Origin of the sequence: Agrobacterium sp. InxBP2, from assembly GCF_026191755.1 — a bacterium.
In the GTDB taxonomy this organism is placed as follows: domain Bacteria; phylum Pseudomonadota; class Alphaproteobacteria; order Rhizobiales; family Rhizobiaceae; genus Agrobacterium; species Agrobacterium pusense.
This window is the reverse complement of the sequence record NZ_JAINDY010000020.1, coordinates 1-54,503: the sequence shown is the minus strand read 5'-3', so window position 1 is coordinate 54,503 and position 54,503 is coordinate 1. Positions and strand designations below refer to the sequence as shown.

Annotated in this window: 61 protein-coding genes and 3 tRNA genes (1 of these 64 running past the window's edge); 47 read left to right on the top strand and 17 right to left on the bottom strand. The window is 58.5% G+C overall.

From position 1 onward, the window contains the following. The 3 genes in view from K7A42_RS03110 to K7A42_RS03100 are tightly spaced (at most 36 nt apart) and all read left to right on the top strand, a layout consistent with a single transcriptional unit that may run on beyond the window. A protein-coding gene (locus K7A42_RS03110) for a DUF3168 domain-containing protein (RefSeq protein ID WP_282454810.1) crosses the window boundary here: on the top strand, positions 1-361 show its 3' portion. The gene continues 38 nt to the left of window position 1, outside the view; 361 of the gene's 399 nt are visible here — the last part of the coding sequence; its start codon lies off the left edge, out of view; the stop codon is at positions 359-361. Positions 362-397: 36 nt separating this feature from the next. Beyond that, entirely contained in the window at positions 398-847 is a 450-nt protein-coding gene (locus K7A42_RS03105) for a phage tail tube protein (protein ID WP_282454809.1), read from the top strand. Further along, positions 847-1,227, top strand: coding sequence for a gene transfer agent family protein (locus K7A42_RS03100; protein WP_282454808.1), 381 nt, complete (start codon positions 847-849; stop codon positions 1,225-1,227). Before K7A42_RS03105 ends, K7A42_RS03100 begins: the two co-directional genes overlap by 1 nt. Positions 1,228-1,396: 169 nt before the next feature. Here the strand turns inward: K7A42_RS03100 and K7A42_RS03095 are convergent, their stop codons facing one another. Continuing rightward, on the bottom strand, positions 1,397-1,618 hold the full coding sequence (locus K7A42_RS03095) for a hypothetical protein (protein WP_282454807.1): 222 nt from the start codon (positions 1,616-1,618) through the stop codon (positions 1,397-1,399). A gap of 45 nt (positions 1,619-1,663) precedes the next feature. Between K7A42_RS03095 and K7A42_RS03090 the strand changes: the two genes are divergently transcribed. The 14 genes from K7A42_RS03090 (at position 1,664) to K7A42_RS03025 (ending at position 17,901) form a co-directional block, all read left to right on the top strand. Continuing rightward, positions 1,664-4,078 (top strand): tape measure protein, encoded by a 2,415-nt coding sequence (locus tag K7A42_RS03090; protein ID WP_282454806.1) that lies wholly within the window; start codon positions 1,664-1,666, stop codon positions 4,076-4,078. 3 nt (positions 4,079-4,081) lie between these two features. Beyond that, positions 4,082-4,726, top strand: coding sequence for a hypothetical protein (locus tag K7A42_RS03085; protein WP_282454805.1), 645 nt, complete (start codon positions 4,082-4,084; stop codon positions 4,724-4,726). Between the two features lie 9 nt (positions 4,727-4,735). Beyond that, complete coding sequence (locus K7A42_RS03080; protein WP_282454804.1) at positions 4,736-5,401, top strand: hypothetical protein; 666 nt, start codon at positions 4,736-4,738, stop codon at positions 5,399-5,401. Next, positions 5,401-5,829 carry a GNAT family N-acetyltransferase gene (locus K7A42_RS03075; protein WP_282454803.1) on the top strand — a complete coding sequence of 143 codons (429 nt, stop codon included), beginning with the start codon at positions 5,401-5,403 and terminating at the stop codon, positions 5,827-5,829. The genes K7A42_RS03080 and K7A42_RS03075 overlap by 1 nt, the downstream gene beginning before the upstream one ends. A gap of 57 nt (positions 5,830-5,886) precedes the next feature. Further along, on the top strand, positions 5,887-8,766 hold the full coding sequence (locus tag K7A42_RS03070; protein ID WP_282454802.1) for a phage tail protein: 2,880 nt from the start codon (positions 5,887-5,889) through the stop codon (positions 8,764-8,766). 3 nt (positions 8,767-8,769) lie between these two features. Beyond that, a complete protein-coding gene (locus K7A42_RS03065; protein ID WP_282454801.1) occupies positions 8,770-8,997 on the top strand; it encodes a hypothetical protein in 228 nt (75 codons plus the stop codon). After that, positions 8,997-10,808 (top strand): hypothetical protein, encoded by a 1,812-nt coding sequence (locus K7A42_RS03060; protein WP_282454800.1) that lies wholly within the window; start codon positions 8,997-8,999, stop codon positions 10,806-10,808. The genes K7A42_RS03065 and K7A42_RS03060 overlap by 1 nt, the downstream gene beginning before the upstream one ends. Further along, complete coding sequence (locus K7A42_RS03055; protein WP_282454799.1) at positions 10,805-11,203, top strand: hypothetical protein; 399 nt, start codon at positions 10,805-10,807, stop codon at positions 11,201-11,203. Before K7A42_RS03060 ends, K7A42_RS03055 begins: the two co-directional genes overlap by 4 nt. Positions 11,204-11,404: 201 nt before the next feature. Continuing rightward, the gene (locus K7A42_RS03050) at positions 11,405-14,392 is read left to right on the top strand and encodes a glycoside hydrolase family 99-like domain-containing protein (RefSeq protein WP_282454798.1); all 2,988 of its coding nucleotides are present in this window, start codon (positions 11,405-11,407) and stop codon (positions 14,390-14,392) included. Between the two features lie 488 nt (positions 14,393-14,880). Further along, entirely contained in the window at positions 14,881-15,807 is a 927-nt protein-coding gene (locus tag K7A42_RS03045) for a glycoside hydrolase family protein (RefSeq protein WP_282454797.1), read from the top strand. Further along, complete coding sequence (locus K7A42_RS03040; protein ID WP_022556394.1) at positions 15,804-16,043, top strand: hypothetical protein; 240 nt, start codon at positions 15,804-15,806, stop codon at positions 16,041-16,043. The genes K7A42_RS03045 and K7A42_RS03040 overlap by 4 nt, the downstream gene beginning before the upstream one ends. Before the next feature lie 117 nt (positions 16,044-16,160). Next, positions 16,161-16,505 carry a hypothetical protein gene (locus tag K7A42_RS03035; RefSeq protein WP_135855960.1) on the top strand — a complete coding sequence of 115 codons (345 nt, stop codon included), beginning with the start codon at positions 16,161-16,163 and terminating at the stop codon, positions 16,503-16,505. 43 nt (positions 16,506-16,548) lie between these two features. Beyond that, the gene (ligD, locus tag K7A42_RS03030) at positions 16,549-17,604 is read left to right on the top strand and encodes a non-homologous end-joining DNA ligase (protein WP_282454796.1); all 1,056 of its coding nucleotides are present in this window, start codon (positions 16,549-16,551) and stop codon (positions 17,602-17,604) included. 30 nt (positions 17,605-17,634) lie between these two features. Then, complete coding sequence (locus K7A42_RS03025) at positions 17,635-17,901, top strand: DUF982 domain-containing protein (RefSeq protein WP_282454795.1); 267 nt, start codon at positions 17,635-17,637, stop codon at positions 17,899-17,901. A gap of 23 nt (positions 17,902-17,924) precedes the next feature. Here the strand turns inward: K7A42_RS03025 and K7A42_RS03020 are convergent, their stop codons facing one another. From K7A42_RS03020 to K7A42_RS03005, 4 genes are all read right to left on the bottom strand, one after another. Continuing rightward, a complete protein-coding gene (locus K7A42_RS03020; protein WP_135855965.1) occupies positions 17,925-18,143 on the bottom strand; it encodes a hypothetical protein in 219 nt (72 codons plus the stop codon). Continuing rightward, positions 18,140-18,304 (bottom strand): hypothetical protein, encoded by a 165-nt coding sequence (locus tag K7A42_RS03015; RefSeq protein ID WP_209915035.1) that lies wholly within the window; start codon positions 18,302-18,304, stop codon positions 18,140-18,142. The genes K7A42_RS03020 and K7A42_RS03015 overlap by 4 nt, the downstream gene beginning before the upstream one ends. A gap of 2 nt (positions 18,305-18,306) precedes the next feature. Beyond that, on the bottom strand, positions 18,307-18,678 hold the full coding sequence (locus K7A42_RS03010; protein WP_282454794.1) for a hypothetical protein: 372 nt from the start codon (positions 18,676-18,678) through the stop codon (positions 18,307-18,309). Positions 18,679-18,772: 94 nt separating this feature from the next. Continuing rightward, positions 18,773-18,973: a hypothetical protein gene (locus tag K7A42_RS03005; protein WP_006697485.1), complete on the bottom strand. Its 201-nt coding sequence runs from the start codon at positions 18,971-18,973 to the stop codon at positions 18,773-18,775. Between the two features lie 298 nt (positions 18,974-19,271). Here K7A42_RS03005 and K7A42_RS03000 point away from each other — a divergent pair, with 298 nt between their 5' ends. The 12 genes from K7A42_RS03000 to K7A42_RS02945 all read left to right on the top strand — a co-directional run bounded on the left by K7A42_RS03000 (position 19,272) and on the right by K7A42_RS02945 (position 25,497). Continuing rightward, positions 19,272-20,018: a S1C family serine protease gene (locus tag K7A42_RS03000; protein WP_282454793.1), complete on the top strand. Its 747-nt coding sequence runs from the start codon at positions 19,272-19,274 to the stop codon at positions 20,016-20,018. A 24-nt stretch (positions 20,019-20,042) separates the two neighbouring features. Next, positions 20,043-20,564: a hypothetical protein gene (locus K7A42_RS02995; protein WP_282454792.1), complete on the top strand. Its 522-nt coding sequence runs from the start codon at positions 20,043-20,045 to the stop codon at positions 20,562-20,564. A gap of 23 nt (positions 20,565-20,587) precedes the next feature. Then, positions 20,588-20,911, top strand: a complete 324-nt coding sequence (locus K7A42_RS02990; protein WP_282454791.1) for a hypothetical protein — start codon at positions 20,588-20,590, stop codon at positions 20,909-20,911. A gap of 50 nt (positions 20,912-20,961) precedes the next feature. Continuing rightward, entirely contained in the window at positions 20,962-22,197 is a 1,236-nt protein-coding gene (locus K7A42_RS02985; protein WP_282454790.1) for a hypothetical protein, read from the top strand. After that, positions 22,194-22,361, top strand: a complete 168-nt coding sequence (locus K7A42_RS02980; protein WP_282454789.1) for a hypothetical protein — start codon at positions 22,194-22,196, stop codon at positions 22,359-22,361. Before K7A42_RS02985 ends, K7A42_RS02980 begins: the two co-directional genes overlap by 4 nt. A 53-nt stretch (positions 22,362-22,414) precedes the next feature. Further along, a complete protein-coding gene (locus K7A42_RS02975) occupies positions 22,415-22,843 on the top strand; it encodes a hypothetical protein (protein WP_282454788.1) in 429 nt (142 codons plus the stop codon). Next, positions 22,843-23,568 (top strand): hypothetical protein, encoded by a 726-nt coding sequence (locus K7A42_RS02970; protein WP_282454787.1) that lies wholly within the window; start codon positions 22,843-22,845, stop codon positions 23,566-23,568. Before K7A42_RS02975 ends, K7A42_RS02970 begins: the two co-directional genes overlap by 1 nt. Continuing rightward, a complete protein-coding gene (locus tag K7A42_RS02965; RefSeq protein ID WP_282454786.1) occupies positions 23,565-23,810 on the top strand; it encodes a hypothetical protein in 246 nt (81 codons plus the stop codon). Before K7A42_RS02970 ends, K7A42_RS02965 begins: the two co-directional genes overlap by 4 nt. Beyond that, complete coding sequence (locus tag K7A42_RS02960; RefSeq protein WP_282454785.1) at positions 23,807-24,085, top strand: hypothetical protein; 279 nt, start codon at positions 23,807-23,809, stop codon at positions 24,083-24,085. Before K7A42_RS02965 ends, K7A42_RS02960 begins: the two co-directional genes overlap by 4 nt. 208 nt (positions 24,086-24,293) lie before the next feature. Then, a complete protein-coding gene (locus K7A42_RS02955; protein WP_282454784.1) occupies positions 24,294-24,476 on the top strand; it encodes a hypothetical protein in 183 nt (60 codons plus the stop codon). After that, the gene (locus K7A42_RS02950; protein WP_282454783.1) at positions 24,473-24,784 is read left to right on the top strand and encodes a hypothetical protein; all 312 of its coding nucleotides are present in this window, start codon (positions 24,473-24,475) and stop codon (positions 24,782-24,784) included. Before K7A42_RS02955 ends, K7A42_RS02950 begins: the two co-directional genes overlap by 4 nt. Continuing rightward, a complete protein-coding gene (locus K7A42_RS02945) occupies positions 24,781-25,497 on the top strand; it encodes a deoxynucleotide monophosphate kinase (RefSeq protein WP_282454782.1) in 717 nt (238 codons plus the stop codon). The genes K7A42_RS02950 and K7A42_RS02945 overlap by 4 nt, the downstream gene beginning before the upstream one ends. A gap of 450 nt (positions 25,498-25,947) precedes the next feature. Here the strand turns inward: K7A42_RS02945 and K7A42_RS02940 are convergent. Together K7A42_RS02940 and K7A42_RS02935 are read right to left on the bottom strand one after the other, a co-directional pair. Next, positions 25,948-26,024, bottom strand: a tRNA-Arg gene (locus K7A42_RS02940). A gap of 48 nt (positions 26,025-26,072) precedes the next feature. Continuing rightward, a complete protein-coding gene (locus tag K7A42_RS02935) occupies positions 26,073-26,378 on the bottom strand; it encodes an ETC complex I subunit (protein WP_004442361.1) in 306 nt (101 codons plus the stop codon). A gap of 264 nt (positions 26,379-26,642) precedes the next feature. Between K7A42_RS02935 and K7A42_RS02930 the strand changes: the two genes are divergently transcribed. Continuing rightward, positions 26,643-26,719: transfer RNA gene (locus tag K7A42_RS02930), tRNA-Pro, on the top strand. A gap of 52 nt (positions 26,720-26,771) precedes the next feature. On the opposite strand, the gene K7A42_RS02925 is transcribed toward K7A42_RS02930, so the two are convergent. Both K7A42_RS02925 and K7A42_RS02920 read right to left on the bottom strand, forming a co-directional pair. Next, positions 26,772-27,914: a ceramide glucosyltransferase gene (locus tag K7A42_RS02925; protein ID WP_282454882.1), complete on the bottom strand. Its 1,143-nt coding sequence runs from the start codon at positions 27,912-27,914 to the stop codon at positions 26,772-26,774. 211 nt (positions 27,915-28,125) lie between these two features. Continuing rightward, positions 28,126-28,395: a DUF982 domain-containing protein gene (locus K7A42_RS02920; protein ID WP_004442357.1), complete on the bottom strand. Its 270-nt coding sequence runs from the start codon at positions 28,393-28,395 to the stop codon at positions 28,126-28,128. Between the two features lie 224 nt (positions 28,396-28,619). Between K7A42_RS02920 and K7A42_RS02915 the strand changes: the two genes are divergently transcribed. Then, complete coding sequence (locus K7A42_RS02915) at positions 28,620-28,868, top strand: BON domain-containing protein (RefSeq protein WP_003522642.1); 249 nt, start codon at positions 28,620-28,622, stop codon at positions 28,866-28,868. Between the two features lie 60 nt (positions 28,869-28,928). Here K7A42_RS02915 and K7A42_RS02910 read toward each other — a convergent pair whose 3' ends face one another. Together K7A42_RS02910 and K7A42_RS02905 are read right to left on the bottom strand one after the other, a co-directional pair. Then, positions 28,929-29,411 carry a DUF192 domain-containing protein gene (locus K7A42_RS02910; protein ID WP_282454781.1) on the bottom strand — a complete coding sequence of 161 codons (483 nt, stop codon included), beginning with the start codon at positions 29,409-29,411 and terminating at the stop codon, positions 28,929-28,931. Then, complete coding sequence (locus tag K7A42_RS02905) at positions 29,411-29,989, bottom strand: cold-shock protein (protein WP_004442353.1); 579 nt, start codon at positions 29,987-29,989, stop codon at positions 29,411-29,413. Before K7A42_RS02905 ends, K7A42_RS02910 begins: the two co-directional genes overlap by 1 nt. A gap of 192 nt (positions 29,990-30,181) precedes the next feature. Here K7A42_RS02905 and K7A42_RS02900 point away from each other — a divergent pair, with 192 nt between their 5' ends. Both K7A42_RS02900 and K7A42_RS02895 read left to right on the top strand, forming a co-directional pair. Continuing rightward, a complete protein-coding gene (locus K7A42_RS02900) occupies positions 30,182-30,622 on the top strand; it encodes a VOC family protein (RefSeq protein WP_184285688.1) in 441 nt (146 codons plus the stop codon). A 156-nt stretch (positions 30,623-30,778) separates the two neighbouring features. Next, positions 30,779-32,041, top strand: a complete 1,263-nt coding sequence (locus K7A42_RS02895; RefSeq protein WP_282454780.1) for a D-Ala-D-Ala carboxypeptidase family metallohydrolase — start codon at positions 30,779-30,781, stop codon at positions 32,039-32,041. A gap of 368 nt (positions 32,042-32,409) precedes the next feature. Here the strand turns inward: K7A42_RS02895 and K7A42_RS02890 are convergent. Then, positions 32,410-32,485: transfer RNA gene (locus K7A42_RS02890), tRNA-Lys, on the bottom strand. A 280-nt stretch (positions 32,486-32,765) separates the two neighbouring features. Here K7A42_RS02890 and K7A42_RS02885 point away from each other — a divergent pair. Continuing rightward, positions 32,766-33,512, top strand: coding sequence for a cytochrome c biogenesis CcdA family protein (locus K7A42_RS02885; protein WP_022556323.1), 747 nt, complete (start codon positions 32,766-32,768; stop codon positions 33,510-33,512). 34 nt (positions 33,513-33,546) lie between these two features. Further along, positions 33,547-34,485, top strand: a complete 939-nt coding sequence (locus K7A42_RS02880; protein ID WP_004442347.1) for an AEC family transporter — start codon at positions 33,547-33,549, stop codon at positions 34,483-34,485. On the opposite strand, the gene K7A42_RS02875 is transcribed toward K7A42_RS02880, so the two are convergent. Next, on the bottom strand, positions 34,469-35,677 hold the full coding sequence (locus tag K7A42_RS02875; protein WP_282454779.1) for a UbiH/UbiF family hydroxylase: 1,209 nt from the start codon (positions 35,675-35,677) through the stop codon (positions 34,469-34,471). The genes K7A42_RS02880 and K7A42_RS02875 overlap by 17 nt on opposite strands. Positions 35,678-35,886: 209 nt before the next feature. Here K7A42_RS02875 and pcsA point away from each other — a divergent pair, with 209 nt between their 5' ends. From pcsA to K7A42_RS02825, 10 genes are all read left to right on the top strand, one after another. Then, positions 35,887-36,612 carry a phosphatidylcholine synthase gene (pcsA, locus tag K7A42_RS02870; protein ID WP_282454881.1) on the top strand — a complete coding sequence of 242 codons (726 nt, stop codon included), beginning with the start codon at positions 35,887-35,889 and terminating at the stop codon, positions 36,610-36,612. Positions 36,613-36,824: 212 nt separating this feature from the next. Continuing rightward, positions 36,825-38,384: an ABC transporter ATP-binding protein gene (locus K7A42_RS02865; protein ID WP_153775666.1), complete on the top strand. Its 1,560-nt coding sequence runs from the start codon at positions 36,825-36,827 to the stop codon at positions 38,382-38,384. Continuing rightward, a complete protein-coding gene (locus K7A42_RS02860) occupies positions 38,374-39,465 on the top strand; it encodes an ABC transporter permease (RefSeq protein ID WP_184285593.1) in 1,092 nt (363 codons plus the stop codon). Before K7A42_RS02865 ends, K7A42_RS02860 begins: the two co-directional genes overlap by 11 nt. After that, the gene (locus K7A42_RS02855) at positions 39,465-40,385 is read left to right on the top strand and encodes an ABC transporter permease (RefSeq protein ID WP_035210758.1); all 921 of its coding nucleotides are present in this window, start codon (positions 39,465-39,467) and stop codon (positions 40,383-40,385) included. The genes K7A42_RS02860 and K7A42_RS02855 overlap by 1 nt, the downstream gene beginning before the upstream one ends. A 35-nt stretch (positions 40,386-40,420) precedes the next feature. Continuing rightward, positions 40,421-41,494 carry a BMP family ABC transporter substrate-binding protein gene (locus K7A42_RS02850; RefSeq protein WP_004442334.1) on the top strand — a complete coding sequence of 358 codons (1,074 nt, stop codon included), beginning with the start codon at positions 40,421-40,423 and terminating at the stop codon, positions 41,492-41,494. Between the two features lie 298 nt (positions 41,495-41,792). Then, on the top strand, positions 41,793-42,530 hold the full coding sequence (locus K7A42_RS02845; protein ID WP_006698813.1) for a FadR/GntR family transcriptional regulator: 738 nt from the start codon (positions 41,793-41,795) through the stop codon (positions 42,528-42,530). A 222-nt stretch (positions 42,531-42,752) separates the two neighbouring features. Then, positions 42,753-44,114: a bifunctional UDP-N-acetylglucosamine diphosphorylase/glucosamine-1-phosphate N-acetyltransferase GlmU gene (gene glmU, locus K7A42_RS02840; RefSeq protein WP_022556316.1), complete on the top strand. Its 1,362-nt coding sequence runs from the start codon at positions 42,753-42,755 to the stop codon at positions 44,112-44,114. Between the two features lie 101 nt (positions 44,115-44,215). Further along, on the top strand, positions 44,216-46,042 hold the full coding sequence (glmS, locus tag K7A42_RS02835; RefSeq protein WP_282454778.1) for a glutamine--fructose-6-phosphate transaminase (isomerizing): 1,827 nt from the start codon (positions 44,216-44,218) through the stop codon (positions 46,040-46,042). Continuing rightward, positions 46,039-46,542 (top strand): GNAT family N-acetyltransferase, encoded by a 504-nt coding sequence (locus tag K7A42_RS02830; RefSeq protein WP_282454777.1) that lies wholly within the window; start codon positions 46,039-46,041, stop codon positions 46,540-46,542. The genes glmS and K7A42_RS02830 overlap by 4 nt, the downstream gene beginning before the upstream one ends. A gap of 12 nt (positions 46,543-46,554) precedes the next feature. Continuing rightward, positions 46,555-47,223: a DUF502 domain-containing protein gene (locus tag K7A42_RS02825; protein WP_004442327.1), complete on the top strand. Its 669-nt coding sequence runs from the start codon at positions 46,555-46,557 to the stop codon at positions 47,221-47,223. 1 nt (position 47,224) lies between these two features. On the opposite strand, the gene K7A42_RS02820 is transcribed toward K7A42_RS02825, so the two are convergent. Genes K7A42_RS02820 through recG form a run of 4 tightly spaced genes read right to left on the bottom strand, consistent with a single transcriptional unit; the run spans position 47,225 to position 50,307 of the window. Continuing rightward, a complete protein-coding gene (locus tag K7A42_RS02820; RefSeq protein ID WP_037092501.1) occupies positions 47,225-47,608 on the bottom strand; it encodes a type II toxin-antitoxin system VapC family toxin in 384 nt (127 codons plus the stop codon). Further along, a complete protein-coding gene (locus K7A42_RS02815) occupies positions 47,605-47,862 on the bottom strand; it encodes a type II toxin-antitoxin system Phd/YefM family antitoxin (protein WP_004442323.1) in 258 nt (85 codons plus the stop codon). Before K7A42_RS02815 ends, K7A42_RS02820 begins: the two co-directional genes overlap by 4 nt. 54 nt (positions 47,863-47,916) lie before the next feature. Next, positions 47,917-48,189 (bottom strand): hypothetical protein, encoded by a 273-nt coding sequence (locus K7A42_RS02810; protein WP_004442322.1) that lies wholly within the window; start codon positions 48,187-48,189, stop codon positions 47,917-47,919. A 12-nt stretch (positions 48,190-48,201) separates the two neighbouring features. Then, the gene (recG, locus tag K7A42_RS02805; protein WP_282454776.1) at positions 48,202-50,307 is read right to left on the bottom strand and encodes an ATP-dependent DNA helicase RecG; all 2,106 of its coding nucleotides are present in this window, start codon (positions 50,305-50,307) and stop codon (positions 48,202-48,204) included. Between the two features lie 188 nt (positions 50,308-50,495). Here recG and K7A42_RS02800 point away from each other — a divergent pair, with 188 nt between their 5' ends. Both K7A42_RS02800 and mfd read left to right on the top strand, forming a co-directional pair. Beyond that, complete coding sequence (locus K7A42_RS02800) at positions 50,496-50,807, top strand: succinate dehydrogenase assembly factor 2 (RefSeq protein WP_282454775.1); 312 nt, start codon at positions 50,496-50,498, stop codon at positions 50,805-50,807. A gap of 4 nt (positions 50,808-50,811) precedes the next feature. Further along, positions 50,812-54,309 carry a transcription-repair coupling factor gene (gene mfd, locus K7A42_RS02795; protein ID WP_282454774.1) on the top strand — a complete coding sequence of 1,166 codons (3,498 nt, stop codon included), beginning with the start codon at positions 50,812-50,814 and terminating at the stop codon, positions 54,307-54,309. Positions 54,310-54,503: the final 194 nt, after the last annotated feature.

The window sequence follows — 54,503 nt, the reverse complement described above, 5'->3', positions numbered from 1 at the left end:
CGCCCGACTCAAAGCTAATGCAGCTGTCACTGCGCTGGTTGCAAATCGCATCGCCGATATCCCGCAGTCCACCTGGGCCAAGCCTTACATCAGCATCGGGCCTTCAAACTACGTTGCAGAGCTTGTCGACTGCATCGACGGCGGTGAGATCATGATGCAGATCGACTGCTGGTCAGATGCGACTGTGCTTTCCCAAGTGAGGCAGGTTGCCGATGCGGTGCGGCGCGCACTGCGAAATTGGGACCCCCCTTTGGCTGCCAATGCTCTGGTTTCATTCGAGCCTTGGCGCACTGACTTCATCACGGACGGCGCGATCAAGCAGGCTGCCATGCGCTACACAGCGATTATCGAAGAGCCGTAACGCTCCACCTTTTCCCGACATTTTCAGGAGGCCTTTATGGCTCAAGCAACCACCATCAAGGGCGGCAAGATTCGCGTGCTTTTGGGCAACGATGCCGATCCGATTGTTTACACTGCGCCGTGCGGCTTCACTCAGCGCTCCATCACGCTGAACAAGGGCCTCGAAGAGGTCAATATCCCGGACTGTGAAGACCCCGACAAGGTCGACTGGGTCGGCCGAGACGCGACGTCTCTTTCCATGGGAATTTCCGGCGAAGGCGTGCTCGCGTCCGAGAGTGTCGATACATGGCTCGAAGGGTTTGAGAGCATCGAGAGCATTCCGGTCAAGGTCGAATGGGAGTTCCCCGCAAAGACGATCACCTGGACCGGCCGCATGCATATCGAAAGCATGGAAGTCGGCGCCAACAATGGCCAGCGCGCAACCAACAACGTTTCGCTCCAGAGCGACGGCGAAATGGTCCGCGTTACAACGCCGGTCACGCCCTAATGCGGGATGCTCGTATCGAATTGACCATCTGGGACGGAGACTACGAATTCCGTCTCGGGTGGGGAGAGATCGCACAGCTTCAGGAAAAATGCGATGCGGGTCCGCTCGTCGTATTGCATCGTCTTGAACACAAGTTGTGGCGATCGGAAGATATTGAAGCCACTCTCCGCCTCGGGCTTATTGGCGCTGGCCGCAAGCCCGAAGAGGCTACGAAACTGATCAAGGATCACGTCAGAACAAGACCGGTCGGCGAATACGCGTTGGCCGCGCAGGCGGTGCTTGTTGCCGCTGTGTATGGTGCGCCGGAAGAGCCTGTGGGGGAGGGCGACGCAGCAAGTCAAATCGAACACAGCTTGACGACCTCCCTAACGGAAAGCTGAGATTTGCTGCGATCTACGGCACGGGGGCTGTGATGGGGTTTACCCCTCAGCAAGTCAATCGAATGTCAATGTGGCAATTTTTGGCGGCAGTCGACGGGTACGTCGAAGCTAACACCGCGGACGACGGATCTCTTACGACGAAGGAAATAGATGAACTCTGGGACTGGCTTTAACGGCCAGTCTTGTGAAGCTCCTCGTACATGCAGTCTGCCCGCGACTTGCCTGGCTCCGCAACCGCACACTTCTCGGATTTGCGATCATCTTTTGCTTCAAGGCATTTCTGCATCTCTGCCGCATCCTTGATCGCCAAGCATTTCGCGTTCCTCTCTGACTGAGCCGCACCAACCGTTGCGAGCAATGAAAGACAAACCGACATAATCAAGGTTTTCATAAAAAGCCTCCCGTTGCGACACCCACTCAGTAAGGCATTTCAGAAATGGCGCAAGACTTAGAGCGTCTTGTTGTACAGCTGTCGGCTGACATCAAGAAGTACGAAAATGCCATGGCTAAGGCGATGGGAACAACGCAGAAGCGTGCGAACGAGATCGAACGTCGATTTCTTTCGATGAATGCCAAGGTGGAGAAATCCTTTGCAGGGATGGGGAGTCGCATATCGTCTTCCCTCGATGTCGCGCTTAGGTCGACTGTAGCTTTGGCCGGCACAGCGCTAAGCGTTCAGGAAATTTCACAGTACGCCGACGCATGGACGGAGGCTGGGAACAAAATTAACGCCGCCGCCACATCAGCTGGGGTGCAGGCGAGATCGCTGAATGATCTGAAAGACGGCGCCAACGAGGCCCGTACCGCTTTTGGCGACTACGTAGATTTATACGCTCGACTCATAAGATCCGCGTCAGGGGTGGCAAAGTCTGAGCAGGAAATAGCCACCGCAACCTCGATCGTCTCGAAGGCATTCAAGGCCGGCGGCGCATCGGCGCAGGAGCAGGCGGCCGGCATTTTGCAGCTCGGCCAAGCTCTTGGCTCCGGCGTTCTGCAGGGGGACGAGCTCCGTTCTCTGCGTGAAAACGCGCCTATCCTTGCGCAGGCTATCGCGAACGAATTTAAGACGACTATCGCCGGCCTTAAGCAGCTCGGAGCCGAAGGCAAGCTAACGTCGGATCGAGTTTTTTCTGCAATTTTGAACGCTCAAAAGCCTATCGAGGCACAGTTCAAGGCAACAAACTCAACAATCAGGGATGCCGTAACGCGTATTAACAACGAGTTTACGGCGTACATCGGGAATGCGGATGCATCTGCCGGTGCTACCGGGAAGCTTGTCGAGGCACTGAACTATCTCGCAGACAATTTCAAAGAAGTGGGCGATGTTGTTCTGCAATTTATCACTATCATCACCGGCGCTCTGGTTGGGCGCGCTCTCGTGGGCGTGGTTGCCGGTCTTGGTAATGCTGTAGCGGCACTTGGAGCATTCATCAGTGCGGTACGAACCGGTACGCTTGTAGCTGGCGGACTTGCTGCCGCGCTCGGCCCCATCGGCTTGATCGCTGGTGCTGCGGCAGCCGCCATCTATTTAATGGTCGATAGCGCCAACGCGACAGACACGGCAATAACAAATGCGAACGCCGCTATTTCAAGCCATGCGGCAGCCCTTGATGAGGCGAAATCATCATCTCAAGGCTACACTACAGCCCTACGAGACCAGATAAAGATGCAATATGAGGCCGCAAAAGCCTCATTTGATCTTGCTTATGCAGAACTCAATGCCGCCCGCGCTCGTGCCGAAAACTTTCGCACGATGACGAAGGCCCTTACTGGCTACGAACTGAGTTTTGACCCATTCGATTATGCGGCGCGAACTGCGGACGACAAAGCGACCGCGATCGGTAAAGCTGCCCTCAATCTCAGAGCGCAGCTTGAACAGATCGATGCTGAGCTCGCCAAGCAGCCTACCGGCTTTGGTAAAGGCATAGGTGCAGCACCTGCCGAGAAGTCCAAAGTACCAAAGAAGACCGCCGACGATCGCTTCCGCGAAGATATTCAGGCCATCAAAGACAGGACGGCAGCCCTCATTCAAGAGCAGTCGACGGTGAGCCTTTCATATCAAGAACAAGAGAGACGCCGGATGGCGCTTGATCTTGAGCAGCGTGCATTGGCTGACCTTCGAGAGGAGGCCAGAAAGAAGGGGCAGAAAGACCTCGAGAGTATCCAGCTTTCATCTCAGCAGAAGAAAACGATTGATGAAGTTTCCTCTGCGTATGCGAAACAGGCCGATGCTCTCAGGGAGGTAGAAGAGGCTCAGCAGCGCGCGGAGAGTTCGGCGCAGGAGTTTTATGACGCCGCACGAACAGGCTTTGCGGACGTTATTACCGGAGCTCAAAGCTTGAGCGAGGCGCTCTCTGGCTTGCTCAACAAGTTAGCTGATCTGGTGCTTAACAGCGCTTTCGACGCCCTCATGGGCGGGTCGAAGGCCACAAGTAGCGGAGGATGGCTCACCAAACTGTTTTCTGGCTTCTCAGACGGCGGCTACACCGGCGACGGCGGCAAGTATCAGCCCGCCGGTGTGGTGCATAAGGGCGAATACGTCTTTGACCAGGCGGCAGTCAAAGCTGCTGGCGGTCCTGCAGCCATGGAGGCCATGCGGCGCAATCTCAAAGGCTACGCCAACGGCGGCCCAGTCGGGATTTCGGTCCCTAGCGTGCCGAGCTTGCGATCGATGTCGGCGCAATCTGCCGGTGTCGTCGTCAACTTCAATCCAGTCGTCGACAACCGCGGCGCGTCTGTTGAAGCCGTCGCAAGACAGGAAAAGGCGCTAGCCAAGATGCAGGGCGAACTGCAAAGCCGCGTTGAGGCCGCCGTTCGGTCGGCCCAGAAACGAAACGTGAAGTTGGGGTAAGGCATGACAATCACATACCCGCTCCCAACTTCGTTTTTCGATGAGTTCCCAGGCTGGTCGACGGAGTTCAATCTGCTTTGGCGGCAAGAACAGTCGCGCACGGCTGGTGGCCAGACGGTCGTCAAGGACATGGGGTCACCACTCTGGCAGATGGCGGCGCAATCGCGATCAATGAAGCCGAACGAGCTAGACTACTGGCGTGCGCGGCTTACGAGCTTGGAAAACGGGCTCAAGACGTTCCGCGCATTCCCGAAGTCTCGTTGCTTTCCCGTCGCCTACCCGAACGGCAGATGGCCAACCGGTAGCGCATTCGCCGGGGTGGGGCAGGTGGCCACGATTGCGAGTAACCGCAAGGCAATCTCGCTGTCGGGCGTGCCCGCTGGCTACAAGGTTTCGGTCGGCGATTACATCCAGATCGGCGACAAAGACCTCCACATGGTCATGGAGGCCGTGACGGCCAGTGGCGGCGGCGTGACCACGCAGTTTGAGGTTCGCCCGCATCTGTGGCCGGGCGTTACGGCGCCTGTCGCCGCTGCGCTGGTCAAGCCTTCCTGCATCATGGCGATCGTGCCTGGCTCGATTTCGACAACTGCCGACATGGCCACTGGTCGTGGCACGGTCACGTTTCAGGCGATTGAAGCCCGCTAAGGGAAATCAATGAGATACATATCAGCAGAAAACCTTGCTGCGCTTGAGGCGCGGCAACTGGTGGCGCGTGACTTCCTTTGGTTCGTTGCGCGCGATCGGGCGACTGGTGCGCCGGTCACCGATGGCATGTGGTCGGACGTCGGAAACGTGTCTGCGGCCATTGTGCACCCGGACACAGGCCTGCCGGTCACGCGTGACTGGTACGGCTCCGGCACACTGGTGCAGATCGATGACATTCCGCTCGTCGCCAACCTTTCGGTCCAGAACGTCAATATCCGCCTATCTCAGGTGAGTGAGCACGTGCAGACGCTGGTGAGGCAGTATGATTGCCGTCAGGCTCGTGTCGAGATTTACAGAGGCCTGTTCGATCCGGACAGCCGCCAAATGGTGGCGCCGGCGGAATGCCGTTTCGTTGGGTTCGTGGACACCATCACGATCAACACGCCTTCCGAGAATGAGGAAGGCAGCGTGACGATGGTTTGCGCGAGCCACACTCAGGAAATGACACGTTCCAACCCGTCGACGCGCAGTCACGCCACGCAGGTGCTTCGACAGGCCGGCGATGCGTTCTTCACCGACGCTGACACCTCGTCCGAGTGGGAGTTCTTCTGGGGCTCCGAAAAGGGCAAGGTTGCGACCCAGCCGAAGCGCAAGAAGTTTCTCGGGATATTCTGATGGAAGTTCGCTTCGCAACGAGCGAGGACCGCGACCGAGTTGTGGCGCTCCTGCGTGAGAGCCATGAGGCCGCCGGGTTCACCTTTCCGTTTCGAGCGGCTTATGCCGATCGGCTGTTTCAACAGCATCTGGTGTCGGACAAGGCCTGCGTTCTCGTCGCAGGCGATCCCGTGCAGGGCATTCTCATGGCCTGCGCTTTTGAACACCCATTCGGGGCCGGTCGCATTGCCAAGGAGACGGTCTGGTTTGTGACGCCAGAAGCTCGAGGCCGGGGCGCAATCAAGATGCTTGATGCTTACGAGGCGTGGGCGCGGTCGGTCGGCTGCGTCTCTGCCGGCATGGCTTCACTGGCAACCAATGACGTCTCCAGCCTCTACGAGCGGCGCGGCTACAGCGCTGTCGAAACACATTTCATGAAGTCGCTCTAGCGGCATTCCTTCGGCGCCATCCGCGCCCCGCGCGCAGCGCATCCCCAAGGAAAATCGATGGCTATCTTTTCTGGCATCGCGGCTGCGATCAGCGGCGCGATTTCGGCTGTCTCTGGATTTATCGGCGGCCTTGGCGCAGTCGGCGCGTTCCTGCTGAAGACCGCTGTTGGTGTCGGCGTCAGCCTTCTCGCACAGTCGCTTGCTGGTAAGCCAAAAGACCCGACGTTTTCAATCAACGGCACACTGCAGGGCGGCGGGGATGTTCCTCGCTCCTTCATCATGGGCCGCACGGCTACCGCTGGCTCTCTCGTGTTCGTCAATACCTGGGGGCAGGACGGCGACACGCCGAACGCCTATCTGACGCAGGTTATCGCTCTGTCGGATCTGCCCGTGCGTGGACTGGCCGAGGTCTGGGTCAATGGAGAGCTCGTGACGCTCGGAGGGCTGACGGATCGGGGCTACGCTGTGAACGAGTATCCGGATAGCCTCTGGGTCAAGTTCTACGATGGCACGCAGACGACGGCTGACAGTTTCCTGTTCACGTCGGTTTCCAACGGCAACAGGTGGTGGAACCCGGATCGTATCGGGCGCGGTGTTGCTTATGCCATTGTCACGGCTCGCGTCTCGAAGAACATGTTTTCTGGCGTGCCGTCCTTCAAGTTCGTGCTCGAAGGCCTGCGCCTCTACGACATTTCGCGTGACAGCACGCAAGGCGGCGTTGGTCCGCAGCGCTTCGCCGATCCGGCGACATGGGGCGGCGACGGTGACTTCCTGCCAGCAGTGCAGATCTACAATCTACTGCGCGGCATCACCTATAACGGCCAGTGGTTCTATGGCCTCCAAAACCTTTCCTCTTCACGCCTGCCTGCCGCAGCGTGGATTGCGCAGATCGAGAAACATCGCGCAGGCACGCTGGAATCAACCGGCTGGGTGAACACCTACCGAAGCGGCGGCGAAATTCAGGTTGATGCACCGCTGACCTCCGCCGTCGAAGCGTTGCTGACGGCTTGCCAGGGCAGGATTTCGGAAGTCGGTGGCGTCTACTATCTTCATTCTGGCGCGCCGGATGCCCCCGTTATCGCCTTCACCGACGATGATATCCTGTCGACGGACGAGCAGGAGTTTACGCCGTTCCTCGGGCTGGCCGACACCATCAATGGCGTTTCTGCTAACTATCCGTCGCCTGCCGATGGCTGGGTCGCCAAGACCGCACCGCCCCTGTACCGAACGGACCTTGAGGCGATCGACGGCAACCGCCGGCTGATGGCTGATGTCGACCTTAACTTCGTTCCTTATCCGGAACAGGTGCAGCGCCTGATGAAGTCGGCGCTTGAGGAGGCTCGACGCTTCCGCAGGCACACGATTGTCCTGCCGCCAAAGTTCTGGGCCTACGCCACGCCGGGAACGGTGTTTTCGTGGACGTCGGAGCGCAATGGCTACATCGCCAAGCTGATGCGGATCGACGGCGTTGCCGATCGCGCCAACCTCGACGTGATGATCGACATCACTGAGGTTGATCCTGCCGACTATGACTGGAGCAGCGATACCGAGTTCAAACCGCCGGTTGACGGCCAGCTTGGTGTCATTCGTCCGACGCCACAGCCGATCATCGACTGGTTCGCAGAACCGGCCACGGTTAAGGATGCGGCTGGCGACGACAGGCGGCCAGCAATCAGGTTGACATGGGACAACACGGACGGGCGCCTCGATGACGTTATCGGCATTGAGTACGATATTCGTCTCGCTAGCACGCTTGAGCAGGTTGTTACCGGGCGCACCGACCAGCCTGAAGTTGGCTCGATGCTCATTTCGCAAAGCCTCTTGCCGAATGAGGATTACGTTGTCCGTGGGCGATACATTCCAGGCGGCGACAGGCCAGTGCTGTGGTCTGGATCCATTCCCGTCACGACACCTAATGTGTTGCTCTCGGACAAGGATGTGTTCGTTGATGTCGACCTAACCGGCGTTGAAGAGGCGCTCGGCTGGCTGCGAAATAGCACGCGAACAGCGCAGGATGCCATCGACGGCCTCATCGCCGCGCAGATGGAACTGGCGACGGTTGCATACAAGGACACCAGAAATCTCGCCAGAGAACTGTCTGTCGAGTTGGGCGCGGCCCGTGCCGAATATCGAGAGGATATCCAGCTTGCCGTGAATGAAACTATGGCCGTCGCTGGCAAGGTGGAAACACTGACGGCGGCGTTGGGCGGAAGCTCGGCGTTCGTCAATGTCGCATGGGCTGCCATCGCTGCTCCATCAGGATATGCAGCTCGGTACGGCGTTACGGCCGCAGTCAATGATGGCGCATATCGCGCTGCGTCGTTGCTGTTGGATGTTCCCGCTAACCCGGCCCTGCCAACGCGCGTCATTGTTCAGGCTGGCCAGTTTGTTGTCGCGAGCGACGACGGGGCAACCATCAAGCAACCATTCACTGTGACCGGCGGTGTGCTTTACGCCAACGATATAAGGGTGAACAGCCTTTCGGCTTTCTCGTCAGTATTGGGGAATGTCGATATTTCGAGCGCTTACATCGGCGATCTTAAAGTTGGCACGTCGAACATTGATCCCGGCGCAATCACCGCGGCGGCTTCTGATGTTCTTCCAGGAAACGGGTCTGTTGACATCACCCTTACCCACGGCCTTGGTTCTCCGCGAGTGCAGGTGGATGTGGTCGGCAAGGTGTTTTCTGGAACGTCGACCGATCAGCAGTACGTGAGCTTCACTCTGCGAAACGTCACAGACAACGCCGACATCGAAACCTTCCTGGTGTTCTCGAAAACGACACCGGCCGCCGGCGCTGCGCGCCTCCTTGGCGCAACCACGTATCTGTTCAACCCGCCAAGCGGTCGCACTCAAACCACGTTCAGGCTGACCGCAACGCCGCAGGGAGCGACCCCAGTCAATTCCACAATCGTTGCTCAAGCATTCAAGAGGTAATCCATGACAGCCGGAAATCAGATGCAGGTCGACGCGCTCGTCGCCCTGCAGGAAGCGGAAGTGCGCGAAGGCTTCCTTAAGCAGCGGACTTTGCTGCTCGGGCAACACCTCGCCATGCAGAAGCAGGAAAACCAGATCCTCCTCGACAAGATCAACGGCCTTGAAGCCGATCTGCGCCTTGCGAAAGGCGAGGGCGATACCGTCGACACTGGTAACGGAGCATCCGAATAATGGCTAACACCACATGGTACGGCGACGGTACGGCAACCGTCGCTGTAGGCTCTCGCACTGTGACCGGCACGGATACGGGCTGGCTGACGGAAGTTGCCGGGCTGACGCCGATCAAGGTCGGCGACAAGTTCGGTATTCACGTTGGCCGCCCGATCGTCATCGAGCAGATCATCAGCGATACCGAACTGTTGCTTGCTGATGATTGGCCCGGTCCTGCGCAGACTGATGCGCCTTACAAGGTCGAGCTTACGTCGCCAACGATTGCAGCGGTTGAGGCCATGCGCCGGCTGCTGGCTTCACTGTCGAATGGCAACCTCGACAGCCTGTCTGAAATCTCGGTTGGCACCGATGACATTCCGATCGGTATCGGCCCGGGTGTCTTCGGCACCATCAACAAAGCGGCGCTGGTGCAGGGCGTCCAATATGACGCGTGGGTGGCAAACCTTGCGGGCAGGGCGGCTTACAATGGCGCTGCTGCCGGCTTCTCAGTTCTCGTCATCGATATTGGAGACGGCCGGTCTGCGCTCTATTTCAAGAACTCGGCTACGTCGGGAGACTGGAGTGCGCCGTCTTACGTAACGGGTCCTATCGGTCCTGCTGGCGTCAACCAGCGCGGCAACTACAGCGCAGGCACGGCCTATGCGATCCGCGATATCGTGCAGTACGGCGGCTCGACATGGATCGCCAAGATCGCGACGACCGGCAACGCGCCGCCGACACTCCCGACAACCGAAAACACGCAATGGTTACTGTTCGCTCGCTCTGGCACTCCGGGCGTGGTGGACCGCGGCACTTATAGTGGAGCGACGGCCTACGCGACCAACGATATCGTTCTCAATAACGGCTCCACTTGGATTGCGCTGCAGTCGACCACGGGCAACGCCCCGCCAGTTCTGCCGGCAGAGAGTAATGCTTACTGGCGGCTGCTGGCCCGCAAAGGGACGGATGGCACCGGTACTGGTGATTTCTCTGGCCCGGCTGGTGGTGTTGCTTCTGGCGACATCGTCGCATTCGCTGACACAACGGGCAAGACAGGCAGAAAGGCAACGCAAGCCGAACTCAAGGCGGCCATCGGCGGCGTTCCGATCCCTGGCTATATCTCGCCTAACTTCAATCTGTCGAATAACGTAGCTGACGCGGCCAACGACCTCGATTTCCCAGCGGGTATTGTTGCGAGCGAAGTAGCCAACCCGATCCTGATGGCGCACGCCGCCGGAACGGCCCAACTCGATGTAGCATATGGTACGGGCAACGGCGGACGGTTTGATAGCGCCATCTCGGACGGAACTTGGCACTGCTTCGTGATCAGCAATGGGACAACGGTATCGCGCGGCTTCTCCAAATCGCTCGATCCTACGACCCAGCCGAATTATCCCGCAGCCTTCAATCACTATCGACGCGTGGCATCCTGGTTTCGCGTCGGCAATAACTTGATCTCGATGGTTCAGCGGGAAAATGACTTCGAGTTCGTTGATGACAACACAGAGCGCAATAGCACAGCAGCACAGGCGTCAACCTTGCTCACCATCAGGGCACCATTGGGCATCGTTACCGAACCAAAGCTTGCGATCACCCAGCAGATGGGGGCATCAAACGGAAACATCCAGACACAGCTTGCAACCGCCGGCAAGACTCCGACGTCCTATACCATCACGTCTGTCGCCAGCGACATCAAACCCTACCAGGTCAATGGGGGCATAAAGACCAACCTTGCCTCCCAAATCCAATTCGCTGTCGTCAACTTCGGCGGGTCTTTGGGTCTCAACGTTCTCATCAGCAAGGGCTGGATCGACAATCGAGGAAAATCATGAGGATTTATGTTCAACGCGAGATCGATGGCAAGATCGTCGGCGTGTACTCCAGTTTTCAGGCAGGTATCGCTGAAGAAGGGATGCTGGATAGCGACCCAGAGGTTATCGCCTTCCTCAACCCGGTCACCATCACCGACTACGAGAACGCCATCCAGAACCTGGTCGACAGCACGGCTCGTGAGCGGCAATTCCGAGATGGCGTGACGCTGGCCTCCTACATAGGGTCAACAAAACCGAGGTGGGCGGCGGAAGCCCAGGCGTTTGTCGCTTGGCGCGATAACGTTTGGTTCTACGCCTACGGCGAGTTGGCAAAAGTGAAGGCCGGCCAGCGCGAGCAGCCAACTGTGGAGCAATTCCTTGCGGAAATCGCTCCCATCGCCTGGCCGGCGGGATAAGCCTTAACGCCGAAAACACAAAGCGGAAGAGGCTCGCCCCTGCGCCAAGCGCCAGGCCTCGGTGCGGTGGCCGTTATCGTGGATCGGACCGCACTGAACAATGCAGCTGAAGCATAGTCATCTTGACAAAGATAGCTTCGCTAATCATTGCTCGAAAATCGAGGCGATGGGGATTGCCCCTTTTTGTATGGGAAGCGTTTGATGAAAGAGACGGGCCTGAAGCCTGATGGCGAAAGATTCCTGCCTGAGTTCCAAGGGATAATTGAGCTAGAGCACTACCATCGTTACCATCTGGCTCTCAATCTTGTTTACGGTAAGGATGTACTCGACATTGCCAGCGGTGAAGGGTTCGGGTCGGCTATCTTGGCTCGATCTGCAAAAAGCGTTACGGGTGTGGATGTTTCGCAAGAAGCTGTGGAACACGCAAAAGCAAAATATTCAAAGGATGGCTTGCGCTTCATCTGCGGGAGCGCGACGAAAATACCGCTGGATAGCGATGCCGTTGATGTTGTGATTTCGTTTGAAACAATTGAGCACCTGATTGAACATGATCAGATGATGGCTGAGATAAAGCGCGTCCTTAAACCGGGGGGCGTTCTTCTAATTTCGAGCCCCAACAAATATATTTACTCCGACAAGCCAAATTACAAGAATCCGTTCCATGTGCGGGAACTGTACACCACCGAATTCAAAGAGCTTGTGAACCGATATTTCAAAAATACCGCCCATTATGGGCAACGCGTAGTTACTGCATCGGTTATTGCGGCAAGTGAAACGGCTTCCGAGATCGTGTCCTATCGTGACGACGAGATGTTAGTCGGCTTTCCCGACCAAATGTATGATGTCATTTTGGCGTCGGATGTTGAGTTGCCTCAAATAGCTCACTCTCTGTTCGAGTATTTGTCTGGTGGTTTGCAGCCTGAGAAAATGGAAGAAGTTCGAAAAGCCTTCCATGAAGCGAGTAACGAACTTACTCAGGTTAAAGCTGATCGTGAGTATCTGTCAAATCGTATAAACGAAGTAACGTCTGAACGAGACCGCTTGATCCGGCGCCTTCGAAACATGCTGCCTAACGCGCGAAATCTCGGTGAAGGCACAAGTCTCGAAGAGATGTCTCCTGATGAGGTTAAGGCCCTTCTCCAAAGGGTTGCGGACGACGGTAATAAGGTCGTTGGTGACAAGTGGTGGCGTCGGACAAGATCGCTACGGCGGTGGTCTAATTCTATTCGAAAGTGGAAAGGCAAATCTAAAAAGGTATGGCCAGAACGATTTAGCTTAGGCGATTACTTGCCATCGCTTGCCGAGCAAACTACCGCAATTACCAGTCATTCTCAGCGGGAAAATGCGGTTATTCCAGCGGTGCAATATTCGACCGTGAAGGAAGGATTTGTAGAGTATCGAGATTACTCACCGATCAAGACTGACCCAAAGCTTATTGCATTTTATCTACCTCAATTTCATCCATTTGAAGAAAACGATACCTGGTGGGGTAGGGGGTTCACAGAATGGACGAACGTCAGTAAATCGGCGCCGCTTTTTGAGGGTCACCATCAGCCACATTATCCGATACACCTGGGTTACTACGATCTGAGGGTGAATCAGATAATGGAGGAGCAGGCGCGTTTGGCTCAGTCCTACGGCGTGTCGGGATTTGCCTACTACTTCTACTGGTTTGCTGGCAAAGTTCTTATGGACTTGCCACTCCAGCAGATGCTGGCAAACCCGAAGGTTGATATCCCTTTTTGCATGATCTGGGCCAATGAAAACTGGACAAGGCGATGGGACGGGCAGGACCACGAGATACTCATCGCCCAAAATCACTCGTTGGAAGACTCACGGGCGATGCTGGAATACTTAAGGCCGTTCTTGGAAGACCCGCGATATATTAAGATCGACGGCAAGCCCCTTTTTATAGTCTACCGCGCCGCGATTATACCGGATATGGCCGCGACCCTAGAGGCGTGGCGTGAGCAGGCCAAAGGTTTTGGTTTTCCGGGCCTTTATTGTGTCTGTGCGCAGAACTTTGGCCACAGCGATCCTCGGGAGTTCGGCTTTGACGCGGCAATGGAATTCCCGCCACACGCGGCGCCACTGGTTGATATTTCCCACGAAGTTAAAAACCTGAAGCCAGAATTTACAGGCAGCATATGCGACTACAAACAGGTCGTTTCTGATGCTGTTACGCGGACAAGCAAGGAGTATAAAGTTTTCCCGACAGCAATGCTGTCGTGGGACAACACAGCCCGCCGAGGCGACAAGGCAACACTGTTTGAAAACTTCTCATTGAAGGATTTCAGTCAATGGCTTTCCCATAATGCCGAGCGAGTTGTTAAGGATCCTGACTTGTCTCCATCGGAGCGCATCATGTTCGTCAATGCTTGGAATGAGTGGGCTGAGGGTACGCACCTTGAGCCTGACCGCAAGCATGGGTTCGGTTACTTGGCAGCCACTCGAAGCGTAATGGAGAACTATGATGTCAGCGGTGGCGAGTTTCAAAATCCGCCCTATCCAAAAAACGCACAATCCAAGTATGCGGTGTTGGTTCATATCCATTACGATTCTGCGTTACCAGACGTCCTTAAAGCGTTAAATAGCATTGAGGATTACTCCCCCGATATCTACGTCACAGTTACATCTTTGCCCCTTGCGCAAAAAGTAAAGTCTGAGCTGCCTAATGCAATCGTTGAGCTAGTAGACAACAGGGGGCGCGACATACGACCGTTCCTCCACGTATTCAGGAAAATTGCACATCTCGATTACGTCGCAATTTGCAAGATACACGGAAAGGCGACGACATATCGCAATGATGGAGAGCAGCTTCGTCGGTCGGCACTTAGTGCGCTGCTGTGCAAGGCCAGCATAGAAAAAGTGATAGCTAACAATGATATCGGATTGTTGGTTCCTTCGGCGTCGCTCATCCAGCATTCAGAAAAAAATATGCATTCGAACAAAGTTCACGTTGATAAACTCGCAGACGAACTTGGTATTAAAGACTGGTGGGGGAATTTTCCTGCTGGATCGATGTTCTGGTTTAGGCCTGCCTCATTGATGCCTTTGCAGAAAATTAACAGCGAAATATTTGATGTTGAGAGGGGGATGATCGATGGAACCTTCGCTCATGCCGTCGAGAGGTTATTCAATGCCATTTGCAAATCGGAAGGCTTCATCGTTGAGGTCACGCCAACTTAGCAAATTCGAGCGGGGAGGGGCGCTGGCGTTTATCGCATGATGATACGTCGGATTGGCGCCCTTCCTATTCTCGAAGTTTCCAACCTGAAACAGCAACCTTAACCTGGCACCTGTTGGCCGGAATATATACACGCGGATACTTGCTGAAAACCTCCATATCAAATCGTCATACATGAACCGGGCTGCCCGGTCCCATCAGAGCCGGTTTGAATCTATTCGTCGCCCATGCCTCGGAGCCCTGTTGGGTAGGTTGTCGCAACTTCCTGCGCTTCCATTTTTCCATATGAGCGAATAAAAGAGGCTTCGGCCTGTTATGAGCGTGGCGCTTCTCCCATATCTACGAGTATCGGCTGTATTGATAGCAGCAAAAAAACCGCGCAACCGGGGGACGTTTGCGCGGGTCTTTAGGCCATGGAATTGTGGACATGGCGCCGTCTAAACGCGCCGACCGTTCGAACGTTCCAACAATACCCAACCAGGACAACCAAATGCCAATCACCAAAATCTCCACACAGGGGAGGGCTTTCGTGCGCCTGCATGAGGGCAATCCGCTTACCGCCTACCTGGATCCTGTCGGGGTGCCGACGATCGGAACCGGCTTTACGATGCGCAGCGATTCCGTGCGCCGCGAGCTGGCCAAGATTGGCATCACGAAGCTCGTGCCAGGCAAGACCAAGATCGCGGCCGCGCAGAGCGATGCCATCCTCGATGCCGTGCTTTCCGCTGAATACGTGCCCGCTGTTGTTGCCGGCTCTCCCGCCGACCGCAAGCAGCACGAGCTCGACGCGGCGGCCTCCGTGACGTTCAATCTCGGTGTTGGCGCCATGAACTGGACGTGGGCCGCATACTGGCGCAAAGGGCAGATCAAGAAGGCCGCCGCTCATCTCGCAGCCAATTACAACACGGCGAAAGGCAAGAAGCTGCCGGGCCTCGTGCGCCGCCGCAAGGAAGAGGCCCTGCTTTTTGAGAAGGGCATCTACACCGGCGTAGCGAGCGCAACGAAGGAAGCCACTGCCGAGCCGCCAGCCCAGCCCGATCCCGTTGTTAAAGAAGCGCAGGAGCTGCTGACGGCCGCAGGCCTCAATCCTGGCGCCATCGACGGCTGGATGGGCGAGAAGACAAAGGCAGCGGTGATTGCCTACCAGAAGGCCCACCCACATCTGATCGCCGATGGCATCATCGGTCCCGCCACGCTCGCTCAGCTGCGGCGCGACGCATCGGCAGCAAGGGAAGCCGTCACGAAGGGTGTTGGCTCAGCTGCAAGCTCAGGCTTGCTCGCTTTCGTGGCAGGCCTTCCATGGTGGTGGATCGTCGCCGGCGTCGCAATCGCTGCAGTTGGCTATGTCGCCTATCGCCATCGCGATGTCATCGCTCGCCGGTGGAACAGTTGGCGCGGCAAGGAGGTGGTGGTTTGATCCTCTTGTGGGCAAAACTCAAAGGCTATCTAGCCGCAATCGGTACGGCGCTCGCGATCCTCGCGGGCGTCTTTTTGTACGGCCAGAGGGCAGGGCGCTCCGCGGCGAAAGACGAACAGGCCGCAGCAAATGCCAAGGCCATCAAGAAGGCCGGGGATGTCGAAAATGAAATCAGGAATCTGGATGACGCTGGCGTTGATGACGCTCTTGGCAAGTGGATGCGCGACAAGCGGTAGCTACTGCGACATCGCGCGCCCGGTGCGCCCTTCTGTCGATGACCAGATGACGCCGGAAACGAAACGGCAGATCCTTACCGAGAATGAGAAGCTGATGAAGCTGTGCGGGGTAAAGCCATGACCGGCGCCGAAATCATGGGTGCCGTTGGCTTCTTCGTGCTGGTGTTCGGCTTTATCTTCGGTTTGTGGAAATACGTGGATGCGAAGATCAGCGCGGCAAAGACCGAAGCATCCGCAGCGGCGTCTGCGGCCTCAGCGATGGCGTCACTGGCGAGGGAAGAGCTCGCGGCTCACCGGCTGCACGTGGCTGAAACGTATGTTTCCAAGTCTGGCCTGCGCGAGCAAACGGAGCAGATCATGGGCGCGATCGGTGCCGTGAAAGACGCCGTCGACAAAATGACTATGCGCGTCGACAGGATCGTTGAAAATCAGTCGAAGCCGCGGACGACGAGGTCGGGGTAGCTCATCGAACATTTTGTAAACGGTTCGTCGGTAGGCTGTCCTCATGAAGAAGCCAAAAACCTCCAAGCCTCTTCTGAGGCACGACGAACCTCTCCGCTCTCGGCCACGGCGTCGTCGGGACCCCGCTCAGCCGGCGTTGCTACTGGAGCCAATGCCGAAGCGTATTGAACCTGCCCTTGCGTTGCTGAAGCAAAAGCCGCCTGCTGGCAACAAGTGGGGATGGGAAATCAAGTGGGACGGCTACCGTCTTGCGATCCATGCCGACGCGAGCGGCGTCCGAATATTGACGCGCGGCGGTTATGATTGGGCCGCGCGGTTCCCGGCTATCGAGAAAGCGGCTCGAGCCCTTGGGCCGGCGTCATTCATTATCGATGGCGAGGCTGTCGTCCTGGACGAACAAGGGCGCTCTGACTTCAATGCGCTCCAGAATAGCCTGGGTGCCGTTGGCGCGCGCAGCGGCAAGAAAGTGGCCGGGGACGCCATCCTCTATGCATTTGACCTTCTGTATCTCGATGGGCGGGATCTGCGTGAGTTGCCTTACCGCAGCCGCCGTCATCTCCTCGAGGAAATGCTGAACGGCTTCGATGGCGTTATCCGGATATCGGAAGAAGTTGAAACTGACAATCCCGGCTTGATGCTCGAACATGCATGCCGCCTCGGGCTGGAAGGTATCGTTGGCAAGGATCGAAACCGCCCCTACCGGAGCGGAAGAACCGGCGATTGGATCAAGGTCAAATGCGTCCAGTCCGAACCGTTCATGATCGTGGGATATGAACCCTCCATGTCAGCAAGCGGCGGCTTTGCCTCACTCTTGCTGGCCGCCTATGACGGCGATGACTTGCGCTATGTCGGCAGCGTCGGCACGGGATTTAAGGAGCGCGCCGCAAACGACCTGCGGCGGATGTTGGATAAACTTCCATGGCGTAGGAAAAAGCCGCCCGTTGCCTATGCCGGCCGGAGAGAGGTCGTTTGGGTTCAACCTACGCTTATTGCAGAGATTGAGTTCCGCCAGATGACGCCGGATCGCAAGCTCCGTCACGCGGCCTACAAGGGCCTCAGAGAGCGGCAGGATAACGCGGATGTGTACCGGCTTGATTAAACGCCGCCGCTTTTCGTGTTAGCTCGCCCCATGAACGAATTCAGAATAGAGCCAATAACGATCCTTTGGGGTGATTTCGAAACCCTCGAAACCGTCACAGACCTCGCGTGGGTTCTGCTTCACCGATGGCCCGGGAGTTCAGAAGCGCAGGCGTATGTGACTGCGCTCATGGTCTGCTCAGCTGTCCTCGAAAATGGGTTGGACGACCGACCTGAGGATGCGCGTCTCGCTTTTGTCGAAGCCGCCCATGAGGCAGGGCTGTCGGTTTCTCCGGATGATGACGAGCTCGACTTGTGAAGGAAGGTCGTTTTATTGGGGCTTCAGTCTCCTACCACCTTCAAATCCGGCGGCGCGCCTTCTGCCCTAAACGTCCGGATATCGAACTGCTTCATATCTCCGCGCGACGTTAACATCGTCAGCTCCATGATTTCCACGTCGAGGCCGCTCTTGTGGAGGTCCCTGACAGCGTCATTCAGTTGACGTAGAGCCATCGACAGCCGCTGTTTTGCGTCTTTCTGTCGAGTGATGCGGGTGATCATCGGGGCCACTCCTTGAATGGATAATGCTCCCAGCAATGCCAGGATGACTTTTCAACCTTGTTTCGGCTAAAGCCGAAGCCTCCCCATTTACGACAGCCCGGATGCTCGCACCAGTGATTCTCGTGGATGCCGTCGCCGGCCTTGTTGGTCTGGTCGCTCATGCTCACCTCGGCATCTTGGCTATGGTGATTTTCACGTCACCCTTCACGCTGCATCGTTTGCATTTCAGTCGCTTGGCAATTTCGTCCACCGTAGTGTCCGTCTTCGCCGCGCGGTTCAGTTGCCAGTGCGGGATATTCGAAACGTGGCCGCAGTAGTTGCACTTGGCAACGACAATCTCCCAATTTCGAATTTCCTTCACTCTAACGGCCGGCGGCTTCGCTTGTTTCAATGCCTCGATCTGACTGCCGGAGCGCGCGTGGTAATGAAGCATGCAGCGGCCTGAAAAGCCCTCCATCGGCTTCGCGCATTTTATGACTTCCTGAGAGATGTGCCGCAGCATCGTCGGCATCGACAGGTCGCCAAATTCAATCATGAGCTCGCCCGAGCTTATGAATTTCAGGAGCTCGCATTCCTCGCATATAACGCCTACAGGCTCGCCGCCGTAGTCCGAAAGCAGATAAGCTCCTTCACCTGGCATTTCTGTCGGCGTCCGGCTTCCATCCTCTCGTGAAACCGGTTCCCATCGCTGCAGTCGCCAGCGCAAGCTGCAGCCGCAAGTGCTGGATATCTTCCATCAGCGTCTCGATAGCGGCGCGGCTGTCGCCGTCATGCCATGCAATGATGTGGTCAACCGGATCGGCTTGCGGTTCTCTTGACTGTGGGCGCACAGGACTATCCTCTGGTGGTGTCTGATAATCGTTCAAGCTTCCAGCCGCATGCAGGCGGACTAGCAAAAAGCTTTGCTGCCCGCTGATCCAGCTTTGCTGCGGCGGCAATTTTAGCGTGGGCAAAGGTCGGCGCGCGCACTGTTACGATCCAGCGCCCAGCCTGAAATCTGTACTGTTTCATTGCTTGTGTTTGCATCTTGTGGGACATGATGTTCTTATTATGTTCTCATACTCCAAAGAGTCAATCGGGATTCTGAGTCGGTCGCAAATCTTGACAAATTTGTAAAAACAGTATAGCTTGATCGTCGGCCTCATCAGCCGCTCGGCACCAACCGAGACCACCACATTGGCGCACGGTCGCCAGAAAGAGGGGATAATCATGCTCAGACGATTCCTGCGGCGTATTGTGTCGCCACGCGCATTCCTCGTTGCTTTATTCCTCGTCATCGCCGCGACCTCTGCGGCCGCCTATGCGCTACTTCCTCCACCAACACCCGCAGCAACCGAAACGGCCACCGTCAAGATCCAACTCGAAAACGGACACGGTTCCGGCGTTCATATCGGAGACGGCTTTATCGTCACTGCTGCGCACGTCGTCGGCGATGCGAAAGAAGTCCAGCTAAAGGCTAAAGGCGGCGCTCTTCGCAAGGCAGATGTCCTTTGGGTCAACAAAGCCAGTGACATTGCACTGCTGCGCACGTCGTCGGACGGCCTCGGCGTCGCAAAACTGGCCTGTCGCGCTGTGAAGGTGGGCGATCCTATCGTTGCTTACGGCAATCCCCTGAAAATCGAGTTCGTTGCCGCCTACGGGAAGATCGCCGGAGAGCCACGCGAAACAGGTCCGTGGAAATCGGTCTATGTGACCGACATCACGACTGTGATGGGCCAGTCAGGCGGGCCGGTGTATGCCGATGGCGGCGACCTAGTTGGCATCACCGTCGGCGTCATGGCTGCGCCTATTGGCTTCTCAGGCTCGCTGGTTGGCTATGGCTATGTCGTGCCTTCGACTGCGGTTTGTGAGTTGTTAGCGCGCCGCCCCGCATAGGGCTTCAGACAAGGGATAGGGAACATGAGCGATAGTGATGAAATCACGAAAGCTTTGAGGGACGCACAGAAGCCAGTCACGAGCTATCTCTGGACACCGGACAACTCGATCACATTCACACCCGCAGTTGTTAGCGAGGTCTTTGGAGACGGTCGCGCACTCTTCTCCATCACGACGATAAACAATCGTCCGGCCTACTGGATAATTCGAGGATGCAGCTCTTGGAAGATATCGGGTGATTATCGCGCCCCGGACGGGTCTCCTGATCTTGGTGACTTTACAGATGAAATCCTGACCGCAATCGAAGAGCAGTATGGCACGTCCGATTACTACGAGATGAATTCTCAATACCGCTGGATCGACAGCGAAACAAAGAAGTTCATCCCCTCTTCATGGGCAGAGTTCCCGGTCATCAACACCCATGACGGCTGCTCTTGGGGGAGATTGGAATGGCCGGCGATGGATAGCGTCGATCTAGAGCCGCACCCTTTCGCGGTTTGGGCGAACGTTTTGAAGAGCGACCAAGCCTCCACCCCCACCAAGTAACCACAGCACCGCGGGAGAAGATGATGAGCATCCGCGACAGCGATATTCCAAATCTGAAAATTGGCGATGTCATCTACGAATGCGAGATGGGCATGAACATCGAAGCTCGCGTCACCTCTGAACCGGTGGAGAGCTACAGCGAAGGTCTTGAGAAGCGTCAGTGGAGATGGACCGCCGAGAACACTCAGACCGGCGAGACCATCAATTATCTGCTGACCGAGGGTTTGAGCCACTACGGGCCGCGCCTCTACCTCCAGCCGCAGTACTGCCGATTTGCTGACGGGGAAATCACTTACCCGCTCGTCGGCGCGACCTCCTCCACCAACCCACCGGCTTTGTCAGAGTAACACCAAGGCCGCCCACCAAGCGGCCTTAACCACCACATCGAGGAGACTGCATGCCTCTACCCATCGAAGAACTACGCCGAAGAGCCGACGCCTACAGAGAGCACGGCACGCTTGTGAAAGCTGCCGAAGCACTTGGCATCGGCAAGTCCGCGCTTGCTGAAAGCGTGAAGCGCGCCGCCGAGGCTGGCCTTCTAGGTACTGAGCCTGTTTTGCCTGGCTTCCGCATCAGCAAGATCAGCAACACGCCGAGCGGCACGTTCATTCAGCAGACGCAAGAGCGGGGCGAGCGCTTTGAATTGCCGACTGGCCACGTCGTCAAAGGCGTGTCTGCTCTCGTCGATGCTGAAGGGCGCGTTATCCAGCAGTGGCAGAAGACGGCTTTGGAGCACTCGCCTGTCGATATTGCCGCCATCCTCAAAGATGCCTTCGCAGACGTAGAGCCCGCCGAACCTATCGCCGCGCCGACGCAGGTCTATGACGATCTGCTGACGCTGACGCCACTTGCGGACTGGCACATCGGTCTTTTCTCATGGCATCGCGAGACTGACACGAATTGGGATCTGAAAATTGCGGAGAGCGTCATCGGCTCTGCGATTGAAGACCTGATCGCGCGCACGCCACCGTCTGCGAATGCTATCGTTTTGGGCGGCGGAGACCTTCTCCACTCAGATAACAACGAGAACAAGACAGCGCGGTCTGGCAACGTTCTTCAGGTCGACGGGCGTTACCAGAAGGTGTTGATGACAGCATGCCGCCTAGTCGTTCGCTCGATAGATGCCAGCCTTAAACGGCACGGCCATGTCACCGTCCGTATCTTGCCCGGCAACCATGATGAGCACGCCTCGGTAGCCGTCGCATACTTCCTGCTCGCCTGGTATCGCAATGAGCCGAGAGTGACTGTTGACGTTGACCCGTCGCTGTTCTTCTGGTTCCGTTTCGGCAAGGTGATGATCGGCGCCACGCATGGCCACACGGTCAAGCTCAAAGACATGGCGAGCATCATGGCGCATCGGAGGGCCGAAGACTGGGGCGCCACTCGTCACCGCTTCGTCCACGGCTTTCACATCCACCACTCGAGCAAGTTTGCGTCCGAGGGCGGCGGGGTGATTTCAGAATCGCACCAGACGCCGACGCCTCAGGATGCGTGGCACTTCGGCTCGGGCTTTCTGTCTGGCCGGTCCATGCAGTCGATCAGCTACCACAAGGAATACGGCGAGGTTTCTCGTGTTCGCGTGGCGATGATGGACGCTGCGAATGACAACGAGCCGGTGAGGGCGGTGGCATGAGCCAAGAAGAAGACAAGCTAGAAACGGATCACCAAATCCGCATCGCGGCGCTTAGGCTGGCCATTCAAAACAAGAAGGACATTGGTTCCAGATACAAAATCAGCTTCGTCGCATCGCAGTTTGAGGCCTACATCCGCGACGGGAAGGACTTCACAATCGACTAACCCGCCAGCCACCAACTGACGGTTAACCACCACACCACTGAGGAGAAATCAGAATGGCCAACAACGTCGTTACGTTGAAACTTGCTACGGAGGTGGAATACCACCACGCCGCAGCCATCAACCTATTCGCCGCCGATTGCCACGCAGCAAGCCGCAGAGCAGGCTGGTACACAGACCTTTCGACCGGCAAGGCACTCGATCGAAACGTGCCGGAGATGCTTTGTTTGATCCATAGCGAGGTCAGCGAAGCGATGGAAGGTTATCGCAAGTCGAAGCCAGGCAAAGTGCTGATGGACGACAAGCTGCCGCACCGGCCGATGGCTGAAGTTGAGCTGGCCGACGCCATGATCCGCATCGGCGATCTGGCGGCATTCCTTGGCTACGACCTCGGCGGCGCTATCGTCGAGAAGATGGCATTCAACGCCAATCGTCCTGACCACAAGATTGAGAACCGGCTTAAGGCTGGTGGGAAGGCGTTTTGATGCCATACGCTGCAGTGATAGATGCGAGAGAGATCGCAGATAAAAAGATCGCCACCTTTAAGGCTGCAATGGCGCTGCGCGAAGAGCGCACAAGGTGTACCCCAGTTGCCGCCAACGACAACCGTCCTCAGTCCCAGGACAACGGACAATACCTCGGCCTAACCCGCAACACACCAGCCGAACCACCCCGCGCCGGCGATTTCATGCAAACCTTCACCGGTCGCAAATATTGGCCGATGTCGCCGCGCCCGCATGAAGTCTACATCGAGGACATCGCGCATTCGCTCGGCCTTCAATGCCGATATGCCGGGCATTGCCTGCGTTTCTATTCGGTTGCAGAGCATTCCGTCCTGATTGCCCGTCACCTTGCAGCCAAGTACGCGCCGGAGGTGGCTTTGGCTGGCCTTCTGCACGATGCCCCTGAAGCATACTGCGTGGACATTCCGCGGCCGCTGAAACCGTACCTGACGAACTACAACGACATAGAGCAGAAGAACTGGCTGGCGATCGCGGCGCGGTTCCAATTGGACCGCGAGCTGCCGGACGAAGTGCACGATGCCGACAACCGCATCATCGCCGACGAGCTGGTCAATCTGGTGCCTATGCCATGGCATGCTCGTCACGATAAGCCGCTGGGCGTTCGGTTGAGGTACTGGTCGCCAGAGGAAGCTGAGATTGAATTCCTGGCGACGTTTGAGGTGTTGATGGCGGGGAGGGTGGCATGAAGATTAAACAGATCGCATCTGGCCTTGCCATTGCAATCATGATCCCTGTCATCTGGTTCGGTCCAACCGTCTTTGTCGCGTGGGAGTTAAATCGGCAGGCTGAGTTCTGGCGCGTCAATTACGAGTACCACAAGAACAAGTACGAATATTATTTCGATGGTGCGAACACACGCGGCCTTCTCGATATCTGCCCGAATGAGGACGGCAAGCCTGACGTCCGTTTTAAGGAGGATTGCCGATGACCATCAAACCCGGAGACGAAGTGATCTGCGTCGACGACACCACCCTTCCTGAGCAATACCTCGGCATTCGTGCCGGGGAGATCTACACGGCGACGTGGGTGGGCATGTGCCGCACGTATCTCGGCGGCGACTACGCTGGCATCAGGCTGGCTGGCGTAAACCGCGGCGTGTGCCCGCAATTCGGCGAAGAGGATCCACCGTTCGCGCTGCGCCGGTTCAGGCCGGTGGTGAAGCCGAAGGTGGAAGGCAAGAATAAGATTGAGGAGAAGGTATGAAGCCCTACCGCGTCCGAGTGCGGAAGCTTTGCTTCGGCCACTATGCAATCGAGCGGCGCTCATGGCCTTGGAGCTTTTGGCGTGAATGCAATGACTGGCGAGACAGAACATCGGATCAAGCCGAAGCAACCCGCAGGGCTGCGTATTTGCTCAGCGGTGGGGAAGTCATTCCTCACAGGGAAATCGCTGCACAGTTGAAGGAGAAGCCATGAGCGAGGAAGAGTGGATTGACGAATGCGCGTCACTTCTAACTGTTGAGCCATTTAACTGGCCTGAGCTGAAGGCACGCGAATATGCCGCAGGGCTGCTCTCGTTCTTTGGTGTCGAATTTGACCCAGAGACAGCACTTGATGAAGACAGGCAATACTGGGATGGCGAGGAAGCTGCGTGAGCGAGATGATTGAAAGGGTGGCACGGGCGATTTTTGCGGACTACCACCGGCAAGGCATCAACCACGATGATTTCGATGTGTTGCTGCCGTCAATTCAAGACAGCCTCAAATCTGTAGCCAGCGCCGCCATCAACGCAATGCGCGAGCCCACCGAGGCGCAGCTTGAAGCCGCCGAAGAGATCGTCGTCGGTTTTGATGACTTCGCATGTGGCGACGGCAACATCTATCTCGGCATTCCAGGCTATCCGCAGAAGGCCCGCGACGTTTGGGCTGCCCTTGTCGACGCAGCATTGAAGGAGACCGCATGACAACCACCGCGCAAACCATCACATCCAGAGACACCGGCTGCCTCACAGCCGTACCGGCGAATGATAACGTTCCTGTCGAGCTGCGCGCACTCGGCGCGGCGATCGGGAAGCAGGTAAGCGGGTTAGATTTGGCGAGTGGGCCGGACGTTTCCGCGCGCTGGTCGCGCCATATTTTTCCACCCGTCATCGCGCTCACCGGCCTCGCCGGAAGCGGCAAGAGCACGGCTAGCAATTACCTGGTCGAGAAGCACGGCTACCAGCTGGTGAAGTTCGCAGGGCCGCTCAAGGACATGCTGCGGGCGGTCGGGCTGGGTGAGGGTCACATCGAGGGCGCGCACAAGGAGACCGAGCTTGCGATGTTGTCGGGGCACACGCCAAGGCATGCCATGCAAACGCTCGGCACAGAATGGGGCCGCAAGTGCATGGGTGAGGACTTCTGGACCAATCTCTGGCGCTCACGCATAGACGGCGTTCTTGCCTTTGGCGGCCGCGTAGTCGTCGATGACTGCCGCTTCCCGAATGAAGCCGACGAGGTTCGCAAGATCGGTGGCGTAGTCTGGCAGCTTGTCGGTCGTGGCGGTATTGCAGGATCGCATGAGAGCGAGGCGGGGTGTGGTGGTGCCGACGTCGAGATCCACAACATCGGTGACACCGTGGATTTGCATCGCCAGCTTGATGCTTTCCTGCACTGGCACTTGGAGGACGCGGCGTGAAAGAAAAAGGCCCAGCTTAGTGCTGGGCCTTCTTCTTAGAAAAGCCTGCCGAAGATCGTCAGGATAGCAGCCAGGTTGACACTTAGGTCAACTGCTACCCGGATGTCTCCGGTAGACTTGCTGGCTTCGAGTGAGAACTTAGCCTTCACGGGCTTCTCCTACTCGGGTGTGGCAGACTGCAACTGAGCCGCTGTCCACACCTATTCCAGCCATGCGTAGGGGGATCTTTTTTTAGCCTTGGGCTCCCCCTCGGGCACGCGGCTCTTTCCGTGTTGATGTCAATCTAGCAATTCGGCTGCGCGCTTGCCAGTCCCCGCCAGCTAGTAACCACAGTATTCCTGCCGTCGCATAAGTTGCACCACCAGAACGCCCGCAGAACGAATTCTGCAAACTACGCCAGAAAACTGCAAACCAGTGATTCAGGAAACGCCGCTAAGCGCTTGAAAATATTGGCGACCCCTGCAGGACTCGAACCTGCGACCTACTGCTTAGAAGGCAGTTGCTCTATCCAGTTGAGCTAAGGGGCCGTCATGCCGGGCAATCGATGCTCCGGCAAAAACTTTGGTCGTCGTGTTTCAGTGCGTCCAGGGCTGGGTGCGGTTGAAACGGAAATTGTCGGTGTAGGAAACCACCTTGCGGGTCGCTTCTTTCGGCTGGATCACGCGATATTCAATGCCCTTGCGCTGGGCATAGGCTTCGGCCTGTTCCTGTGTCTCGAATGTCAGCTTGACCTGCTGCTTCATGTCGGAACTGGAGGTGTAGCCCATGATCGGATCGATCTTGCGCGGAACCTCGGCGTCGAATTCCAGAACCCAGACATTGGTCTTCGCCTTGCCGGATTGCATGGCGGTTTTTGCAGGGCGGTAAATCTTCGCAGACATGTCGAAACTGCTCCGGTTGGACAGCGGGGTGAAACCCCGGATTATTCATCACGTACCTGAATAGAATAACCAAATCGTGTCAGGAACGTTGAATTTGAAATGGACCGAGTTCAAGTGAGAGTCAAGACGATTATCCCCTTGCTGTCGGTTCATGTGCTGCCCGCTCGACCTTAGGTTTTGCTCAACTGTGTCGTGGCTGAACAAAGATGAATTTCCCTGTTGCGGACTGCGTATGAACCGTGTATTCCCCAGCCATCGCCTCGGCGGAGTGTAGCGCAGTCTGGTAGCGCATCTGGTTTGGGACCAGAGGGTCGGGAGTTCGAATCTCTCCACTCCGACCATTTTAAGGCAAAGCATCAGCTTTCCGGCGTAACCTCTTCCCATAAATTGTCATTATTCCGCTGGCGGGCCGGCCAAAGTGCTTTCCGCCGTACCGATTGTCATGACATTGCCGCGCCATGCCACTGCGCTGCCAATCCAGCTTCTCGTCCAGATGACGGGCATGATGATGTCCCGTGCGATCATGGCCGGCAGGGTATGGAGCGATATTGGCCACCCGTTGAGGGCGGTCAGGGCCAATTCGGGGCCGTATATGAGGACGAGGACGGCGAGGGCGGGCGCTAAGAGGTTCACGTCCATCATGGCCGCCGCGGTGAGTGCGAACAGAAGCGGGGGAAGTGCGCCCGTCAGGATTTCCGGCGCGAAATATTGCGGGAAGGTCACGCGCCTTAGCCGCGCCCAGCGGGCCTGGCGTGACCAGATCTCGCCGGCGTGACGCTGGCCGAGCGGTTGCTCGAAAGGGGCGGAGACAAGATGCACCCTGCGGCCAGCGTTCCGCACCAGCTTCGTCGAGGCGGCGTCTTCGGCGATTTCGGCGGCGAGGGCGCGGATACCCCCATGGTCCTCGAGGAACGGTTTGTTCCACAACATGGATTTGCCCTGCGCGAAGCCCATTCCGATGGCTTCTGCCGCATATTGCCAGCGGCCCTGCGCGCCGTTGAGGAAGGCGCATTCCACATGCGCCCAGAAACCCGTCGGCCGCGAGCCCAGCGGCGGGGAGCACACGAGGCCGCTGTCTTTCCGCCAGGCCGACATCATGCGCGTCACGTAGGATTTAGGCATCAATACGTTCGAATCGGCGAGGATGACCCATTCATGCCGGGCGGCCAGCCAGCCCTTGACGCAATTGTTCAGTTTTGGATTGGCACTGATCCGGTCGTCGCCGATGAGCAATTGCGCTGAAACGGAAGGAAAGGCGCTCTGGGCTTTGCGTACTTGCGCAATGACGGGGTCGAATTCATCTGCAACGCAGAAAAGCAGCTCGTAATCCGGCCAATCGAGCTCGAAGGCGCGTGACAGCGTAAGAGGGGTGAAACTTTCCACACCGCACAGTGGCACAACGATCGAGACAGGCGATTTTTGCCGCGCAAGGGAATTTTCCGGGTCGCGCCGCTTTAGCCGCCACCCGGCAAGGCAGATACCGAGAAGGTTGAAAGCGACGAGCAGAATTGCGCAAAGGGCAAAGACGGTTTCCATGCTGGCCAGGTCCACTCCCGAGCTTCCGGCGGTTTGTCCGCCCGGTGATTCCACGGAATTTGTCTCTGCCGATTATAACGTTTGCGTGACAGTTACATGTCACCGGCGGCAGGCGGGAGTTTTCCGCGCGCGACCCTGTGCCTGAAAGAGTGAACGCCAAAAGAAAAGCCCTTCGCGGAGAAGGGCCAGTCATCAACGCGGATAATGAACGTCAGTGCATGTTGAGAATATGAGCGTGGCTGCTTGCGATGAGAAACGACTCCCGCGCTTTTTCGATGTCGCATCGTCCGGCGATGGCATCGAGGCAGTTTCTGCGTGCTTCTTCATATTCCGGGCCGTGTTCTTCCGGCCAGCGGTACATCAGCATGTCCAGCGCTACCAGCGGGCTGTAGATTTCCACTGCTGCGGACAAGGGCAGGTGGATCGCCACCGGCTTCATCCACGAGGCGTGGTGACACGGCTCCGTTCTGTTGATCAGCATGTCATTCTCCTCCTGTTTCACGCGCCTTCATGGCGGTTTTCACTCCCTTTTCACTCCCATGCGCGAAATGCCCGCCTCACGAAATGGTTCCCGATCACCTAAAATGTGATCGATTGGGGGGTTCCAATTTTTCAAGATGAATGGAAGATGAACAAATAGATGAACCGGAGATGAACAAAACCGCCACCAAAGGCGTTGTAATGTCCATAAGAAGGAGAACACATATGTTCAATCTGTCAGGTATTCAGGAAAGCTTCTTTGGTGACCGCATGGCAGGCGTATGCCAGGCCATTACCTCGGCACTGGCCTTCGAATCAGGTCTCGAAAAGTCGCGCATTTCCGCCACTGTCGAAAATGACGTGATCTATCTGGAAGGCACGGCTGATTCGGTCGAGGCGATCGACATCGCCATCAACCTTGCCGCTTCCATTTCCAACTGCAGAATTCTGAGCCATATAGAGCCGGTCTACTGAACATTGCGCCAGCCGGGCGAAACATCGTCCGGCTCATTCAGACGCAATAACGCGGCAACGTCACTTCCGGTTGCCGATTTGCGCGCTGCGCACAATATCGCCAGGCTTGATGCCGTAACGTTTCGCAGCGCCGCCATTCAGTTCAAGCACGAATTTCACTGGCCCGCGGGAGCTGATGATGGCTTCCGAATGTGGAACCGCGTTTTCGTGGATGTGGGTGATGCGGCCGTCACGGCCAATGAAAAGCATGTCGAGCGGAATAAGCGTGTTCCGCATCCACATGGCGACATCACGCGGTTCACCGAAATTGAACAACATGCCGTTTTCCGGTGGCATGCTCTTGCGGAACATCAGGCCCTGTTCGCGCTGGGCATTGTTCAGCGCCAGTTCCACAGAGAAATCATGGCTTTTTCCCCCGGCCGTTTCAATCTGCAGCGGTTCGGAGGTGAATGTCTGCTGTTGCTGCGCCTGGGCGGCGCTGGCCAGCGTGAAAAAAAGAAGCGCCATAACGGCGCTCTTCACCATATCGGGCAGGGCGGACATCAATGCGACATCCCGATCGAAACCGGGTTGTCCGGATGGATTTCCGCGGCCATCAGGCCTTTGTCGCCATCGCCATAACGCACCAGCACAACCTGCCCGGGGCGAAGTTCGGTCAGGCCGAAACGGCGCAGTGTCTCCATATGCACGAAAATGTCTTCCGTTCCTTCGCCACGCGTCAGGAAACCGAAACCCTTGGTGCGGTTGAACCACTTGACAATGGCGCGCTCCAGTCCGCTGGACGGCGTCACCTGCACATGGGTGCGCACCGGCGGCAGCTGCGAGGGGTGAACGGCGGTGGACTGATCCATGGAGAGAATGCGAAATGCCTGAAAGCCACGGTCGCGCCGCTGGATGAGGGCGACAATGCGCGTGCCTTCAAGGATCGTCTGGTAACCGTCGCGACGCAGGCAGGAAACATGCAGCAGCACATCCTGTGTGCCGTTGTCGGGCACGATGAAACCGAAACCCTTGGCGACATCGAACCACTTCACGACGCCGGTGATCTCGGTCAGGTCCACGGCATCGCCCGAAAGGTCCTCGACATCGACTATCGTTTTCGATGACATCCTATCAGCCATATCCTGCCAACCCCTCGATTACGCGCCATACACCGGTCAACTGATTCCTGTGCGCCAGATTAACATCTTGGTAACGGTTTCACGCAAGCCCTAGTTTTTGATTTACGCAGCTGCTTTTATGTCGCCGTCCTTGTCCGGGGCTTGCGATCATGCGTTTAACGGCTTCGGACCCGTGTAATGGAGAGAAATAAAATGCGGTATCTGCACACGATGGTTCGCGTCAAAGACCTTGGCGAATCACTTAAATTCTATGTTGACCTGCTCGGTCTTGCCGAAATACGCCGAATCGAGAACGAAAAAGGCCGCTTCACTCTGGTGTTTCTTGCAGCTCGCGACGACGTTGCTGCGGCGAAGGAAAACAAGGCGCCGTGCCTCGAACTCACCTATAACTGGGATAGTGAAGATTATACCGGCGGCCGCAATTTCGGCCACCTCGCTTATGAGGTCGATAATATCTACGACTTCTGCGCGCATCTGCATCAGAACGGCATTATCATCAACCGGCCACCGAGAGACGGGCATATGGCCTTCGTACGTTCACCGGATGGTATTTCTTTCGAAATTTTGCAGAAAGGCGAAAGCCTCGCACCAGCCGAACCGTGGATATCTATGCAGAATACCGGTTCCTGGTAGGGATTTTCCGGTGAGCAGCAGCGTTTTCGGGCGCTCTTGCCTTGTCCTGAGGGGATGAGGCATAGTCCGCGAATCGAAACGGCCAGTCCCGTTTTGGGGGAAGCACACGATTCCGTTCCCGTGCTGCTGTTGGAAATAACGATACGGAGGCCACCCATGAAAACTGTCGAGGGCGCAAAGGGACGCGTTTCTTGTCGGCGTCTCGTCATCGCGGTTTCGTTGCTGGGGCTTTCCGGATGCGTTTCGGCGGTGACCGACGAGGAGATGGCCGCCACTGCCAAAAAGCCGGAAGTTGCCGGACAGCAGAAGCCGCAGACGGCCGCAACTGCTGCACCGGCGGCCGGTGCGCAGCAGGGGCATTATGTGGATCCCGCCGTGGCGTCAGCGGCTGGCGCGACCACGGCTCCGGCGCAGCATCAGGCAGCGGGCGGCCCGGCACAGGGTTACGGCGCTGCCGCCGATATCGCCGGACTGACGACGCAGCCAACGGGAATTTCCGCTGGAACATCAAGCATCTATTCCACCGCATCCGCAGTGCCTTCCCCGGCCGCCACGGCGCCCGGCGCGGCCGCGGCGGGCGTGCCTTCCCAGAAAATCACACCTGCGCTCAGCAGCGTTTACTCCGCCCCTGTGCAGGCGGCGCAACCGCAGCCGGTATCCGCGCCTGTTGCTGTGCCGTCAGCCGCGCAGGTACCGGAGCAGCACAGCGAGAACCGCCAGCCCGCTGCCGTGCCGGTGCCACAAACCGCATCGGAACAGCTTGCTTCGGTGCAGCCCGCGACCAGTGCCGCCATGGGCGACGAGAAGCAGGAAGGCGAAGGCAAGGGCGTTACGCTTGCAGCATTTTTCGCCGGTGCAGCCAAGAAGCGCCTGCCGAAAATGATCGAAAGCGGTTCGGCAGGTGGCACGCAGGTGGCCGCACTTCCGGGAGCGGCGGACAAGACGATGGGTATTGCGCTCTCCGGTCGCTCGATGATGTCCGACGAATTCGACGACGCTCATCTCGATGAAGAGGACGATGAACCCACCGGGCTGATGAAGCTTGCCTCGCTCTCCGGCCTGACCCGCGTCGCGCCGAACGGGCTTTTCCTGCAGACAGATCGCGTTGAAGTCGGTTGTTTCAAGCCGGAGCTCATCAGCATGATCAAGGATGTGGAGCGACATTATAACAGCCCGGCCATTGTCACCTCCGGCTACCGTCCGCCAAAGGGAATAAGGCAGGGTTCAAAACACTATACCTGCGATGCGGCCGACATACAGATCAAGGGTGTCTCCAAGTGGGAACTCGCAACCTATCTGCGTTCCCTGCCCAACCGGGGGGGTGTCGGCACCTATTGCCATACCGAATCGGTCCATATGGACACCGGTGAACCGAGAGACTGGAACTGGCGCTGCCGCCGTACCGCCGCGCGGAAGTGATTGCGACCATTCCTTGCCGGCTTACAGCCACGGCACTCCTGACGATGGACAGTGGAGCGTGACCGTGGACGCAACGTTCCCATTGTTGTAGGACGCGGCGGTTCATTGTTTCCCGCTTATGGTGCCTTGCGAAATGCAGCCTGTGTCCAATTTGCCCGTCTACATTTACCCGACTGAGGCGGCTGCCCGCTTATCTTTCCAGCTTTTATGACAATATAGCACGTTACATCTACGCGTACCGCTAGGCGTCCGTGGTGGCGACGCTTTTGTTTTCTGTGTTGATGTTGGAAACGCTTTGAACACCCGGCGGGATGATTGCCTGCCGGTTGGGTAAGCCCATGGAAATACATACGAAAAATATTATGAGGTGGTGAGAGCGCAGGGATTCGAACCCTGGACCTACTGATTAAAAGTCAGTTGCTCTACCGGCTGAGCTACGCTCTCCCGTGGCGGGCTTGGCTGCCCTTCGGAAGTGCGCGGAACATATGTAGAGCGATCCGTTCGGTCAACCCAAAAAAAGCGCTTTCGGCGATCAATCCGGTTTTTTTTGTCGCACCCCCGAAAAGGTGATTGGAGAGAGGGGGCGGCCGGGGATAAAACCGGCGTCAAGTGTGTCTGCCTGGCGGCTGAAATCGTTTTGCGGCAATGACATGCGTGAAAATGAAGCGTGAAGCGGTGGCGGCTCTCAAGAATCGCGGCGGCTTTGCGGGATGCGGAGTTTCTCTTGTCGATTGCCGATATTTCCCTGTTCAGCGCGCTTTTGGCTGGCGCTCTTTCGTTTCTGTCGCCCTGTGTTCTGCCGCTGGTGCCGCCTTATCTCTGTTATATGGCGGGTGTGTCGGTCGAGCAGTTCAGGACGGAAGACGCGGCACCACGGCCGGAGATTCGCAGGGCCGTTCTGTTTTCGGCCTTCTTTTTCACACTCGGTTTTGCCACCGTCTTCGTGGCGCTGGGCGCGGGCGCCTCGACGATAGGCACGCTTCTGCGCCAGAATCTCGACATTCTCGCCAAGATCGGCGGTTTCATCATCATCCTGATGGGCCTGAATTTCCTGGGCGTGTTCCGTATCGGCCTGTTTTCGCGCGAGGCCCGGTTTCAGGGCGCGGGCAAGCCGGCGACGCTGTCCGGAGCCTATATCATGGGACTCGCCTTCGCCTTTGGCTGGACGCCCTGCATCGGCCCGGTTCTTGGCGCGATTCTCGGCGTCGCTGCTTCACGCGACACGGTCGGCGACGGCGCAATGTTGCTTGCGGTTTATTCCCTCGGCCTGGCGGTACCGTTCTGGATCGCGGCGGCATTTTCTGGCTCCTTCATGCGTTTCCTCGTCCGCTTCCGCCGCCATCTCGGCCTCGTGGAAAAGCTGCTCGGCGTGTTGCTGGTGCTGACCGGCCTCGCTTTCATATCCGGCTTTATCACCAATGTGGCGATCTGGTTCCAGGAGACCTTTCCGATCCTGATGCAAATCGGCTAAGCCTCCCGCTGGAGTTGCTTGCGGGGGAGACATAGTGACTGACATCGTGGGATTGCTGTTGCCGTTTTTCGGCCTCATCTTGATCGGCTACGGCGCTGCGCGCATCACGAAACAGCCGGTCGAGGCGATGGGCTGGCTGAACACCTTCATCATCTACGCGGCGCTGCCGGCGCTGTTTTTCAAGCTGGTGTCGAAAACGCCGGTGGAAGAACTGGCGCGGATGGATTTCGTTGCCGCCAGCCTCGTCTGTACCTATGGCATTTTCTTGGTTGTGTTCCTGATCGGTCGTTTTGTCCGGAAAAACAGCCTCGCTGAAACGACGATCCAGAGTTTCGCGGCAAGTTACGGAAATATCGGCTATATGGGCCCGGGCATTGCGCTTCTGGCGCTCGGCGAAAAGGCGGCGGTGCCTGTGGCGCTCATCGTCTGCCTCGAAAACGCCGCGCATTTCATTGTCGCGCCGGCGATGATGGCCGTTGCAGGCGGCGACAAGCGTTCCCCGGCGAAGCTTGCGCTGGATGTGGCTCGCAAGGTCATCACCCATCCCTTCATCGTATCCGTCATCGCCGGTTTCCTGGCCGCTTCGCTGTCATGGCAACCGCCGGAGGCGGTGCAGCGGCTGGTGGATTATCTGGCGCAATCAGCCGCACCCTGTGCGCTATTTGCAATGGGCGTGACGCTGGCACTTCGGCCGATGAAGCGGGTGCCGGTGGAGATCAGCTACATCGTGCCGGCAAAACTCATCCTGCATCCGCTCGCCGTTTATCTCGTGCTGTCGTCGCTCGGGCGATTCGAGCCGGTGTGGATCTATTCCGCCGTGCTGCTGGCTGCTTTGCCGACCGCGACGAATGTCTTCGTCATCGGCCAGCAATATCATGTGTGGCAGGAGCGGGCGTCGGCGACGATCCTGATTTCGACGGTGCTGTCGGTTCTCACGCTGACGGGCGTGGTCTATTTCATCCAGCCTTTTTGAAGCTGCCGAACAGCAGTGAGGGCAGGGCCTTCAGGCCCCGGCCGGGTTCGATGCCTTCGCGCATGACAATGCTTCGGAGCGTACCGATGCCGGAAAGCACGTGCAGGCCGGCTGCGCGCGCCATCTGGATGGGCAGGAAATCCGAAAGCAGCGAGCGGTTCAGGAGATCGACGCTCAGCGTGCGGCTATAGACATCCGCCCGCCGCCTGCGGTCGAAGCTGCTGCCGGCATCGGCCGCAATGGGGCGGTCGGAAACGGCGCTCAGCAATTCCGTCAGTGAGATGATGTCGCGCAGGCTGAGGTTCAGTCCCTGTGCGCCGATGGGCGGAAAACCATGTGCCGCCTCGCCGATCAGGGCGACGCGGCCCTTGCCGAAGCGATGGGCGGTTATGGAAGAGAGCGGCCATGCCTGGACGCTATCCTCGACGGTGAGGGCGCCCAGCATGGACTGCATGCGTTCCTCGACCCGAAGGCTCAGCGCTTCCAGTGGCAGGGCAGTCAGTTCTTCCGCCTGTTGCGGGGTGACGACCCAGACGAGGCTGGAGCGGTTGCCGGGAAGGGGAACCTGCGTGAAAGGGCCGGTGGGCGTGTGGAATTCCGTCGAAACATTTCCATGCTGTCGGCTGTGGCCGAAGTTCAAAACGACGGCGGTCTGCGGATAGGACCAGGATTTCACGCCGATGCCGGCTGCATCCCGGACCATCGACTTCCTGCCATCTGCCCCGATGAGGAAATCGGCAGAGAGCGTTTCGCCGTCCGCAAGCGTCACCGTCACGCGGTCGTTGCCGATATCGATCGCCTCGGCGAAGGTGTCGAGGCGGGTAATATTGTGTTCCTGCTCCACCGCTTCGCCGAGAACACCGAGCAAGGCCTCGTTGGGGATGTTCCAGCCAAATGCATCCAGGCCGATTTCGGAGGAACGGAACTGCACTGTCGGTGCTCGCAACAGACGGTCGGTTCCGTCTATGATCTGCATGGTGGAAAGGCGGGCGGCCGAAGGCGCGATGCGTGACCACAGGCCGAGACGGTCCAGGAAGCGGATAGACTGGTCCATGAGCGCCGTGGTGCGCCGGTCCTTCCTGTCGGTGGAAGGTGCTACGAGCGCCACGTGGCGACCCGCCCGTGCCAGTGCGATGGCCGCGATCTGACCCGCAAGTCCTGCACCTGTTATGGCGATATCGAAGTGTCTCATGGTCCTGATCCGTTGTTATTTCCAGAGCATCATAAAGGCTTTGCATCGGCAAATCCACTTCCGGCCGGGAACATCCGGTTGTGAAGATTCATTGGGTCTGCCGCCACATTAGTCTTAGGATAAGCCGACTGAGCCGGTTGCAAAGCGTGGTGAATGGCCGCATACCGGAATAAGCAGGGCGGATGAAAAGCGGGGCGCAGACGCTGACCATGAAAATTTTCAACTACAAGCGTGTTCCCTATGCGGAAATCCGCGCCTTTTCCGTTCATATTCTAACGGCGTCCGGTTCCTTTCTTGCCTTCCTTGGCGTCGTCGCTGCTTCCGAGCACCGTTTTGTCGATATGTTCTGGTGGCTTGGTCTTGCGCTGCTGGTGGATGGGATAGACGGCCCTATCGCCCGGAAGGTCCGGGTCAAGGAAGTACTGCCAAACTGGTCGGGCGATACGCTCGACAACATCATCGATTACGTGACCTATGTGCTTCTGCCTGCCTTCGCGCTCTATCAGAGCGGCATGATTGGAGAGCCATGGTCCTTTGTGGCGGCGGGCATGATCGTGGTGTCCAGTGCTATCTACTATGCCGATATGGGGATGAAGACCGACGAATATTTCTTCTCGGGCTTCCCCGTGGTGTGGAACATGGTGATCTTCACGCTCTTCGTGATGGATGCCAGCGCCACCACCGCCATAACAGTCGTGACTGTTTCGGTGTTCCTGACATTTCTGCCGATCAATTTCCTGCATCCCGTGCGGGTGAAGCGGCTGCGGTCCCTTAATCTTCTTGTCGTGGCCATCTGGTGCGCCCTTGGTGGTTACGCGCTGCTGATGCATTTCCAGACGCCGACATGGGCGGTGGTGGGGTTCGTGGCGAGCGGCATCTACCTGTATTGCATCGGAGGAATTTTACAGTTTTTCCCAACGCTCGGCGCGAAATGATGAAGAGGTAAAGCCGTTTATTGCTTGTGCAAATTGCATTTAAGCAGCTTCTTTTTCAGTTGTGCGCAGCAGCAAAACCGTTATCAATAAGTTCTGATCACGTATCATTGCATACTTTTTGGTGCGGGATTGGGAACAATGACCGCGACCGTCTGAAACGCCTCGAAGAAGGCATGGACGGTTGGTGAGAGAGGGAACTCGTGACTGGAACTTTGGCGCCGGAGGCCGTGCCTCTCCTGTCCGTTCGCAAGCTGACCAAGCTGTTCGGCAATTTCGCCGCCTGCAACGGTATCGATCTCGATATTGCGCCGGGTGAAATCCATGCGCTCCTGGGTGAAAACGGCGCGGGTAAATCCACGCTCGTCAAGATGCTGTTTGGCGTTCTCGCACCGACCGAGGGCGAAATCATCTGGCAGGGTGAGCCGGTTTCGGTGGGTTCGCCAAGCGAAGCCCGCAGGCTCGGCATCGGCATGGTCTTCCAGCATTTTTCGCTGTTCGAGGCGCTGACGGTTGCCGAGAACATTGCCCTGTCGCTCGATCCGAAAATTTCATTGAAGGAAATCGCCAGGGAAGCGGAGACCCTGTCGCGCGCCTATGGCCTGCCGCTCGACCCCAATGCGCATGTGGCCGATCTTTCGGTCGGCGAGCGCCAGCGCATCGAAATTGTCCGTGCTCTGCTGCAGAACCCGCGCCTTATCATTCTTGACGAGCCGACCTCGGTTCTGACGCCGCAGGAGGCCGACAAGCTTTTCGAGACGCTGGAGAAGCTGAAGGCCGAAGGCCGTTCCGTGCTTTATATCAGCCATCGTCTCGAAGAGGTTCAACGCATCTGCGACCGCGCCACGGTTCTGCGCCATGGTAAGGTGACCGGTGCCTGCGATCCGCGCCGGGAGACGCCGGCATCGCTGGCGCGCATGATGGTGGGCAGCGATGTCGCCAGTGTGTCGCGCGCGACGGGCGAAGCGCTGGGTGCGCCGCAGATCGAAGTCATGGGGCTTTCGGTTGCGCCGCGCACGCCGTTCGCCGTGGCATTGAAATCGATTTCGATGACCGTGCGTGCCGGGGAGGTGCTGGCGATCGCCGGGGTCGCGGGAAACGGCCAGGGTGAGCTGTTCGACGCGCTTTCGGGGGAATACCCGGTTTATAATAACGATGCGATCCATCTCCGCGGCAAGCCGGTCGGCCGGATCGGCATCAACGGTCGCCGGCTGATGGGGGCGGGTTTCGTACCGGAAGAGCGCCATGGCCACGCCGCCGTCCCCGGAATGAGCCTCTCCGACAATCTGTTGCTCGCGCGGGCCCGCTCCGATCGCAAGGCGTTCCTGACCGGCGGTTTCCTGCGTATTGTCAGGGGGTCGGCCATCAGGGCAGCGGCGCGGCGCATATCGGAAACCATGGATGTGCGCAAAAGCGGGGCCGATCCGCTGGCAGGGTCGCTCTCAGGCGGCAATCTGCAGAAGTTCATCGTGGGACGCGAGCTCGACCGCCAGCCGGCCGTGCTTGTCGTCAACCAGCCGACGTGGGGCGTGGATGCGGGTGCTGCAAGCCGCATCCGTCAGGCACTTGTCGATCTTGCCAAGTCGGGCTCGGCGGTCATCGTCATCAGTCAGGACCTGGATGAAATCTTTGAAGTCGCCACCAATATCGCGGTCATCTCCGACGGCAGGCTTTCCGAGGCCCATCCGGTGGAGGAAATGACGCTCGAAAAGATCGGCCTGTTGATGGGCGGCATTCACACGACACATTCGGGAGCCGCCCAGCATGCGCATTGAGCTTGAAAAACGCGCAGGGGTTTCCCGGCTTTTTACATTTCTTTCCCCGCTTCTGGCGCTGGTGCTGACCCTGCTGGTCGGTGCTATCATGTTCGCCATGCTCGGGAAGAACCCGGCCCATGCGCTTTATGCCTTCTTCGTGGAACCATTGCTCGAAGTCTGGTCCCTGCACGAGCTGGCGATCAAGGCCGCGCCGCTGATCCTGATCGGTGTCGGCCTGTCGATCTGTTATCGCTCCAATAACTGGAACATCGGAGCGGAAGGGCAATTCACCATCGGTGCGATTACCGGCTCCATACTGCCGGTTCTTTATCCGGACTGGCATTCGCCGCTGCTTCTGCCGCTCATGCTGGTGATGGGAGCTCTCGGCGGGGCGCTCTATGCGGGTATTCCCGCTCTCCTGAAGACGAAGTTCAATACCAACGAAATCCTCGTCAGCCTGATGCTGGTCTACGTTGCACAGCTTTTCCTCGACTGGCTGACGCGCGGAATCTGGCGTGATCCGGGCGGTTATAATTTCCCGCAGACCAAGCCGTTCAACGATAGCGCCGTGTTGCCGGAGATGCTGGCATCGGGCCGGGCGCACTGGGGCTTCGTTTTCGCCATTGTCGCGGCGATCGCGCTGTGGTTCATGATGCGCTACATGCTGAAGGGCTTCGAAGTCACCGTGCTTGGCCAGTCGGCCCGGGCAGGGCGATTTGCCGGTTTCTCGTCGAGCCGCATGGTGTGGTTTTCGCTGCTGCTATCGGGCGCGCTGGCCGGTCTTGCGGGCATTTCGGAAGCCTCCGGCTCCATCGGCCACCTCCAGCCCAGCATTTCGCCGGGCTATGGTTTTACAGCCATCATCGTCGCGTTTCTCGGCCGTCTTAACCCGCTTGGCATTATCCTGTCGGGGCTGGTGCTGGCGCTGACCTATCTCGGCGGCGAGGCGGCGCAGCTTTCGATCGGTGTATCGGACAAGGTCACGCGCGTGTTCCAGGGGCTGATGCTGTTCTTCGTGCTCTCCTGCGATACGCTCATCTTCTATCGCATCAAGGTCGTTTTTGCCGGCAAGGCGCATCACAAGCAGGGAGCGGCATGATGGACATGCTTCAGGCCATTCTCCTCACCGTCATCACCGCCGCGACGCCGCTCGTCATAGCCGCCTCCGGTGAACTGGTGGTGGAGCGATCCGGTGTGCTCAATCTCGGCGTCGAAGGCATGATGATCATGGGTGCGGTCTGCGCTTTCGCGACCGCCCATATGACGGGTTCGCCCTATCTCGGCATTCTGGCCGGCATTGCTTCGGGTGCGGTTTTTTCGCTTCTGTTCGGTTTTCTGACATTGACGCTGGTCACCAATCAGGTGGCGACGGGTCTTGCGCTCACCATTCTGGGCCTGGGCGTATCCGGTATGCTGGGCGAAAGCTTCGTTGGCCTGCCAGGCGTCAAGCTGCAGCCGATCGTCTTTCCCGTTCTGTCGGACATACCCTTCATCGGCCCGCTGCTCTTCCGGCAGGATCTGATCTTCTACCTTTCCATAGGGCTGGTGGCCGGCATAGGCTGGTTCCTGTTCAAAAGCCGGGCGGGCCTGAAGATGCGCGCCATCGGCGATAGTCATGCCTCGGCCCATGCGCTCGGGATCAACGTCATCCGCACACGCTATCTGACTGTCATGTTCGGCGGTGCCTGTGCCGGTCTCGCTGGCGCGCAGCTTTCGCTGGTTTATACGCCGCAATGGGTGGAAAACATGTCGGCCGGGCGTGGCTGGATTGCGCTGGCGCTCGTTGTCTTCGCGTCCTGGCGTCCATGGCGGGTGCTCGCCGGCGGTTATCTGTTCGGCGCCGTCACCATCGGGCAATTGCACGCGCAGGCCTTCGGCATCGGGGTGCCGTCGCAGCTTTTGTCGGCGCTACCTTACCTTGCAACTATTGTCGTGCTGGTCATCATCTCGCATAATCGCCGCACGACGTTGATCAATACACCGGCATCGCTGGGCAAGTCTTTCGTGCCGGACAGGTAAAGCATTCTCACGTCTCCAAACCAACAGGGGTAAAAATGAAAAAACTGGTCATCGCACTTGCCGCTTCCATCGCGGCGCTGGGAGGCGTTGTTTCCTCCGCTGAAGCCGCCGACGCCAAGAAGGTCTGCTTCATCTATGTCGGTAGCCGCACCGATGGCGGCTGGACGCAAGCGCATGATATCGGCCGCGAAGAGCTGCAGAAGCACTTCGGCGACAAGATCGAAACGCCGTTCCTCGAAAGCGTTCCGGAAGGCCCGGATGCTGAACGCGCCATCGAGCGCATGGCCCGCTCCGGCTGCGAACTGGTGTTCACCACCTCCTTCGGCTTCATGGATGCGACCGTGAAGGTTGCCCAGAAATTTCCGAAGGTGAAGTTCGAGCACGCAACCGGCTTCAAGACGGCCGAAAACGTCGCGACCTACAATTCGCGTTTCTATGAAGGCCGTTACATTCAGGGCCAGATCGCCGCGAAAATGTCCAAGAAGGGCGTTGCCGGTTACATCGCGTCCTTCCCGATCCCGGAAGTGGTGATGGGCATCGACGCCTTCGTTCTCGGCGCGCAGTCCGTCAATCCTGAGTTCAAGGTCAAGGTCGTCTGGGCCAACACCTGGTTCGACCCCGGCAAGGAAGCCGATGCCGCGAAGGCGCTGATCGACCAGGGCGTCGATATCCTGACGCAGCACACCGACACGACGGCACCGATGCAGGTTGCAGCCGAGCGCGGCATCAAGGCATTCGGCCAGGCCTCCGACATGATCAAGGCCGGTCCTGAGACGCAGCTGACCGCGATCAAGGATACCTGGGGCGCTTATTACATCAAGCGCACGCAGGCTCTTCTCGATGGCACCTGGAAGTCGGAATCGGTCTGGGACGGCCTGAAGGACGGTATCCTGACCATGGCGCCCTATACCAACATGCCTGACGACGTGAAGAAGATGGCCGAGGACACCGAAGCCAAGATCAAGTCCGGCGAACTGCACCCCTTCACCGGCCCGGTGAAGAAGCAGGACGGCTCGGAATGGCTGAAGGCTGGTGAAAAGGCTGAGGACAAGGTCCTGCTCGGCCTCAACTTCTACGTTGCCGGCGTGGACGACAAGCTGCCGCAATAATCTGCGTTGTGGGACAGGGTGTCATCCTCGGCCTTGACCCGGATGACACTCCCCATGTCCATGGATCCTCGCCTGAAGGGCGAGGATGACGTGGGAAATTGAGTTCGCAAAGATCGGGGCTGTACATCGACGCATGTGCAGCCTTGCTTATTTTCATGGGTTTTATTGCGTAGATGAAGTTTGCCTTTGCTTTTCCGGCAACTTGATGTCTTTCACTATATTCTGACTGAAGATACACGTCTGGCGCGATTTTTAAAATCGCCAACCGAACGGAAGGACATGGCACTTGCAGCGCGGAATGCTCGATGCGGCGATCGGTCTACGAAAGCTGCGGACAAATCATGCACAGGTCGTTCACAAGCTCGGTCTCGACATCGTGTCCGGCAACTTCAGGACCGGCGACATCCTGCCAGGCGATGCGGAGCTGATGGAGCGGCTTAAAGTTTCGCGCACCGTGCTGCGCGAAGCGATGAAGACGCTGACGGCCAAGGGCATGATTTCCCCCAAGGCGCGGATTGGTACGCGGGTGACGGAGCGCGAAAGCTGGAACATGTTCGACAGCGAAGTGCTGCTATGGCACTTCGAGGCCGGCGTCAGCGATGAGTTCCTGCTGCATCTCTACGACATCCGCAAAGCCTTCGAACCCTATGGCGCCGGGCTTGCCGCCATCAGGGCAAAGGATGCGGATATCGCAAAGCTTGCCGCCTATGCCAATGAGATGGGCAATACTGCTTATTCGAAAGAAAAGCGCGCGCTTGCGGACATGAATTTCCATGTCCTCATCACCGAAATGTCGGGCAACCCGTTCATGCGCACCGTTGGTTCGCTGATAAAGGCAGCTCTGGCGGGCATTTTCCGGATGAGCAATCCGGACACCGATCCCAATGAAATTTCCGATGTTTCAGCTTCGCACCTGAAGCTCGTGGAAGCCTTTCGTCTGCATGACGAGGCCGCCGCGCGTCGCGAGATGGAAAGATTGATTGAGAACGGCCGCCAGCAGGTACTGGAATTCACTGCCCGCAACTCCCGGCGATAAATCAGACGGTGGGAGCAGGATGTGATCCCGCTCCAATCACGTTTGATGAAAACCGGTGCGGAAATTTGGTGCAGATTTGCATGGTTTCTTAAGTGGGCCGCCGTTATAGCAATCCGGAATGAAATTACCGATGCGCCCGTTCGTTTTGCCGGACGGCGCAAAGTCAAACATGTGCCGCTGTATCGGCTGCCAGGCAGTCGCCGACGGGGTGTTGGAGGTCTTATGGAGCGCAGCTCTCTAGCCGTTATTCTCGCAGCGGGCGACAGCACGCGCATGAAGTCGTCGAAATCCAAGGTGCTGCATCCGGTCGCCGGCCGTCCGATGATTGCGCATGTGGTCGAGGCGGTGGCTGGATCGGGCGTGGGCACGGTGGCGCTCGTCGTCGGACGTGACGCCGACAATGTTGCCACGGCGGCGAGCCTGCCGGGACTTCAGGTTGAGACTTTTCTTCAGAAGGAACGCAAAGGCACCGGCCATGCCGTGCTTGCCGCACGTGCGGCAATCGAACGCGGCTTCGACGATCTCATCATCGCTTATGGCGACGTGCCGCTCATTACCTCCGCCACGCTCGACCGGGCCCGCGAGGCCATTGCTTCCGGCGCCGATGTCGCGGTGATCGGTTTTCATACCGACCGGCCCACGGGTTATGGCCGGTTGCTGGTCGAGAATGGCGAGCTGGTGGCGATCCGCGAGGAAAAGGATGCGACCGACGAAGAGCGCAGGGTGACCTGGTGCAATAGTGGCCTGATGGCGATCAATGGCCGCAATGCCCTTGATCTGCTCGACCGGATCGGCAACGGCAATGTGAAGGGCGAATATTATCTGACGGACGTGGTCGAAATCGCCCGGTCGCTCGGCCGCCGCGCCGTCGCCATCGATGCACCGGAAACAGAACTGGTCGGCTGCAACAACCGCGCCGAACTGGCCTTCATCGAAAAGCTCTGGCAGGAGCGCCGCCGCCATGAATTGATGGTCGACGGCGTATCGATGATCGCGCCTGAAACTGTCTTCCTCTCCTTCGATACGACGATCGGTCAGGACGCGCTGATCGAGCCCAATGTCGTTTTTGGTCCCGGCGTGACGGTCGAACCGGGTGCCGTGATCCATGCCTTCTCACACCTCGAAGGCGCGCATGTCGCGGAAGGTGCCACTGTTGGTCCCTATGCCCGGCTGCGACCGGGGGCCAACCTGCACGCCAACTCTAAGGTGGGTAATTTCTGCGAGGTCAAGAAGGCCGAGATCGGCGAGGGGGCCAAGGTCAATCATCTCACCTATATCGGCGACGCCTTCGTTGGCGCGGGCAGCAATATCGGTGCCGGCACCATCACCTGCAATTATGACGGTTACAACAAGGCTGAGACGCGGATCGGCGCGAACAGCTTCGTTGGTTCCAACTCGTCGCTGGTTGCTCCCGTGACGATTGGCGAGGGGGCCTACATCGCCTCCGGCAGCGTGATCACCGATGACGTGCCCGATGATGCGCTGGCTTTTGGGCGTGCGCGCCAGGAGGTGAAGCCGGGCCGCGCAACCGTGGTGCGCGAGCGGGCGAAGGCGCTGAAGGAAGCGAAGAAAAAGTCGTCCTGAACGACGTTACGAAGCGATACCGAAAGTGACCGGCGCCATAATTGCGGATTGCACGGGAAAGATTAGAAGTTTCGGCGAAAAGTCGCCGTCTGGAGATATATATGTGCGGAATTGTCGGAATTGTCGGAACTGAGCCCGTTGCTGAACGGCTTGTCGATGCACTGAAGCGTCTCGAATATCGTGGCTACGATTCAGCCGGCGTTGCAACGATCGACAATGGCGCGATGGATCGCCGCCGTGCCGAGGGCAAGCTCTTCAATCTGGAAAAGCTGGTGTCCGAAAAGCCGCTTCCGGGCGTGGTCGGCATCGCGCATACACGCTGGGCGACCCACGGCGTGCCGAACGAAACCAACGCTCACCCGCACTTCGTCGATGGCGTGGCCGTCGTCCATAACGGCATCATCGAAAACTTCGCCGAACTGCGCGAAGAACTGACCGCCGAGGGCGCGACCTTCACCACCCAGACCGACACCGAAGTGGTGGCGCAGCTTCTGGCGAAATACACCCGCGAGGGCCTTGGCCATCGCGAAGCGATGCTGAAGATGCTGAACCGCGTGACCGGTGCTTATGCGCTGGTGGTGATGTTCAAGGACGATCCCGGTACGCTGCTTTCGGCGCGCTCCGGCCCACCGCTTGCCGTCGGTTATGGCCGCGGAGAAATGTTCCTGGGTTCCGACGCCATTGCGCTTTCGCCCTTCACCAACGAGATCACCTATCTGGTGGATGGCGACTGCGCCATCGTGACCCGGCAGGGTGCTGAGATCATCGATTTCTCCGGCAAGCCGGTGAAGCGCGAGCGGCAGATATCGCAGGCGACGGCCTATGTCGTCGACAAGGGCAACCATCGCCACTTCATGGAAAAGGAAATCTACGAGCAGCCGGAAGTCATTTCCCATGCGCTCAGCCATTATGTGGATTTCGCCTCCAAGACCGTGAAAGAGGCCGATAAGGCCATTGATTTCGCCAGGCTTTCCGGACTTGCGATCTCCGCCTGCGGCACGGCTTATCTTTCGGGCCTGATCGGCAAATACTGGTTCGAGCGTTATGCGCGCCTGCCGGTGGAGATCGATGTGGCCTCCGAGTTCCGCTATCGTGAAATGCCACTTCAGCCAACGCAGGCGGCGCTCTTCATCTCGCAATCGGGCGAGACAGCCGATACGCTGGCATCGCTGCGCTATTGCAAGGAAAGCGATCTCAAGATTGGCGCCATCGTCAATGTGCGGGAATCGACCATTGCCCGGGAATCGAACGCCATCTTCCCGATCCTTGCCGGACCGGAAATCGGCGTCGCTTCCACCAAGGCCTTCACCTGCCAGCTTGCGGTGCTTGCTTCGCTCGCCATCGCCGCCGGCAAGGCGCGCGGCACTCTGAAGCCCGGTCAGGAAAAGGAACTTGTGCAACATCTGATCGAGATGCCGCGCATCATGAGCCAGGTGCTCAACATCATCCAGCCGCAGATAGAGGGCCTGTCGCGCGATCTGTCGCGCTTCAAGGATGTGCTTTATCTCGGCCGGGGCACCAGCTTCCCGCTGGCGCTGGAAGGCGCGCTGAAGCTCAAGGAAATTTCCTATATTCACGCCGAAGGTTATGCTGCCGGCGAGCTGAAGCACGGCCCGATCGCGCTGATCGACGAGAACATGCCCGTCATCGTGATTGCACCGCACGATCGTTTCTTCGAAAAGACCGTCTCCAACATGCAGGAGGTTGCCGCCCGCGGCGGCCGTATCATCTTCATCACGGATGAGAAGGGAGCTGCCGCTTCCAAGCTCGACACCATGGCGACGATCACGCTGCCGACCGTCGACGAACTGATCGCACCGATGGTCTTCTCGCTGCCCATTCAGCTGCTGGCCTATCACACCGCCGTTTTCATGGGTACGGATGTCGACCAGCCGCGCAACCTTGCAAAATCGGTCACGGTGGAATGATCATCCGGCCGGAGCGCCAGGGTGACGAAGAGGCGATTGCCCGCGTTACGGAAGAAGCCTTTCGTGACGTCGACCATAGCGACAAGACCGAACATCTGATCGTGGCGCGGCTGCGGGAGGCCGGTGCGCTCACGGTTTCGTTCGTGGCCGAAGACAGCGAAGGGATCGTCGGCCATATCGGCTTTTCGCCCGTGACACTTTCAAGCGGCGACAGCGGCTGGTTTTGCCTTGCGCCTCTTTCGGTGACGCCGGAACGGCAGGGCGAGGGTATCGGCTCCCGGCTGGTGCGTGAAGGGCTTGGTGCGCTTGATCGGCTGAGCGCATCGGGATGTGCCGTTGCCGGCGATCCCGATTATTATGGACGCTTCGGTTTTCGCGCCGTCGAAGGCCTAAGCGCTATGGGGATTCCTGACGAATATTTCACAGTTCTTCGCTTGCATGGGGGAACGCCATCCGGCATTGTCAGTTTTCATCCGGGTTTCGATAGCGACAGCGCTTAACGCGAACGGTAAATGACCGACATTCCTCCCAAAATTTCCTTTGCGACACGGTTGCGCAACAGCTTCCTTACGGGCGTTCTGATCCTCGCACCCGTCACCATTACCATGTGGCTGGTGTGGAGCTTCCTGCAATGGGCGGATAGCTGGGTGAAGCCCTATATTCCCGCCCGTTACGATCCCGAGCAATATTTCGATGTTGCCATTCCCGGCTTCGGCCTGCTGATCGCTGTCATCGGCATTACCCTCATCGGCTTTCTCGGCAATAACCTGATCGGGAAATGGATTGTCGGCGTCGGTGAATCCATCCTCAACCGCATGCCGTTGGTGCGGCCGATCTATAAAAGCATCAAACAGCTGTTCGAATCCGTCCTGAAGGAGCACTCGAACTCCTTCAAGAAGGTTGGCCTGATCGAGTTCCCGTCGTCAGGCACATGGGCGATGGTGTTTGTGGCTTCCGAGGCAAAGGGCGAACTCGCCCATCGCTTCAACGAGATGGGCCAGCAGATGGTCGCCGTCTTCCTGCCGCCCACACCGGTGCCGACGGCGGGCTTCCTGCTGTTCGTGCCCAAGGACAAGATCGTGATGCTGGACATGACCCCAGAGGATGCGGCGAAGCTGCTGATCTCGGGTGGTCTTGTGGCGCCGGATTTCAAGCCGCCGAAGATGATCGCGCCGGTCTAATCTAGAGAACGCCCGGGATGTCCGTCTGCGAAAAGTCGTTACCGACATAAAGCAAACGGCAACCCTCTGTTTTCGCCAGCTCGTAGGCAAAGCAGTCGCCGAAATTTAGTCCGGCAGGATGAACGCCCTTGCCCCAAATGCGATAAGCTTCCGAAACGCCATGCGCCGATTTGCGGGTGACGGGCTTGATTTCGGCGCCCAGACCTTCGATCAGCATCTCTAGTTCCCGGCTACGGTCGCGCCGCTGCGCCACGATCATGGCCTCCGCAAGCGTCCCCGCTGAAATGAGCAGAGGTTCATCAGTTTCGAGCGCTGAGGAGCAGGCATCCGCTTCGGGTTCATCGAGCAGGATCGTCATCAGAGCCGACGTATCGATAACGATCATTTCGGAAGGCCGTGCTCGTCATAGAGAAAATCCTGACTATGCGCGGCATCCGGGCCATTATCGCCTTTGTTGGCGACAGTCGCGCGCACTTTTGCGAGCGCGGCGCTACGGGATGTTTTATCCGCCACGACGGTGACCGGAACCAGCCGCACGGCTGCGTGGCCATGACGGGTGAGAATGACCTCATCACCGGCTTCGGCGCGGCGCACCAGTTCGGTAAGCTGACTTTTTGCATCAGTCACGGATATCTGCACGGCTAACCTCGGGCGTTAAAGTTAGCGTTATATTAGTCCATTCAATGGACCATATCAATCCTCGTCGTCCAGATCATCCACGTCTGTTCCTGTAGTCGTGGCGTGGAACACAGGCACGAAGAGCCGCATATAGACCAGCCTCACGCTCCAGCCTTCTTCCAGCGCCCGGCTCCATGCCTTTTTGCGGCCGGGCTTCTTGAACGCCTTGCCAATCGCCTTCTTCTCGCTCTTCGCAAATGTTTCGGGCTGGAGGATATTCTGCGGCGAGCAGAGCGCGTAGCCCTTGCGGAAGGCGGGTGGCGGGCGGCGCGGGTCGATCATGTTCATGGGTGTTCTCTTTCAGCCGGCGTGCAGGAAACGAATCGCTTCGTCGCGGCGGTGCAGGTAGAGGAGGGTGCGTAGCGCATCGCCGCGTGGACCTATCAGTTCCGGGTCGCGCTCGATGACATAGGCGGCGTCCTTGCGGGCGATTTCCAGGAGGTCGGCATGAGCCTCGAGGCTGGCGATGCGGAAGCCAGGCGTGCCTGATTGACGCGTGCCGAGCAACTCGCCTTCGCCGCGCAGCTTCAAATCTTCCTCGGCGATCAGGAAGCCGTCCTCGCTGTCGCGCAGGATGGAGAGCCGTGCGCGGCCGTTTTCGCTGAGCGGGCCCTTGTAGAGCAGGATACAGGTGGAGGCCTCGTCGCCGCGTCCGACGCGGCCTCGCAGCTGGTGCAGCTGGGCGAGGCCGAAACGTTCGGCGTGTTCGATGACCATGATCGTCGCGTCAGGCACATCGACGCCGACCTCGACCACCGTAGTTGCCACCAGCAGGCGGGTTTCGCCGTTCTTGAAGGCGAGCATGGCGGCGTCCTTCTCCGGGCCGCTCATACGCCCGTGAATGAGGCCGATGTTGGCGCCGAGCATCTGCGAGAGAACCGCGTGGCGCTCCTCCGCCGACATCAGGTCGGACTCCTCCGTCTCCTCCACCAGCGGGCAAATCCAATAGGCTTTTTTGCCGTCCTTCAGCGCTGCGCGCAGCCGCTCAACAATATCGCCGATGCGTTCGGTGGGGATCGTCACCGTCTGGATGGGTTTGCGGCCCGCCGGTTTTTCGGTGAGCTTGGAGACATCCATGTCCCCGAAGGCGGCCAGTACCAGCGTGCGTGGAATGGGCGTGGCGGTCATGACAAGCATATGCGGCGTGATGCCCTTGGCGGTGAGCCGCAGGCGCTGATGCACGCCGAAACGGTGTTGTTCGTCCACCACGGCCAGCACAAGGTTCTTATAGGTGACGCTGTCCTGAAACAGCGCATGGGTGCCGATGACGATCTGCGCTTCGCCCGAGGCAACGCGCTCCTCGATCTCGCGGCGCTCCTTGCCCTTGGTGCGGCCGGTCAGCACTTCCACCGTGAGGCCCACGGCCTGCGCGAGTTTGGAGATGGTGGCATAGTGCTGGCGGGCAAGGATTTCGGTCGGCGCCATCAGCACCGCCTGTCCGCCGGCTTCCACCGCCGTCGCCATGGCCATCAGCGCCACCAGCGTCTTGCCCGCACCGACATCGCCCTGCAGCAGCCGCAACATGCGGTCTTCGCCGGCCATGTCGGTCAGGATATCCTTGACGGCGGCGCTCTGGCTTGCCGTCAGCGAGAAGGGCAGTTGCGACAGGATCTTTGCGGCGATATCGCCTTTGGCGCGGATTGGCTGGCCCGCCACCTTGCGCAGCCGCTGGCGCACCAGCGCCAGTGAGAGCTGCCCGGCGAGAAATTCGTCATAGGCGAGCCGTCGGCGCGCCGGGGCTTGCGGTTCGATATCGGCGCTGTCGCGCGGATCGTGCAATTCGCGGAAGCTTGATGCCACGTCACCGAAGCCCTGCCGGGTCTTGAGCGTCTCATCGATCCATTCCGGGAAAACCGGCAGCTTCGAGAGCCCGCCTTCGATCGCCTTGCGCAACACCTTGGCGGAAAGGCCGGCGGTCATGGGATAAACCGCTTCCACAAGGGGCAGATTTTCCGCCTCGGAAAGCTTCACCATGAAATCCGGATGCACCATGGAGGCGCGGCCGTTAAACCAGTCCACCTTGCCGCTGACCAGAACCTCTTCATCGACAGGCAGGGCCTTGGACAGCCAGTCGCCCTTGGCGCGAAAGAAGGTCAGCGCCAGTTCGCCGGTTTCATCGTGCAGGAAGACGCGATAGGGCGCGGAGCGGTTACCCGGCGGTGGCGGCTGATGGCGGTCGACACGTCCCTGAATGGTGACGATGGCGCCGGGTGCTGCAAGCGCGATGCCGGGACGGTTGCGGCGGTCGATGACGTTGGAGGGCGCATGGAACAAAAGGTCGATAACGCGCGTATCGTCCGCATTCTCCCGTCCCAGAAGTTTTGCCAGGAGATCGGCAAGCTTCGGCCCCACGCCGGCAAGGGTGGAGACGGAGGCAAACAGCGGATCGAGAATGGCCGGGCGCATGGCCAGCAAAATCGGGGAAGGGGACGGCTTATGCAAGACTTCGCAGGTCACAAAGGCGGGTTATCACCGGCAGATTTTCGTGGCCGTGGTATTATTTCGATAAAAACCGGTTCCCAAGCGTTCGCCTCCTGTTCTATAGGAGGTCGCGATCAACATGCTGTTGAATGGTCAACCGAAAGGTGAATGCGATGACTGGACTGGTGCGCACGAGTGCCGACCTCGATCCGAGACGCCGGCGGATACTTTACCGCTGCTGGCACCGCGGCATTCGCGAGATGGACCTCGTTCTCGGGCAATTCGCGGAAGACAATATCGCGGTGCTTTCCGATGACCAGCTCGATGAGCTTGAAGTCATCATGGCGGAAGAGGATAACGACCTCGTCAAGATGGTGACGGGGGCGCTTGCAATTCCTGAAAAGTTCCAGACCCCCCTGTTCATGAAGATCGCATCGTATCGTCCCGATTTCGATCTCGTCACCGCAGACAATGTGAAAGCCTGAAACCATGATAGCCGGATTCGATGCAAAGCTGGTGTCGTCGGCCGATACGCCGCTGACCATCGGAAACGTGCCCGCAGGCATGGAGGCGCTGCTGCTTGCCGAGATGGCGCGCGCAGGCACCTCGGTTGCCTATGTGATGTCGGATGGCCAGCGCATCGCCGATCTCGAACAAATTCTCGGCTTTGTTGCGCCCGATATTCCGGTCATGACGCTGCCGGCCTGGGACTGCCTTCCCTATGACCGCGTGTCACCAAGCGCCGACACGTCGGCGCGTCGCCTGGCGGCGCTTGCCGGTCTCATCAGCCACGCGAAGAAACCGCATCCGGCCATTGTGCTGGTCACCGTCAACGCCATGCTGCAGAAGATGGCCCCGCGCGACATCATCGAAAGCCTTGGTTTCTCTGCCAGACCCGGCAACCAGATCCGCATGGAGGATATTGCCGCGCGGCTGGAGCGCAACGGTTTCGACCGGGTTGCGACGGTGCGTGAGGTGGGCGAGTTCGCCGTGCGCGGCGGTATTCTCGATGTTTTCGTGCCGGGCACCGAGGAGCCTGTGCGGCTCGATTTCTTCGGCGATACGCTGGAGAGCATCCGTACCTTCGATCCGGCCAGCCAGCGGACCATCGGCCAGGCGCGCTCGCTCGATCTGAACCCCATGAGCGAAGTGACGCTGACGCCCGATACGATCAGCCGGTTTCGTAAGAATTACCTCTCGCTGTTCGGTGCGGCGACGCGTGACGATGCGCTTTATCAGGCCGTTTCCGAGGGCCGCCGTTATGCCGGCATGGAGCACTGGCTGCCGCTGTTTTACGAGAAGCTGGAGACCGCCTTCGATTATCTCGAAGGGTTCCGCATCGTCACCGATCACACGGCGCGCGAGGCAGCCAAGGAGCGCTCCAAGCTGGTGCTCGATTATTACGAGGCGCGGCGCGCTTCCGGCGAGACGAAGGGATCGACGCAGGGTGCGCCCTACAAGCCCGTGTCTCCCGGCCAGCTTTATCTCAACGGCAAGGATTTCGACACGGCCCTGTCTGCCGTCAATGCGGTGCGTCTGACACCCTTCAATGAGCAGGATAGCGAGGGGAGACCCGTCGCCACGCTGGACGCGCATGTCGGCCCGCGCTGGGCGCGGCAGCCAACCGAAGGCGAAAGCGAAGAGCGGGTCAATGTCTTTGCCCTGGCTGTGAAGCACATAGCCGAGCGCCGCGCCAAGGGATGGAAGGTGCTGATAACAGGCTGGTCGGAAGGCTCGCTCGACCGGTTGCTGCAGGTGCTGAACGAACACGGGCTTGAGAAGATCAAGCCGGTTACCTCGCTGAAAGAGGTGGAGAAGCTCGGAAAGGGCGAGGCGGCCTCGGCGGTTCTGAGCCTTGAGGCCGGTTTCGAAACCGGAAATCTTGCTGTTATCGGCGAGCAGGACATTCTCGGCGACCGCATGGTGCGGCGCTCCAAGCGCCGCAAACGCGGTGCGGATTTTATCTCGGAAGTGGCTGGTCTGGACGAGGGCTCGCTCGTCGTTCATGCCGAACACGGCATTGGTCGTTTTGTCGGCCTGCAGACCATCGAGGCGGCGGGCGCACCGCGCGCCTGTCTCGAACTGCACTATGCCGATGACGCCAAGCTGTTTCTGCCGGTTGAAAATATCGATCTCCTCTCGCGTTACGGCTCGGACGCGGCAGAGGCAACGCTCGACAAGCTCGGCGGCGGCGCATGGCAGATGCGCAAGGCCAAGCTCAAGAAGCGCCTGCTCGACATGGCCGATGAGCTTATCCGCATCGCAGCGGCGCGTCTCGTGCGCCATGCGCCGGAGCTTGTCGCGCCCGATGGGCTGTATGATGAGTTTGCTGCCCGTTTCCCCTACGACGAAACCGAGGACCAGCTGAACGCCATCGAGGCGGTGCGGGAGGATCTCGCGGCCGGCCGGCCGATGGACCGTCTCATCTGCGGCGATGTCGGTTTCGGCAAGACCGAAGTGGCGCTGCGCGCCGCCTTCCTTGCCGCCATGAATGGTGTGCAGGTGGCTGTCGTGGTGCCGACCACGCTGCTCGCCCGCCAGCATTTCCGGACTTTCTCGGAGCGTTTCCGCGGATTGCCCATCCGCGTGCAGCAGGCTTCCCGTCTAGTCGGCTCCAAGGAACTGGCGCTGACCAAGAAGGAAGTTGCTGACGGAAAGACCGATATCGTCGTCGGCACGCATGCGCTGCTCGGTGCGGGCATCAGCTTTGCCAATCTCGGCCTACTCATCATCGATGAGGAGCAGCATTTCGGCGTCAAGCACAAGGAGCGGCTGAAGGAGCTGAAAAGCGATGTGCATGTGCTGACGCTTTCTGCGACGCCCATTCCGCGCACCTTGCAGCTCGCCATGACCGGGGTTCGCGAACTGTCGCTCATCACCACCCCGCCTGTCGACCGCATGGCGGTGCGCACTTTCATCTCGCCATTTGACCCGCTCGTCATTCGCGAGACGCTGATGCGCGAGCATTACCGTGGCGGCCAGAGTTTCTACGTTTGCCCGCGGCTTGCCGATCTCGCCGATATCCATGCCTTCCTGCAATCGGATGTGCCGGAACTGAAGGTGGCGGTGGCGCATGGGCAGATGGCGGCGGGCGAGCTGGAAGACATCATGAACGCCTTCTACGACGGCAAATATGATGTTCTGCTGTCGACCACCATCGTCGAATCCGGCCTCGACGTGCCGACCGCCAATACGCTGATCGTGCATCGCGCCGATATGTTCGGTCTTGCCCAGCTCTATCAGCTACGCGGCCGCGTTGGCCGCTCCAAGGTTCGCGCCTTCGCGCTCTTCACCCTGCCGGTCAACAAGGTGCTGACCACGACTGCCGAGCGCCGGCTTAAGGTGCTGCAATCGCTCGATACGCTCGGCGCCGGCTTCCAGCTGGCAAGCCACGATCTTGATATTCGTGGTGCGGGCAATCTACTCGGGGAAGAACAGTCCGGCCATATCAAGGAAGTCGGCTTCGAGCTTTATCAGCAGATGCTGGAAGAGGCTGTCGCCGAAGTGAAGGGTGACGAGCAGGTGCAGGATAGCGGCTGGTCGCCGCAGATTTCGGTCGGCACATCCGTCATGATCCCGGAAGATTACGTTCCCGATCTGCATCTTCGCATGGGCCTTTACCGCCGGCTTGGCGAGCTTGCCGATATCAGCGAGATCGACGGTTTCGGCGCTGAAATGATCGACCGTTTCGGCCCGCTGCCAAAAGAAGTGCAGCATCTTCTCAAGATCGTCTACATCAAGTCGCTCTGCCGCATTGCCAATGTCGAGAAGCTGGATGCCGGGCCGAAGGGCGTTGTCGTGCAGTTCCGCAACAAGGAATTCCCGAACCCGGCGGCGCTTGTCGGTTACATTGGCAAGCAGGGATCGATGGCGAAGATCCGTCCCGATCACAGCCTTTTCCTCAACCGCGATCTGCCGACGCCGGAAAAGCGGCTGACGGGTGCGGCGATGATCATGACGCAGCTGGCGGAGCTGGCTCGGTCCTGATGCGGCGTTGATAGTTTGAGAGTTTTTTGAAGCTGGGTGGGGCTTTACCCCCCTCTGCCCTGCCGGGCATCTCCCCCACAGGTGGGGAGATCGATATGCGGCAAGGTTTTGCCAATATCAACGTTAGAGAATGAAGTGGCGACAGTGCGTCTTGCCGATAAACGCCATGCTGCTGCTGCTGACCTTCGGCCTAC

Bases quoted from the DNA above. Each gene is read 5' to 3' on its own strand.
- K7A42_RS03105 (WP_282454809.1), top strand. From the start codon at position 398: ATGGCTCAAGCAACCACCATCAAGGGCGGCAAGATTCGCGTGCTTTTG.
- K7A42_RS03100 (WP_282454808.1), top strand. From the start codon at position 847: ATGCGGGATGCTCGTATCGAATTGACCATCTGGGACGGAGACTACGAA.
- K7A42_RS03095 (WP_282454807.1), bottom strand. From the start codon at position 1,618: ATGAAAACCTTGATTATGTCGGTTTGTCTTTCATTGCTCGCAACGGTT.
- K7A42_RS03090 (WP_282454806.1), top strand. From the start codon at position 1,664: ATGGCGCAAGACTTAGAGCGTCTTGTTGTACAGCTGTCGGCTGACATC.
- K7A42_RS03085 (WP_282454805.1), top strand. From the start codon at position 4,082: ATGACAATCACATACCCGCTCCCAACTTCGTTTTTCGATGAGTTCCCA.
- K7A42_RS03080 (WP_282454804.1), top strand. From the start codon at position 4,736: ATGAGATACATATCAGCAGAAAACCTTGCTGCGCTTGAGGCGCGGCAA.
- K7A42_RS03075 (WP_282454803.1), top strand. From the start codon at position 5,401: ATGGAAGTTCGCTTCGCAACGAGCGAGGACCGCGACCGAGTTGTGGCG.
- K7A42_RS03070 (WP_282454802.1), top strand. From the start codon at position 5,887: ATGGCTATCTTTTCTGGCATCGCGGCTGCGATCAGCGGCGCGATTTCG.
- K7A42_RS03065 (WP_282454801.1), top strand. From the start codon at position 8,770: ATGACAGCCGGAAATCAGATGCAGGTCGACGCGCTCGTCGCCCTGCAG.
- K7A42_RS03060 (WP_282454800.1), top strand. From the start codon at position 8,997: ATGGCTAACACCACATGGTACGGCGACGGTACGGCAACCGTCGCTGTA.
- K7A42_RS03055 (WP_282454799.1), top strand. From the start codon at position 10,805: ATGAGGATTTATGTTCAACGCGAGATCGATGGCAAGATCGTCGGCGTG.
- K7A42_RS03050 (WP_282454798.1), top strand. From the start codon at position 11,405: ATGAAAGAGACGGGCCTGAAGCCTGATGGCGAAAGATTCCTGCCTGAG.
- K7A42_RS03045 (WP_282454797.1), top strand. From the start codon at position 14,881: ATGCCAATCACCAAAATCTCCACACAGGGGAGGGCTTTCGTGCGCCTG.
- K7A42_RS03035 (WP_135855960.1), top strand. From the start codon at position 16,161: ATGACCGGCGCCGAAATCATGGGTGCCGTTGGCTTCTTCGTGCTGGTG.
- ligD (WP_282454796.1), top strand. From the start codon at position 16,549: ATGAAGAAGCCAAAAACCTCCAAGCCTCTTCTGAGGCACGACGAACCT.
- K7A42_RS03025 (WP_282454795.1), top strand. From the start codon at position 17,635: ATGAACGAATTCAGAATAGAGCCAATAACGATCCTTTGGGGTGATTTC.
- K7A42_RS03020 (WP_135855965.1), bottom strand. From the start codon at position 18,143: ATGATCACCCGCATCACTCGACAGAAAGACGCAAAACAGCGGCTGTCG.
- K7A42_RS03015 (WP_209915035.1), bottom strand. From the start codon at position 18,304: ATGAGCGACCAGACCAACAAGGCCGGCGACGGCATCCACGAGAATCAC.
- K7A42_RS03010 (WP_282454794.1), bottom strand. From the start codon at position 18,678: ATGATTGAATTTGGCGACCTGTCGATGCCGACGATGCTGCGGCACATC.
- K7A42_RS02995 (WP_282454792.1), top strand. From the start codon at position 20,043: ATGAGCGATAGTGATGAAATCACGAAAGCTTTGAGGGACGCACAGAAG.
- K7A42_RS02990 (WP_282454791.1), top strand. From the start codon at position 20,588: ATGAGCATCCGCGACAGCGATATTCCAAATCTGAAAATTGGCGATGTC.
- K7A42_RS02985 (WP_282454790.1), top strand. From the start codon at position 20,962: ATGCCTCTACCCATCGAAGAACTACGCCGAAGAGCCGACGCCTACAGA.
- K7A42_RS02980 (WP_282454789.1), top strand. From the start codon at position 22,194: ATGAGCCAAGAAGAAGACAAGCTAGAAACGGATCACCAAATCCGCATC.
- K7A42_RS02975 (WP_282454788.1), top strand. From the start codon at position 22,415: ATGGCCAACAACGTCGTTACGTTGAAACTTGCTACGGAGGTGGAATAC.
- K7A42_RS02970 (WP_282454787.1), top strand. From the start codon at position 22,843: ATGCCATACGCTGCAGTGATAGATGCGAGAGAGATCGCAGATAAAAAG.
- K7A42_RS02965 (WP_282454786.1), top strand. From the start codon at position 23,565: ATGAAGATTAAACAGATCGCATCTGGCCTTGCCATTGCAATCATGATC.
- K7A42_RS02960 (WP_282454785.1), top strand. From the start codon at position 23,807: ATGACCATCAAACCCGGAGACGAAGTGATCTGCGTCGACGACACCACC.
- K7A42_RS02955 (WP_282454784.1), top strand. From the start codon at position 24,294: ATGAGCGAGGAAGAGTGGATTGACGAATGCGCGTCACTTCTAACTGTT.
- K7A42_RS02945 (WP_282454782.1), top strand. From the start codon at position 24,781: ATGACAACCACCGCGCAAACCATCACATCCAGAGACACCGGCTGCCTC.
- K7A42_RS02935 (WP_004442361.1), bottom strand. From the start codon at position 26,378: ATGTCTGCGAAGATTTACCGCCCTGCAAAAACCGCCATGCAATCCGGC.
- K7A42_RS02925 (WP_282454882.1), bottom strand. From the start codon at position 27,914: ATGGAAACCGTCTTTGCCCTTTGCGCAATTCTGCTCGTCGCTTTCAAC.
- K7A42_RS02920 (WP_004442357.1), bottom strand. From the start codon at position 28,395: ATGCTGATCAACAGAACGGAGCCGTGTCACCACGCCTCGTGGATGAAG.
- K7A42_RS02915 (WP_003522642.1), top strand. From the start codon at position 28,620: ATGTTCAATCTGTCAGGTATTCAGGAAAGCTTCTTTGGTGACCGCATG.
- K7A42_RS02910 (WP_282454781.1), bottom strand. From the start codon at position 29,411: ATGTCCGCCCTGCCCGATATGGTGAAGAGCGCCGTTATGGCGCTTCTT.
- K7A42_RS02905 (WP_004442353.1), bottom strand. From the start codon at position 29,989: ATGGCTGATAGGATGTCATCGAAAACGATAGTCGATGTCGAGGACCTT.
- K7A42_RS02900 (WP_184285688.1), top strand. From the start codon at position 30,182: ATGCGGTATCTGCACACGATGGTTCGCGTCAAAGACCTTGGCGAATCA.
- K7A42_RS02895 (WP_282454780.1), top strand. From the start codon at position 30,779: ATGAAAACTGTCGAGGGCGCAAAGGGACGCGTTTCTTGTCGGCGTCTC.
- K7A42_RS02875 (WP_282454779.1), bottom strand. From the start codon at position 35,677: ATGAGACACTTCGATATCGCCATAACAGGTGCAGGACTTGCGGGTCAG.
- pcsA (WP_282454881.1), top strand. From the start codon at position 35,887: ATGAAAATTTTCAACTACAAGCGTGTTCCCTATGCGGAAATCCGCGCC.
- K7A42_RS02860 (WP_184285593.1), top strand. From the start codon at position 38,374: ATGCGCATTGAGCTTGAAAAACGCGCAGGGGTTTCCCGGCTTTTTACA.
- K7A42_RS02855 (WP_035210758.1), top strand. From the start codon at position 39,465: ATGGACATGCTTCAGGCCATTCTCCTCACCGTCATCACCGCCGCGACG.
- K7A42_RS02850 (WP_004442334.1), top strand. From the start codon at position 40,421: ATGAAAAAACTGGTCATCGCACTTGCCGCTTCCATCGCGGCGCTGGGA.
- K7A42_RS02845 (WP_006698813.1), top strand. From the start codon at position 41,793: ATGCTCGATGCGGCGATCGGTCTACGAAAGCTGCGGACAAATCATGCA.
- glmU (WP_022556316.1), top strand. From the start codon at position 42,753: ATGGAGCGCAGCTCTCTAGCCGTTATTCTCGCAGCGGGCGACAGCACG.
- glmS (WP_282454778.1), top strand. From the start codon at position 44,216: ATGTGCGGAATTGTCGGAATTGTCGGAACTGAGCCCGTTGCTGAACGG.
- K7A42_RS02830 (WP_282454777.1), top strand. From the start codon at position 46,039: ATGATCATCCGGCCGGAGCGCCAGGGTGACGAAGAGGCGATTGCCCGC.
- K7A42_RS02825 (WP_004442327.1), top strand. From the start codon at position 46,555: ATGACCGACATTCCTCCCAAAATTTCCTTTGCGACACGGTTGCGCAAC.
- K7A42_RS02820 (WP_037092501.1), bottom strand. From the start codon at position 47,608: ATGATCGTTATCGATACGTCGGCTCTGATGACGATCCTGCTCGATGAA.
- K7A42_RS02810 (WP_004442322.1), bottom strand. From the start codon at position 48,189: ATGAACATGATCGACCCGCGCCGCCCGCCACCCGCCTTCCGCAAGGGC.
- recG (WP_282454776.1), bottom strand. From the start codon at position 50,307: ATGCGCCCGGCCATTCTCGATCCGCTGTTTGCCTCCGTCTCCACCCTT.
- K7A42_RS02800 (WP_282454775.1), top strand. From the start codon at position 50,496: ATGACTGGACTGGTGCGCACGAGTGCCGACCTCGATCCGAGACGCCGG.
- mfd (WP_282454774.1), top strand. From the start codon at position 50,812: ATGATAGCCGGATTCGATGCAAAGCTGGTGTCGTCGGCCGATACGCCG.